This window comes from Streptomyces justiciae (assembly GCF_015163075.1).
GTDB lineage: Bacteria > Actinomycetota > Actinomycetes > Streptomycetales > Streptomycetaceae > Streptomyces > Streptomyces justiciae.
The window spans coordinates 510,649-568,319 of sequence record NZ_JADDXU010000001.1; the positions used below are offsets into that span (position 1 = coordinate 510,649).

General features: G+C 69.8%; 49 protein-coding genes, 2 tRNA genes and 2 pseudogenes (2 of these 53 only partly in view). 33 read left to right on the forward strand and 20 right to left on the reverse strand.

Translation table 11 applies throughout. From position 1 onward, the window contains the following. The 4 genes in view from IQ210_RS02275 to IQ210_RS02290 are tightly spaced (at most 6 nt apart) and all read right to left on the reverse strand, a layout consistent with a single transcriptional unit that may run on beyond the window. On the reverse strand, nucleotides 1-9 hold the start of the coding sequence (locus IQ210_RS02275) for an ABC transporter ATP-binding protein (protein WP_194076305.1). It extends 1,125 nt beyond the left edge of the window; the window shows 9 of its 1,134 coding nt (coding positions 1-9); its start codon is at nucleotides 7-9; the stop codon falls past the left edge of the window. Beyond that, on the reverse strand, nucleotides 9-839 hold the full coding sequence (locus tag IQ210_RS02280; protein WP_194076307.1) for a carbohydrate ABC transporter permease: 831 nt from the start codon (nucleotides 837-839) through the stop codon (nucleotides 9-11). Before IQ210_RS02280 ends, IQ210_RS02275 begins: the two co-directional genes overlap by 1 nt. Next, nucleotides 836-1,711 (reverse strand): carbohydrate ABC transporter permease, encoded by an 876-nt coding sequence (locus tag IQ210_RS02285; RefSeq protein ID WP_194076309.1) that lies wholly within the window; start codon nucleotides 1,709-1,711, stop codon nucleotides 836-838. The genes IQ210_RS02280 and IQ210_RS02285 overlap by 4 nt, the downstream gene beginning before the upstream one ends. A gap of 6 nt (nucleotides 1,712-1,717) precedes the next feature. Then, nucleotides 1,718-3,139 (reverse strand): ABC transporter substrate-binding protein, encoded by a 1,422-nt coding sequence (locus IQ210_RS02290; protein ID WP_194076311.1) that lies wholly within the window; start codon nucleotides 3,137-3,139, stop codon nucleotides 1,718-1,720. A gap of 161 nt (nucleotides 3,140-3,300) precedes the next feature. Here IQ210_RS02290 and IQ210_RS02295 point away from each other — a divergent pair, with 161 nt between their 5' ends. Genes IQ210_RS02295 through IQ210_RS02305 form a run of 3 tightly spaced genes read left to right on the forward strand, consistent with a single transcriptional unit; the run spans nucleotide 3,301 to nucleotide 6,146 of the window. Then, a complete protein-coding gene (locus IQ210_RS02295; protein ID WP_194076314.1) occupies nucleotides 3,301-4,734 on the forward strand; it encodes an FGGY-family carbohydrate kinase in 1,434 nt (477 codons plus the stop codon). Beyond that, nucleotides 4,731-5,357, forward strand: coding sequence for a histidine phosphatase family protein (locus IQ210_RS02300; RefSeq protein WP_194076317.1), 627 nt, complete (start codon nucleotides 4,731-4,733; stop codon nucleotides 5,355-5,357). The genes IQ210_RS02295 and IQ210_RS02300 overlap by 4 nt, the downstream gene beginning before the upstream one ends. Before the next feature lie 12 nt (nucleotides 5,358-5,369). Next, a complete protein-coding gene (locus tag IQ210_RS02305; RefSeq protein WP_194076319.1) occupies nucleotides 5,370-6,146 on the forward strand; it encodes an SAM-dependent methyltransferase in 777 nt (258 codons plus the stop codon). A gap of 117 nt (nucleotides 6,147-6,263) precedes the next feature. Here the strand turns inward: IQ210_RS02305 and IQ210_RS02310 are convergent, their stop codons facing one another. From IQ210_RS02310 to IQ210_RS48420, 9 genes are all read right to left on the reverse strand, one after another. Beyond that, on the reverse strand, nucleotides 6,264-6,911 hold the full coding sequence (locus IQ210_RS02310) for a superoxide dismutase (RefSeq protein WP_194076321.1): 648 nt from the start codon (nucleotides 6,909-6,911) through the stop codon (nucleotides 6,264-6,266). Nucleotides 6,912-7,015: 104 nt separating this feature from the next. Further along, nucleotides 7,016-8,395, reverse strand: a complete 1,380-nt coding sequence (locus IQ210_RS02315) for an amino acid permease (protein ID WP_194076324.1) — start codon at nucleotides 8,393-8,395, stop codon at nucleotides 7,016-7,018. A gap of 123 nt (nucleotides 8,396-8,518) precedes the next feature. Next, nucleotides 8,519-9,409, reverse strand: a complete 891-nt coding sequence (locus IQ210_RS02320) for a TauD/TfdA dioxygenase family protein (RefSeq protein WP_194076334.1) — start codon at nucleotides 9,407-9,409, stop codon at nucleotides 8,519-8,521. Nucleotides 9,410-9,421: 12 nt separating this feature from the next. Next, nucleotides 9,422-10,753, reverse strand: coding sequence for an LLM class flavin-dependent oxidoreductase (locus tag IQ210_RS02325; protein ID WP_194076336.1), 1,332 nt, complete (start codon nucleotides 10,751-10,753; stop codon nucleotides 9,422-9,424). Nucleotides 10,754-10,973: 220 nt separating this feature from the next. Next, entirely contained in the window at nucleotides 10,974-11,687 is a 714-nt protein-coding gene (locus IQ210_RS02330; protein ID WP_194076338.1) for an ABC transporter ATP-binding protein, read from the reverse strand. Continuing rightward, nucleotides 11,663-12,502 (reverse strand): ABC transporter permease, encoded by an 840-nt coding sequence (locus tag IQ210_RS02335; protein ID WP_194076340.1) that lies wholly within the window; start codon nucleotides 12,500-12,502, stop codon nucleotides 11,663-11,665. The genes IQ210_RS02330 and IQ210_RS02335 overlap by 25 nt, the downstream gene beginning before the upstream one ends. Beyond that, nucleotides 12,499-13,566: an ABC transporter substrate-binding protein gene (locus IQ210_RS02340; RefSeq protein ID WP_194076342.1), complete on the reverse strand. Its 1,068-nt coding sequence runs from the start codon at nucleotides 13,564-13,566 to the stop codon at nucleotides 12,499-12,501. Before IQ210_RS02340 ends, IQ210_RS02335 begins: the two co-directional genes overlap by 4 nt. Before the next feature lie 178 nt (nucleotides 13,567-13,744). Next, entirely contained in the window at nucleotides 13,745-14,932 is a 1,188-nt protein-coding gene (locus IQ210_RS02345) for an ROK family protein (RefSeq protein WP_194076345.1), read from the reverse strand. 66 nt (nucleotides 14,933-14,998) lie between these two features. After that, on the reverse strand, nucleotides 14,999-15,085 hold the full coding sequence (locus IQ210_RS48420; protein WP_373559756.1) for a putative leader peptide: 87 nt from the start codon (nucleotides 15,083-15,085) through the stop codon (nucleotides 14,999-15,001). 271 nt (nucleotides 15,086-15,356) lie between these two features. Between IQ210_RS48420 and IQ210_RS02350 the strand changes: the two genes are divergently transcribed. After that, nucleotides 15,357-15,935, forward strand: a complete 579-nt coding sequence (locus tag IQ210_RS02350; RefSeq protein ID WP_194076347.1) for a biotin transporter BioY — start codon at nucleotides 15,357-15,359, stop codon at nucleotides 15,933-15,935. Here IQ210_RS02350 and IQ210_RS02355 read toward each other — a convergent pair. Beyond that, nucleotides 15,925-17,205 (reverse strand): FAD-binding oxidoreductase, encoded by a 1,281-nt coding sequence (locus IQ210_RS02355; RefSeq protein WP_194076350.1) that lies wholly within the window; start codon nucleotides 17,203-17,205, stop codon nucleotides 15,925-15,927. The genes IQ210_RS02350 and IQ210_RS02355 overlap by 11 nt on opposite strands. A 57-nt stretch (nucleotides 17,206-17,262) precedes the next feature. Beyond that, nucleotides 17,263-17,982: a hypothetical protein gene (locus IQ210_RS02360; RefSeq protein WP_194076352.1), complete on the reverse strand. Its 720-nt coding sequence runs from the start codon at nucleotides 17,980-17,982 to the stop codon at nucleotides 17,263-17,265. 276 nt (nucleotides 17,983-18,258) lie between these two features. Here IQ210_RS02360 and IQ210_RS02365 point away from each other — a divergent pair, with 276 nt between their 5' ends. Continuing rightward, a complete protein-coding gene (locus tag IQ210_RS02365; protein WP_194076354.1) occupies nucleotides 18,259-20,391 on the forward strand; it encodes a serine/threonine-protein kinase in 2,133 nt (710 codons plus the stop codon). A 49-nt stretch (nucleotides 20,392-20,440) separates the two neighbouring features. Here the strand turns inward: IQ210_RS02365 and IQ210_RS02370 are convergent, their stop codons facing one another. After that, on the reverse strand, nucleotides 20,441-21,859 hold the full coding sequence (locus IQ210_RS02370) for an amino acid permease (protein WP_194076356.1): 1,419 nt from the start codon (nucleotides 21,857-21,859) through the stop codon (nucleotides 20,441-20,443). Nucleotides 21,860-22,041: 182 nt separating this feature from the next. Between IQ210_RS02370 and IQ210_RS02375 the strand changes: the two genes are divergently transcribed. After that, entirely contained in the window at nucleotides 22,042-22,530 is a 489-nt protein-coding gene (locus tag IQ210_RS02375; protein WP_194076359.1) for a ribose-5-phosphate isomerase, read from the forward strand. Nucleotides 22,531-22,564: 34 nt separating this feature from the next. Next, entirely contained in the window at nucleotides 22,565-23,386 is an 822-nt protein-coding gene (locus tag IQ210_RS02380; protein WP_194076361.1) for an Fpg/Nei family DNA glycosylase, read from the forward strand. 3 nt (nucleotides 23,387-23,389) lie between these two features. Here the strand turns inward: IQ210_RS02380 and IQ210_RS02385 are convergent, their stop codons facing one another. Next, nucleotides 23,390-24,631: a GNAT family N-acetyltransferase gene (locus IQ210_RS02385; RefSeq protein WP_194076364.1), complete on the reverse strand. Its 1,242-nt coding sequence runs from the start codon at nucleotides 24,629-24,631 to the stop codon at nucleotides 23,390-23,392. 162 nt (nucleotides 24,632-24,793) lie between these two features. On the opposite strand from IQ210_RS02385, the gene IQ210_RS02390 reads away from it, so the two are divergent. From IQ210_RS02390 to IQ210_RS02405, 4 genes are all read left to right on the forward strand, one after another. Next, nucleotides 24,794-25,978, forward strand: a complete 1,185-nt coding sequence (locus tag IQ210_RS02390) for a PP2C family protein-serine/threonine phosphatase (protein WP_194076366.1) — start codon at nucleotides 24,794-24,796, stop codon at nucleotides 25,976-25,978. A 644-nt stretch (nucleotides 25,979-26,622) separates the two neighbouring features. Further along, nucleotides 26,623-27,414: an ABC transporter ATP-binding protein gene (locus IQ210_RS02395; RefSeq protein ID WP_194076376.1), complete on the forward strand. Its 792-nt coding sequence runs from the start codon at nucleotides 26,623-26,625 to the stop codon at nucleotides 27,412-27,414. Next, complete coding sequence (locus IQ210_RS02400) at nucleotides 27,414-29,843, forward strand: FtsX-like permease family protein (protein ID WP_194076379.1); 2,430 nt, start codon at nucleotides 27,414-27,416, stop codon at nucleotides 29,841-29,843. The genes IQ210_RS02395 and IQ210_RS02400 overlap by 1 nt, the downstream gene beginning before the upstream one ends. Further along, entirely contained in the window at nucleotides 29,840-30,304 is a 465-nt protein-coding gene (locus tag IQ210_RS02405; RefSeq protein WP_194076382.1) for an HD domain-containing protein, read from the forward strand. The genes IQ210_RS02400 and IQ210_RS02405 overlap by 4 nt, the downstream gene beginning before the upstream one ends. Nucleotides 30,305-30,363: 59 nt before the next feature. Here the strand turns inward: IQ210_RS02405 and IQ210_RS02410 are convergent, their stop codons facing one another. Continuing rightward, nucleotides 30,364-31,524 (reverse strand): acyltransferase family protein, encoded by a 1,161-nt coding sequence (locus IQ210_RS02410; protein WP_194076384.1) that lies wholly within the window; start codon nucleotides 31,522-31,524, stop codon nucleotides 30,364-30,366. Nucleotides 31,525-32,058: 534 nt separating this feature from the next. On the opposite strand from IQ210_RS02410, the gene IQ210_RS02415 reads away from it, so the two are divergent. The 4 genes and pseudogenes from IQ210_RS02415 (at nucleotide 32,059) to IQ210_RS47055 (ending at nucleotide 34,436) form a co-directional block, all read left to right on the forward strand. After that, a complete protein-coding gene (locus tag IQ210_RS02415) occupies nucleotides 32,059-32,253 on the forward strand; it encodes a hypothetical protein (RefSeq protein ID WP_059191782.1) in 195 nt (64 codons plus the stop codon). Nucleotides 32,254-32,490: 237 nt separating this feature from the next. Then, nucleotides 32,491-32,787, forward strand: a pseudogene (locus tag IQ210_RS47835) (protein kinase domain-containing protein); the annotation flags it as partial. Between the two features lie 118 nt (nucleotides 32,788-32,905). Further along, nucleotides 32,906-33,094: pseudogene (locus tag IQ210_RS47840) on the forward strand (hypothetical protein); the annotation flags it as partial. A 70-nt stretch (nucleotides 33,095-33,164) separates the two neighbouring features. Then, a complete protein-coding gene (locus IQ210_RS47055; protein WP_322656300.1) occupies nucleotides 33,165-34,436 on the forward strand; it encodes an outer membrane protein assembly factor BamB family protein in 1,272 nt (423 codons plus the stop codon). Here the strand turns inward: IQ210_RS47055 and IQ210_RS02425 are convergent. Beyond that, nucleotides 34,404-34,474: transfer RNA gene (locus IQ210_RS02425), tRNA-Gly, on the reverse strand. The two genes, IQ210_RS47055 and IQ210_RS02425, sit on opposite strands and share 33 nt — an antisense overlap. Nucleotides 34,475-34,626: 152 nt before the next feature. Here IQ210_RS02425 and IQ210_RS02430 point away from each other — a divergent pair. The 5 genes from IQ210_RS02430 (at nucleotide 34,627) to clpX (ending at nucleotide 39,460) form a co-directional block, all read left to right on the forward strand. Continuing rightward, a tRNA-Pro gene (locus IQ210_RS02430) sits at nucleotides 34,627-34,703 on the forward strand. Between the two features lie 166 nt (nucleotides 34,704-34,869). After that, complete coding sequence (tig, locus tag IQ210_RS02435; protein WP_194076386.1) at nucleotides 34,870-36,267, forward strand: trigger factor; 1,398 nt, start codon at nucleotides 34,870-34,872, stop codon at nucleotides 36,265-36,267. Between the two features lie 357 nt (nucleotides 36,268-36,624). Further along, nucleotides 36,625-37,230 (forward strand): ATP-dependent Clp protease proteolytic subunit, encoded by a 606-nt coding sequence (locus IQ210_RS02440; RefSeq protein WP_079311141.1) that lies wholly within the window; start codon nucleotides 36,625-36,627, stop codon nucleotides 37,228-37,230. A 70-nt stretch (nucleotides 37,231-37,300) separates the two neighbouring features. Then, the gene (locus IQ210_RS02445; RefSeq protein WP_314201779.1) at nucleotides 37,301-37,981 is read left to right on the forward strand and encodes an ATP-dependent Clp protease proteolytic subunit; all 681 of its coding nucleotides are present in this window, start codon (nucleotides 37,301-37,303) and stop codon (nucleotides 37,979-37,981) included. Nucleotides 37,982-38,170: 189 nt separating this feature from the next. After that, on the forward strand, nucleotides 38,171-39,460 hold the full coding sequence (gene clpX, locus IQ210_RS02450) for an ATP-dependent Clp protease ATP-binding subunit ClpX (protein WP_194076389.1): 1,290 nt from the start codon (nucleotides 38,171-38,173) through the stop codon (nucleotides 39,458-39,460). A 71-nt stretch (nucleotides 39,461-39,531) separates the two neighbouring features. On the opposite strand, the gene IQ210_RS02455 is transcribed toward clpX, so the two are convergent. After that, a complete protein-coding gene (locus IQ210_RS02455) occupies nucleotides 39,532-40,452 on the reverse strand; it encodes a hypothetical protein (RefSeq protein ID WP_194076391.1) in 921 nt (306 codons plus the stop codon). A gap of 136 nt (nucleotides 40,453-40,588) precedes the next feature. Here IQ210_RS02455 and IQ210_RS02460 point away from each other — a divergent pair, with 136 nt between their 5' ends. The 13 genes from IQ210_RS02460 to IQ210_RS02520 all read left to right on the forward strand — a co-directional run. Further along, nucleotides 40,589-43,213, forward strand: coding sequence for a valine--tRNA ligase (locus IQ210_RS02460; protein ID WP_194076402.1), 2,625 nt, complete (start codon nucleotides 40,589-40,591; stop codon nucleotides 43,211-43,213). A gap of 172 nt (nucleotides 43,214-43,385) precedes the next feature. Continuing rightward, nucleotides 43,386-44,873 carry a bifunctional tetrahydrofolate synthase/dihydrofolate synthase gene (folC, locus tag IQ210_RS02465; RefSeq protein ID WP_194076412.1) on the forward strand — a complete coding sequence of 496 codons (1,488 nt, stop codon included), beginning with the start codon at nucleotides 43,386-43,388 and terminating at the stop codon, nucleotides 44,871-44,873. 6 nt (nucleotides 44,874-44,879) lie between these two features. Then, nucleotides 44,880-45,242, forward strand: a complete 363-nt coding sequence (locus tag IQ210_RS02470) for a DUF4233 domain-containing protein (protein WP_194076414.1) — start codon at nucleotides 44,880-44,882, stop codon at nucleotides 45,240-45,242. A 74-nt stretch (nucleotides 45,243-45,316) separates the two neighbouring features. Then, entirely contained in the window at nucleotides 45,317-45,730 is a 414-nt protein-coding gene (ndk, locus tag IQ210_RS02475; protein WP_079311146.1) for a nucleoside-diphosphate kinase, read from the forward strand. Nucleotides 45,731-45,994: 264 nt separating this feature from the next. Beyond that, the gene (locus tag IQ210_RS02480) at nucleotides 45,995-47,014 is read left to right on the forward strand and encodes a rod shape-determining protein (protein ID WP_004931372.1); all 1,020 of its coding nucleotides are present in this window, start codon (nucleotides 45,995-45,997) and stop codon (nucleotides 47,012-47,014) included. A 154-nt stretch (nucleotides 47,015-47,168) separates the two neighbouring features. Beyond that, complete coding sequence (gene mreC / locus IQ210_RS02485) at nucleotides 47,169-48,116, forward strand: rod shape-determining protein MreC (RefSeq protein WP_194076416.1); 948 nt, start codon at nucleotides 47,169-47,171, stop codon at nucleotides 48,114-48,116. 13 nt (nucleotides 48,117-48,129) lie between these two features. Continuing rightward, a complete protein-coding gene (gene mreD / locus IQ210_RS02490) occupies nucleotides 48,130-48,810 on the forward strand; it encodes a rod shape-determining protein MreD (protein WP_194076418.1) in 681 nt (226 codons plus the stop codon). A 155-nt stretch (nucleotides 48,811-48,965) separates the two neighbouring features. Continuing rightward, entirely contained in the window at nucleotides 48,966-51,221 is a 2,256-nt protein-coding gene (mrdA, locus tag IQ210_RS02495) for a penicillin-binding protein 2 (protein WP_194076420.1), read from the forward strand. Next, nucleotides 51,218-52,414 (forward strand): rod shape-determining protein RodA, encoded by a 1,197-nt coding sequence (gene rodA / locus IQ210_RS02500; RefSeq protein ID WP_194076423.1) that lies wholly within the window; start codon nucleotides 51,218-51,220, stop codon nucleotides 52,412-52,414. Before mrdA ends, rodA begins: the two co-directional genes overlap by 4 nt. A 21-nt stretch (nucleotides 52,415-52,435) precedes the next feature. Next, nucleotides 52,436-53,044, forward strand: coding sequence for a hypothetical protein (locus tag IQ210_RS02505; RefSeq protein ID WP_194076425.1), 609 nt, complete (start codon nucleotides 52,436-52,438; stop codon nucleotides 53,042-53,044). A gap of 74 nt (nucleotides 53,045-53,118) precedes the next feature. Then, on the forward strand, nucleotides 53,119-54,627 hold the full coding sequence (locus tag IQ210_RS02510) for a CYTH and CHAD domain-containing protein (RefSeq protein WP_194076427.1): 1,509 nt from the start codon (nucleotides 53,119-53,121) through the stop codon (nucleotides 54,625-54,627). A gap of 72 nt (nucleotides 54,628-54,699) precedes the next feature. Further along, the gene (locus IQ210_RS02515; protein ID WP_194076429.1) at nucleotides 54,700-56,670 is read left to right on the forward strand and encodes a TIGR03960 family B12-binding radical SAM protein; all 1,971 of its coding nucleotides are present in this window, start codon (nucleotides 54,700-54,702) and stop codon (nucleotides 56,668-56,670) included. A gap of 168 nt (nucleotides 56,671-56,838) precedes the next feature. After that, nucleotides 56,839-57,671: the start of a SpoIIE family protein phosphatase gene (locus IQ210_RS02520; RefSeq protein ID WP_228046923.1), read on the forward strand. It continues 859 nt past the right edge of the window; only the first 833 of its 1,692 coding nucleotides appear in the window; its start codon is at nucleotides 56,839-56,841; the stop codon falls past the right edge of the window.

Below are 57,671 nucleotides of genomic sequence, written 5' to 3' on the forward strand. Positions count from 1 at the left end.
CCCGATCATCAGGACTTCACCGCCCCGAAGGACAGACCCCGCACCAGATACCGCTGGATCAGCAGCGCGAGCAGCAGCGGCGGTACGACCGAGACCAGGGCCGCGGCCGCCGTGAGGTTGTACTTGGGCCGGTCGCCGCCCAGGAAGGACAGGGCGCCCACGGTCACCGTCTGGGCCTCGTTGGAGGTCAGGATGAGCGGGAAGACGAAGTTGTTCCAGGCGAAGATGAAGGCCAGCAGCGACACCGCCGCGATCCCCGGCTTCACCAGCGGCAGCGCCACCTTGAAGAACGCCTGCTTGCGCGAGTAGCCGTCCAGCAGGGCCGCCTGCTCCAACTCCGGTGTCAGATCGGCGAAGTACGACCTCATGATCCACACGATGAGGGGCAGGGTGACCAGTTGCAGAACCCAGATCATGCCGACGTACGTGTCGAAGAGGCCGAGCTTCTCGTAGAGGACGAACAGCGGGATGATCACCGTCAGTTCGGGGGCGAAGCGGAAGGAGAGGAGGGTGAACATCAGGTTCTCGGAGCCCTTGAAGCGCCAGCGCGCCGAGGCGTAGGCGGCCGGCAGTCCGACCACCAGCGACAGCAGCACCGCCCCCAGCGACACCACCAGGCTGTTGACGAAGAACCGCACGAACGGGATGCCCTCACTGTCGCCGAGGACCGTGCGGTAGCCGTCGAGGGTGGGGGAGAAGGAGAAGTAGGTGCTGAAGAGCTGGTTCGCGGGCTTCAGGGAGAGGATCAGCATCCAGGCGATCGGGAAGAGCGCGAAGACGAAGTAGAGGATGAGGGCGGCATCGGCGAGCCACCCCAACAGGCGTTTCCGCAGCGTCATTTGGCCTCCGCCGCCTTCCGCTGGATCTTCCCGAGGTGGCGTACGAGGATCATGGCGGCCAGATACACCACGGCCCACAGCACGATCGTGTAGCTGATCCCGAAGCTGTACCGCTGAAAGCGGATCGCCTCCAGGTACGCCCGGATCTGGAGGACGACGGTCGAGTCACCCGGGCCGCCCTCGGTCAGGGCGTAGATGATGTCGAAGACCTTCAGCGAGTCCATGAACCGGAAGATCACCGCGACCAGGACGTACGGCCACAGCATCGGCAGGGTCAGCCGCCGGAACGTGTACCACCACCGGGCGCCGTCCACGGCCGCCGCCTCGAAGGGCGAGGTGGGCAGCGACCGCAGCCCGGCCAGCGCCAGGATCGCCACGAACGGCGTGTAGACCCACACGTCCACGGCGATCGACGACAGCAGCGCACCGGTCGGGGTGTCCGTCCACTGCACACCGCCCAACCCGAAGGGTTTCAGCAGGTGGTTGACGACTCCTACGGACGGCTGGAGCATCAGCTTCCAGATGATCGCCGCGATGACCGGGGCGATCATCAGGGGTAGGATGAGGATCTTCTCCAGCACCCGGCCGACGAGCGAGGAGCGGTGCAGCAGCAGGGCGACCGCGACCCCCAGCATCGTCTCGACCGCCGCCGCCCCCACCGCGTACAACACCGTCACCCACGCCGAGTTCCAGAACGCGTCCTGCGTGAAGACGGTCTCGTAGTTCTCGAACCGCACCATGTCCGGCTGGGGTTTGCTCGCCGAGAAGTCGAAGAGCGTGTAGTACAGGCCGAGTCCGAACGGATAGAGGATTCCGCAGGTCAGCAGCAGCGCGGGCACGATCAGGAGGTACGGGCGCAGGGCGAGCCGCATGGCCGCTCAGCCCACCTTGTCGGCGAGGTCGCCCGCCAGCCCGTTGAGCACCGACTTCGCGCTTTTCCCGCCGTAGATCTCCTGGAGGGCGGCGGCCCAGCTGGTCGTGGCGTCGAAGAACTGGGCCTGCGGGGTGAACTGGATCTTCGTCTGGTCGACGACGGTCTCGAAGGTCTCGATGAAGCCGGGCAGGTGCCGCATCTTGTCCTTGTAGGCCGCGTCGTCGGCGACCGACTTCCGCACCGGGTCGATGTGGTTGTGCGTGATCGCGCTCTTGCGCAGATGCTCCTTGCCGGTGGCCCACTGGAGGAACAGCCAACTGGCGCTCTTCTTCTTGCTCTTGGCGTTCATGCCGAGCGACCAGATCCACATGTTGGTGGCGAGCGACCCGCCCGGCCCCTTCGGCCCCGGATGGAAGGCGATCTTCCCGGAGGCGGGGCTGGCCCCCTCGACGGCCTGGAAGTAGGCGGCCGTGTCGGCGTCGAACAGCATCCCGGCCTTCTTCGCGCCGAGGTCGCTGGAGCACTGGTACCAGGTGTACGACGTCCAGGACGGCGGCCCGCCCTGCTTGACCATGCCCGCCCAGTCCTCCGTGAACGCGATCGCCTCCGGGGTGTTCATGGCGGGCGTGAGCTTCTCACCGGAGACCGTGAAGTCGTGCAGGCCGTTACGGGCGTACATGGTCATGAAGCCGGGGTGGATGGTCGCCCAACTCCGCGACCCGCGCACGGCGATGCCGTACATGCCGTCGAACCCGGCACCGGGCGCCTTGTCCTTGATGACCCCGGCGATCTCCCGCAACTCGTCGAAGGTCTTGGCGGGTTGGAGGCCGAGCTTCTTGAACACCTCGGTGTTGTAGGCGACGACGTTCGTCTCCCACCCCCACGGCAGTGCGTACTGCCCGCCCTGTCCGAGCGGCGCGCCCGCCTTCAGGGACCACTGGTCGGCCTGGAGGAGGTTGGGGAAGAAGTCGGCCTGGTCCCATTCGGCGCCGGTGGCGGCCGAGTTGCGCATCCAGGGGCCGAGGTCCTCCAGCCAGCCCGGCGGCCCGTACTGCCACACCATGTACGCGCCGAGCATGAAGACGTCGTACGAGGCGCGTCCGCTGGACAGGTCCACGGTGAGCTTGTCGAAGTAGTTGTCCTCGGGGAAGACGTCGTACTCGACCTTGATGCCGGTCTTCTCGGTGAACGCCTTCAGGTCGGCGATCAGGGCGTCCGTGTACGGGTGCTTGTTGAGCAGCGCCTTGACGGTGGTGTCCTTCTCGCGTTTCCAGTCGAAGGAGCCGGTGACGTCGTCCGCGGCCGAGCCGTCGCTCTTGTCGTCGTCCCCGCCGAACCCGGCACCGCAGGCGGACAGGACGGGGGCCGCGGCCAGGGCGGCGCCGAGCGCGAGGAAACGTCGTCGGTCGTGCGCGTGCGTGTCCATCCGTGACCTCCAGGTGGGGCTGGGCCAGGTGCGGGGTAACACGTCGAGTCGACTCGATAACAGAGGGTGTAACGGCGGAAGATGGCCGTCAATCCCTCGCGCACGCCGAAATCCCAGGGCAGAGTGAGAAGTTCACGGTTCTGGATGTGCGGGAGGCCGGGATGGAGCAGGAGACGTGGCTCGGGATCGACCTCGGGACGCAGAGCGTCCGCGCCCTGCTCGTCACGGCCGACGGCACGGTCCTCGGCAGCGGCTCGGCCCCGCTCCGGGCGAGACGTGACGGCATACGGCACGAACAGGACCCGGGGGAGTGGTGGACGGCGGTGTGCACGGCGTCCCGGGCGGCCCTGCGCGAGCGCCCCGCCCGGGTGGGTGGGCTCGCGGTGTGCGGGACGTCCGGGACCGTGCTGCTCACGGACGGCGCCGCGCGGCCGGTCGGCCCGGCGCTGATGTACGACGACGGGCGGGCATGGGCGGAGGGGGAGCGGCTGCGCGGGGCGGGCCTCGCGGTGCAGAACACCTGGGGCCTGCCGAAGGCGCTGTGGCTGCGCCGCGTCCACGGCCCGGGCCGGATCACCCACCAGCCCGACGTGATCACCGCCCGCCTCACGGGCGGCCCCGTCCCCACCGACTCCAGTCACGCCCTGAAGACGGGGTACGACGTGGCGGGCGACACCTGGCCGGACCTTCCGGGTGCGCCGGAGCTGCCCGACGTCGTACACCCCGGCACCCGGCTGGGTGAGGTCTGCGTGAGTGCCGCCGAGGACACCGGCATCCCCGCCGGCACTCCGGTCGTCGCCGGCATGACGGACGGCTGCGCCGCCCAGATCGCCTCCGGTGCCCTGCGCGAGGGCTCCTGGAACTCGGTGCTCGGCACCACCCTGGTCCTCAAGGGCGCCTCCCCGACGCCGGTCCACGATCCGACCGGCGTGGTCTACAACCACCGTGCGCCCGACGGGAGTTGGCTGCCCGGCGGCGCCTCCAGCGTGGGCGCGGGCGTGCTGACGGCGGCGTTCGCGGGGGCGGACCCGGCGGCGATGGACGCACAGGCGGCGCGCCACGAACCGGCCGGGGCGATCGCCTACCCCCTGGTCTCCCCGGGCGAACGCTTCCCCTTCCTGGCCCCCGGCGCGACCGCCCTGCTCCTCGGCGAACCCGCGGGCGAGGCCGACCTGTGGGCCGCGCTCCTCCAAGGCGTCGCCTTCACCGAACGCCTCTGCCTCGACTACCTCCACCACCTCGGCGCCCCCCTCGACGGCCCCCTCACCTTCACCGGCGGCGCGGCCCGCAGCCCGTACTGGAACCAGCTCCGCGCCGATGTCCTCGGCCGCGAGGCACGCGTACCGGAACAGACCGAACCGGCCCTGGGAATGGCCGCGTTGGCGGCCCACGGAGTCACCGGCGAGACACTCCCCGACATCGCCGACCGCATGGTCCGCGTCCGTACGGTCGTCACACCCCGCCCGGACCGCACGACCCGCTTCACCGAGCCGTACGCCCGCCTGGTCGACGAACTCACGGCCCGGGGCTGGCTGCCGCCCCCGGTCGCGGCGCATGCGCACGCCCGGCTCGGCCTGGATACTGCGGACTCATGAGCAGTACGACCCTCCTCCTCGCCCGCCACGGCCAGACCGTGTGGCACGCCGAGAACCGCTACGCCGGCGTCAGCGACATCGCCCTCACCGACGAGGGCCGCGCTCAGGCCGAGGCGCTCGGACGCTGGGCCGCTGCCCACCCCGTGGACGCGATCTGGACGTCCACGGTGTCCCGGGCCATCGCCACCGCCGCCCCCGCCTGCCGCGCCCTCGGCCTGACCTCCCACCCCGAACCCGGCCTGCGGGAATGCGACTTCGGGGTGGTGGAGGGCCGTACGCTCGCCGAGTTCGCGACGGAGAACCCGACCGCGGCGGAGGCGTTCCGCACCGACCCCGTGGCGCACCCGTTCCCCGGCGCCGAGGACCCGAAGGAGGCGGCGGACCGCGGCACCGAGGCTCTCCGCCGCATTGCGCGGGCACACATCGGCGAGCGCGTCCTCGTCGTCGCCCACAACACCCTGCTGCGGCTGGTCCTGTGCGAGCTGCTGTCCATCCCGCTCGCCGAGTACCGGCGGGTCCTGCCGCGGTTGCGGAACGCGGCGATCACCGAACTCCGCGTGACCGCCGCGGGATCCGCCGCACTTCTCTCCCTCAATGTGCCGTGCGACCTGCACCTTCCGTAGCACCATGGGCACATGACGGAGATCGACACCTCGGTACCCCATTCGGCCCGCATCTGGAACTACTGGCTCGGCGGCAAGGACAACTACCCGGTGGACGAGGCGGCGGGCGACGCCTACACCGCCGTCTTCCCCGGCATCGTCACCATCGCCCGCAGCAGTCGCGCCTTTCTCGGCCGCAGCATCCGGTACCTGGTGCAGGAGGCGGGCGTACGCCAGTTCCTGGACGTCGGCACCGGCCTGCCGACCGTCGACAACACCCATGAGGTTGCCCAGCGGATCGCCCCCGAGGCGAGGATCGTCTACGTCGACAACGACCCGCTCGTCCTGACCCACGCCCGCGCCCTGCTCACCTCCACCCCGGAGGGCGTGACGGCGTACGAGGACCTGAGCCTGTACGAGCCCGAGCGCATCCTGGAGCAGGCGGGCAAGACTCTCGACCTCTCCCGCCCCACCGCCCTGATCCTCAGCGGCATCCTCGGCCATGTCACCGACTACGACCTCGCCCGGGACCTCGTCGCCCGCCTCCTTGCGGGCCTGCCCTCCGGCAGCTACCTGTGCGTCAACGACGGCTCGCGCGGCACCGACCCGGACTACGAGCAGGCCCAGGACGCCTACAACGAGACCGGCGCCGTCCCGTACTTCCTGCGCCCGGTCGAGCAGATCACCGCGTTCTTCGACGGCCTGGAACTGGTCGAGCCGGGCATCGTCTCGGTCCCCCTGTGGCGCCCGGACGCCGGCACCACGCCGGAGCCGATCGGCCAGCACGGCGGCGTGGGCCGCAAGCCGTAGGCGCCGACGCGCGGCAGGAGGCCCCCGCGAGTCACGTCCTCGCGGGGGCCTCCGTCATTCCGCCTGCCACGTGAAGGGTGAGAAGACGATCACGAGCAGGACGTATTCATACACCCGTCAGGGCGCGAGCAGCAGCACATCCGCACGGGACTTGGCCGCCTCGTAACGCCGGGCCACGTCCTGCCAGTTGACGACGGCCCACATGGCGTCGATGAAGTCGACCTTCTGGTTCCGGTACTGGAGGTAGAAGGCGTGCTCCCAGGCGTCGAACACGAGGATCGGCACCGCGCCCTGCCCGACGTTGCCCTGGTGGTCGTAGACCTGCTCGACGACCAGCCGCCCGCTCACTGGCTCGTACGCCAGCACACCCCAGCCCGAGCCCTGCGTGGTCGCCGCGGCCTTGGTGAGCTGCGCCCTGAACCCGGCGTACGACCCGAAGGACTCGGTGATCGCGTCGGCGAGCTCCCCGACCCCGTCGGCCGCGAGCGGCTCGCCGCCGCCGTCCTTCGGGCCGGTCATGTTCTGCCAGTAGATCGAGTGCAGGATGTGCCCGGACAGATGGAAGGCCAGGTTCTTCTCCAGCCCGTTCAGCGCCGCCCACTGCTCCTTGTCCCGTGCCTCCGCGAGCTGCTCCAGCGTGTCGTTGGCGCCCTTCACGTACGCCGCGTGGTGCTTGTCGTGGTGCAGCTCGATGATCTCGGGGCTGATCACGGGGGCGAGCGCGGAGTAGTCGTACGGCAGTTCAGGCAGCGTGTAGACGGGCATGACGGGTCCCCTCAAGAGCTTGTTGCAAGTAGCTTGCAATAACAAGCTAACAGCAAAAAGCCCCCGTGTGATCGGCACGGGGGCTTTCGGGTGGTCGCTTCAGGTCAGCGCGCGGCCCGCCTGCGCTGCCACGCGTAGCCCACGGCCGCCAGCACCAGCGTCATGACGCCCGTCGAGTACAGCTGCACCCGGGTGTCCGCCTCCCGCGCCATCAGCACGAAGATCCCGGCCATCCCGGCCAGCGCCACCCACGTCAGCACCGGGAACGCCCACATGCGCACGGTCAGCTTCTCCGGCGCCTCCCGCTCCAGCTGCCGGCGCAGTCGCAGCTGCGAGACGGCGATGAAGATCCAGACGACGAGGATGACCGCGCCGATCATGTTGAGCAGCCAGGAGAAGACGTCGTTCGGGCGCCAGTAGCTCAGCACCACGCACACGAACCCGAACACCGAGGAGGCGAGGACGGCGACCCGCGGCACCCCGCCGGAGACCCGGCCCAGCGCCTTGGGCCCCTGCCCCCGCTGCACCAGCGAGTAGGCGATGCGCGAGGAGCCGTAGATGTTGGCGTTCATCGCGGACAGCAGGGCGACCAGGACGACCACGTTCATGAGCTGGCCGGCGCCCGGGATGCCGAGGGAGTCGAGGGCGGCGACGTACGGGCCCTTTTTCGTCACTGCTTCGGAGTCCCACGGGACCAGCGTCACGATGACCGCCATCGAGCCGATGTAGAACAGCGCGATGCGCCACATGGCCGTGCGGACCGCGCTCGCCACGCCCTTGACCGGGTTCTCCGACTCCGCCGCCGCGATGGTGACCGTCTCCAGGCCGCCGTACGCGAAGACGGAGGCGAGGATGCCGATGACCAGGCCCTCGCTGCCGTTCGGGAGGAGGTCGGTGAGATGCGAGGCGCCCGGCGAGTCCGTGCCCGGGAGCACGCCCGCGATCGCCAGCACCCCCAGCACCAGGAACAGGCTGATCGCCCCGACCTTCAGCGCCGCGAACCAGAACTCGAACTCGCCGAAGTTCTTCACGGCGGCGAGGTTCGTGGCGCAGAACACCAGCATGAACAGCGCCACCCACGCCCACTCCGGCGTCCCCGGCAGCCAGCCGGTCACGATCTTCGCCGCGCCGATGCCCTCCAGGCCCACAGCCGTGCAGAGCAGCACCCAGAACGACCAGCCCGCCGTGAAGCCCGCCCACGGGCCGATCGCGCGCTCGGCGTGCGCGGAGAAGGACCCCGACGACGGATACGCGGCCGACATCTCGCCCAGCATCCGCATCACCAGCATCACGAGGAGCCCGGAGAGCGTGTAGGCGAGGACGATCGACGGACCGGCGGCGGCGATGCCCGCGCCGGAGCCCACGAACAGACCGGCGCCGATGACCCCGCCGAGGGCGATCATCGACAGGTGGCGCTGCTTGAGGCCATGGGAGAGGGAGGCGCCGGGCTCGAGTGGGGCCTCGACGGGGGTGGTGCTGGGCATGAGCGCGATGGGTCCAGTACGTGAGACGGCGTGCAGGGGGCAAAAACGCCCACAGTCTGGGCGGCCTCTCCGCTCAGAAGGAGAGGCCGCCCACTATGCGGACACCGTCCGTACAGGCCGTGACTAGGCCGCCACGCTCGTGTAGTGCGAGGCGTCGCCCTCCACCGAGTAGCTCTCCTTGCCCTCGATGCCGACGGGGATGTCACCGGCGACGGTCACCCGGTGCAGCCGGCGGGCCTGGCGGTCGTAGTTGTCGACGGCGTAGTGCTGGGTGATGCGGTTGTCGAACAGGACGAGCTGGTTCGGCGACCAGCGGTGGCGCAGGATGTGCTCCGGCTTCACCACGTACGACTGGAGCAGGTCCAGCAGCGTGCGCGACTCCGTCACCGACAGGCCCACGATCCGCTGCGCGAACCCGCCGATGAACAGGCCGCGTTCACCGGTGAGCGGGTGGACGCGGACCACCGGGTGGGCGGTGCGGTACTTGATCGACGTGAACTGGGCGCGCTGGGCGGCCTTCTTCTCGTCGATGTCCTCCGCCGGTACGGCGTAGTCGTAGTCGTTGGTGTGCTCGGCCCACAGCGTGTCCGCCAGGTGGCGCAGCGGGTCGGGCAGACTCCGGTACGCCGCCGCGGAGTTGGTGATCAGGGTCTCGCCGCCGTACGGCGGGAGCGTGATGCTGCGCAGGGTGCTGGCCTGCGGCGGGTTGAGGACGAAGGTGACGTCCGTGTGCCAGTGGCTGGCGCTGCCCTGCTCGCTGTCGACGGGCAGCACGTTCGCCGCGCCCTCGACGGCGGGGACCGTCGGGTGGGCGGTGGTGAGGTCGCCGAAGTGGCGGGCGAAGGCCTGCTGGCCCGCGTCGTCCAGGTTGACGTCGTCGAAGACCAGCGCCTTGTGGATGTTGAGGGCCTCACGGAGGGCGGCGACGGTCTCGCCGTCCAGGGGCTCGGAGATGTCCACCCCGGAGACCTGCGCGCCGATGTGGGCGGTGACCTTGCGGATGTCGAGCGTCATGATCGGGTCCTCTCAGACGAGCGTGGCGGTGTACTGGTTGGCGGGGCGGGGGAGGCCGTAGCGCTCCCGCAGGGTGCGGCGCGGGCCGTACTCCTCGCGGAGCAGGCCGCGGGCGCGCAGGATCGGGACGACGTGGTCGACGAAGAGGTCGAGGCCGGACGGCAGCACGGCCGGCATGATGTTGAAGCCGTCGGCGGCGCCGAGCGTGAACCACCGCTCGATCGCGTCGGCGACCTGCTCGGGCGTCCCCGCGAAGGTGAGATGCCCGCGCCCGCCGCCGAGCCGCCCGATCAGCTGCCGTACGGTGAGCCGCTCACGCCGGGCGAGCTCGACGACCAGCGTGTACCGGCTCTTGGCGCCCTCGATGGCGTCCTCGGAGGGCAGGTCGGCGGGGAGTTCGGAGTCCAACTTCAGGGTCCCGGCGGGGAGTTGGAAGAGGCGTTCGAGGTTGGACACCCCGTGCTCGTGCACGATGTGGTCCTCCAGCTCCTGCTCCGCCGCCCGCGCCTCGGCCTCCGTCGAGCCGATCACCGGGACGATGCCGGGCAGCACCTTGAGGTGCTCGGGGTCCCGACCCGCCTGTACGACACGGGACTTGAGGTCGGCGTAGAAGTCCTGCGCGTCCTTCAGGGTCTGCTGGGCGGTGAACACCGCCTCCGCGTACCGGGCCGCGAACGCCTTGCCGTCCTCGCTCGACCCCGCCTGCACCAGCAGCGGGTAACCCTGCGGCGAGCGCGGCACGTTGAGGGCGCCCTCGACACTGAAGTACGTGCCCTGGTGCCGGGGCGGGTGGATCTTCGTGTCGTCGCCCCAGACGCCGGACGCCTTGTCGGCGACGATCGCGTCGTCCTCCCAGCTGTCCCAGAGCTTCAGCGCCACGTCCAGGAACTCGGCGGCGCGGGCGTACCGCTCGGCGTGCGCCGGTTCCGCGGCGAGGCCGAAGTTGCGGGCCGCCTCCGCGCCGGCGGTCGTGACGATGTTCCAGCCCGCCCGGCCGCCGCTGATGATGTCCAGCGAGGCGAACTTGCGGGCCAGGTTGTAGGGCGAGTTGTAGGACGTGGACGCGGTGGCGATCAGGCCGATGTGCTCGGTGGCCGTGGCCAGCGCGGTGAGCAGCGTCAGCGGCTCCAGGGCCCCGGCGGGCCGCTGCGAGACCGTGCCCCACAGCTGCGGGCCGTCGGCGAGGAAGAGCGAGTCGAAGGTGCCGCGCTCGGCGATCCGGGCCAGGTGGACGTAGTGGGCCAGGTCCACGTGCGCGAACGGATCGCTCTCGGCGAGCCGCCAGGAGGCTTCGTGGTGGCCGGTGTTCATGAGGAAGGCGTTGAGGTGGAGTTGCCGGGGCATGGGTGTCCCTTGCTCTGGGCGGGTCGGGGGCTTTCGAGCGCCGGTCACGGCACATCAGCCCGTCCGGCGTTTGAGGACGAGGCCCGTTCAGGGCCGAAGCGGGGGTCTGGGGGCGCAGCCCCCGGGGACGATGGGGGTCCCCCCGCTCGAGCGAAGCCGAGAGTGGGGGAGGGTAGGGGCGGCGGGGGCGAAAATCGCCCGGCCTCACGACAGCCGGCGGTCACCGAAGGTCCTCCGTCACACCCAGCGCCGCAAGCAGCCGCAACCGGTACTCGCCGCGCGCATCCGCACCCGCATCACGGTCGATGGCCAGATCGAGCCCGATCCGCCCCTCCTCCAGCACCAGCACCCGGTCGGCCAGCACGATCGCCTCGTCCACGTCGTGCGTGACCAGCAGCACCGACGGCCGGTGCCGCTCCCACAGCTCCCGCAGCAGGGCGTGCATCTTGATCCGGGTCAGCGCGTCCAGCGCCCCGAACGGCTCGTCGGCGAGCAGCAGTTCGGGCTCCCGGACCAGCGACCGGGCCAGCGCCGCCCGCTGCGCCTCCCCGCCCGACAGCTCGCTCGGCCAGGCCTGCTCCCGCCCCCCGAGCCCCACCTCTTCGAGCGCGGCGCGTCCCTTGTCCTCGCCGTCCGTGCCCAGCAGTACGTTGTCCAGGACCCGGCGCCAGGGCAGCAGCCGCGAGTCCTGGAACACCACGGATATCCGCTCGGGGGCGGTGAGTTGGCCACTCCCGGTCACCTGGTGGTCGAGGCCCGCTATCGCCCGCAGCAGCGTGCTCTTGCCGGAGCCGCTGTGCCCGAGGAGAGCCACGAACTGTCCGGCCGGGATGTCCAGGTCGATGCCGTCGAGGACCGTACGACGGTCGAACGAGCGGGTGAGGCCGCGGAGTCGGACGGCGGGCCGGGTCAGCTGCTCAGTGTGCGTCGCCACGACAGCACCCTCCTTTCGATCAGACGGACCGCGCTGTCGGAGACGAGGCCGAAGACGCCGTAGACGACCAGGCCGACGAGGATGACGTCCGACTGGCCGTAGTTCTGGGCCTGGAACATCAGATAGCCGAGTCCGCTGGTGGCGTTGATCTGTTCCAGGACGACCAGGCCGAGCCAGGAGCCGGTGACGCCGAGCCGGAGTCCCACGAAGAATCCGGGCAGCGCACCGGGGATGACGATCTGCCGGATGAACTGGAACCGGTTCAGCCCCTGCACCTCGGCGAGTTCGACGAACCGGCTGTCGATACCGGCCAGCGCGGCATGGGTGTTGAGGTAGATCGGGATGTAGACGACGATCGCGATGATGGCGATCTTGAAGGTCTCGCCGATGCCCAGCCACAGGATGAACAGCGGGATCAGACCGAGGGTGGGGATCGCCCGGTTGAGGTTCACCGTCCCGTCGATCAGCGCCTCCCCGACCCGGCTCAGCCCGGCCGCGAGAGCGAGCGCGACCCCGGCGACCAGCCCGATCGCGAAGCCGGAGGCGGCCCGCTGGAGCGAGGTCAGGATGTCGTCCGGCAGAGTGCCCTCGGTCCACAGCCGGGCGCCCGTCTCCAGCACGGTCCAGGGCGCCGGGACCGCCCCCGGGTCCAGCCGGCCGGCGGCGGACGCGGCGGCCCACAGGGCGAGCAGCAGCACCGGGCCGATGAGCCGGGTGGCGGGCAGCCGGCGGCCGGGGGAGAGGCTGCGGCGCTTCCGCCGCACTGCCGGCGGGGCCTCGGTGACGGCGGGGGCCGTCGTCGTCACGGCACTCATTTCTGATACTCCTCGGACACGGACTTCGCGGCGATGCCCTCGAAGCGGTGGTCGAAGAGCGAGGCCACGTCGAACTTCTTCACGAAGCCGCCCTCCGCCAGCAGATCGGCGGTCTCCTGCTCCCACCGGATCGCCTCGTCCCAACTCGGCGGGAACAGCGGCTTGTTGGCGAGGTCCGAGATCGACTTCGCCTGGGCGGCGGTCAGGTTCTGCGTCTTGACGTAGAACTCCTCGTTCCAGACGTCCGGGTTCTCGTACGCCCACACGGTGCCCTTCGTCCAGTACGGGATGTACGCGGCGACCGCGGCGGCCTTCGCCTCGTCGTTCAGCACCGAGATCGGCGCCCACAGCAGGTTGAGCAGGTCGACGACGTCGGTGGTGATGACCCGGGCGCCCTTCGCCTCGTACTGCGCGAGGTAGGCGGGGGACTGGGTGTTGCCGAGCGGGGCGATGTCCACCTGGCCGGACTGGAGGGCGGTGAGGAACTGGTTGCTGGTCAGCGGGACCAGGTCCACCTCGTCGTACTTCAGGCCCGCCTTCTTCAACGCCCGCAGCAGCACGACCCCTTGGGCCTGCCCCTGCGAGAACGCGAGCTTCTTCCCCTTGAAGTCCTCGACCGAGCGGATGTCGCTGCCGGGCTTGGTGGCGAAGACGTAGTTGGGCTTGCGGGTGATGTTGATCGCGACGATCTTCGCGTCGAAGCCCTGGTAATGCGCCTGGATCGGCGGAATCCCCGCGTTGTTGGCGAGGTCCAGGGACTTGGCGCGGAAGGCGTTGATGACATCGGGACCGGCGGCGACATTCACCCAGCTGGAGACCTTGAACGGGAGTTCCCCCAACTCGGCGAGCTTGAACTGGAGTTGCTGGGTGCCTTGATACGAGGAGATCTTCAGGGCGGTGCCTGGTGGGACCTTGTCGGCGAGCGGCGCGGTCGAGGCGCCCTCGTCGCTCGTGGCGGCACTGGACTCGGCACAGCCGCTCAGCCCCGCGACGCCGGCCGCGGCGCCCACGAGCGAGGTGAGGAACAGTCGTCGGTCCATTCCGGACGTACGGGAAATGGGCATGGGAGGACTCCCTGAATTGGTGCACAGAAAAGCGCGGGAAGGAATTTCACGCGGCAGAAACGAGCGCGTCACACGGGGCAGCGTGTCAGCAACAGAAGGCGCGACAGTGCAGGTGAGGGCTCATGAACACGATGCTCGCGGCCCTGCGGAACCCCTGTCAACATTCGGAGTTTCTGAATTAAATAGCCTCAGGTGACACGGTCAGAGGGTCCCGGTAGAGCACGTCCAACGCCACCGCTCCACCCGCCACCGCGAGCACCGAATCCGGGAAACTCGTCGGAATCACCGACCCCGACCGCCCGGACCCGACCTCCTCCCGCAGCGCCGCGAGGCAGTCCTCCCGATGGATCGCGCCGACCTCGGTGACGACGACCACCTCCGGATTGAGGACGTCGAGCAGCAGCCCCGCCGCCCGCCCCGTCATCCGCGACCGCTCCACCAACAGCCGTACGGCCACCGGATCGCCGTCCGCCGCCGCCCGCACGAGATGCATCGGGTTCACCCCCGCGATCACCCCGGCGGCCCGCGCCTTACGGCACAACGTCCGCTCGCTCAGCTCCACTTGGAGGCAGCCGGTCCGCCCGCAGTCGCACGACTCCACCCCGCCCGGCACCGGCAGATGGGCGATGGCGCCCGCCTGCGAGCGCGGCCCGTGATGCACCTCGTCATGAGTGGCGAACGCCGCGTCGACCACGTTGCCGACGAAGAGGTGCAGCACACTCCGGCTGCCCCGCGCCCGCCCGAAGAGGCGCTCCGCGTTCACCAACGCCCGCGCGTGCCCGTCCACATGGACCGGCAGCCCGGTGTGCGCACCGAGCAGCTCCCGCACCGGCACCTCACGCCAGCCGAGCAGCGGGTGCTCGACGACCGTCCCGGTCTCCCGGTCCACCCAGCCCCCGGCCGCGAAGCCCACGCCGAGCGGCCGGCACCCGGGGTGCGCCGCCAGCAGCGCGCCCAGCCCCTCGGCGGCCCGCGCCAGCACCGGGCCCGGGTCGGTACCGTCCGCGTGCTTGAGCTCCCGCGAGGCCACCACCCGCCCCCGCAGATCCAGCAGCGCGACCGTCGTATGGGGCACCGCCACATGGACTCCGCCCACGACGAAACGCGAGGAGTCCAGGTCGACCGGCACATGGGGCCGCCCCACACCGCTCGTCCGTCGCGGTGCGGCGGCCTCCTGGATCAGCCCGAGACGGGTGAACCGGGCACAGTAGTCCGTCACGGACGCCGGGGACAGTCCGGTCAGCCGGGCGATGGTGGAGCGCGCGACCGGCCCGTGCTCCAGCACGGACCGCAGGACGACACTCGCGCTGGTCCGCCGCCGGTCACGGTCGGCGGCGCGGGCCAGGGGAGACGTAAGGGTGGGCATGGTGATCACCTCGGGGGGCCGGTCCGACTCTGCGCCGTACGCGAAGGGCGAGACCGGAACAGGGCCTCACCCGGGACGGCGACAGGCGGCCGCGCCCACGCGTCGCAGGTCGACATGGCGACGCGACGTGAGGAAGAGGGCCTGGGCAACCATGGTTCGAAGGGTAGGCGGCACCGACCGGATCCGGCCAGAGCGCCCCCGCCCCTTTGGTGGGACCCTACAGACGCCGTTCACACTCGACACGTGAGTGAAACGTCCCGGCCTCAGTGACCGGCATCACGCCGTACCAGGTGTAACCCACACCCTTTGTATGGAGACCACCAACCCCCGACTCCAGCCTTTGTCGAGCGCTGACGGTGATCGACGCGAGGGGGCCGGGATAGCGTCGCGATGTCCTGTCCCTGCCCTACCCAGCGGAGTCCCCATGAGCACCGCCGTCGCCCCCGTACGCCCCGGCCAGGTCCTCGCCGACCTGCTCCCGGCCTCCCGAGTTCGCGACCTCGCGCTCGTCGTCGGCGGCGCCGCGCTCACCGGTCTCGCCGCCCAGATCTCCGTGCCCGTGCCCGGCTCCCCGGTGCCGGTGACCGGCCAGACCTTCGCTGCCCTCCTCGTCGGCACCACGCTCGGCGCCGGGCGCGGCTTCCTCTCCCTCGCGCTGTACGCGATCGCGGGCGTCGCGGGCATGCCGTGGTTCGCGGACGCCGGCTCCGGCTCCGCCGCCCCGTCCTTCGGCTACATCCTCGGCATGATCCTCGCCTCCACCGTCGTCGGTGCCCTGGCCCGCCGCGGCGCCGACCGCTCCGTGCTGCGCACGGCCGGCGCGATCCTGCTCGGCGAGGCGATCATCTACGCCATCGGCGTCCCGTACCTCGCCGTCGCCAGGGACATGTCCGCCTCCGCCGCCATCGCGGCCGGCCTCACCCCGTTCCTGATCGGCGACGCCCTCAAGGCGGCCCTGGCGATGGGCCTGCTGCCGACCGCGTGGAAGCTCATCAAGCGCTGACACCGTAGCCGTCACCGAAGAGGTTCGCCGGGTCGTACGTCGACTTCACCCCGGCGAGCCTCTTCCGCGTCTCCGGGTCGTACAGCCCCTCGCCCCGATCCCCGGCCCCGAACGCGAAGTTGACGGCCCGCCCCACGGTGCGCGGCGCGAGCACCTCGAACGCCGGATCGAGCAGGGCCCGCGCCTTCTCCCGTTCCCCCATGGTCAACAGCCGCACCAGGAACCGCCCGTCCCGCCACGGCACCGAGTTCCCGGCGGGCCGCGCGAGCGCCCCACCCAGATGATTGACCTGTACGACGACCATGGCGCCGGTGTCGGGCCCGGTGAGCCGCAGGAGCTCCCCGCCCGCGTCCGCCGCGTCCAGCTCACTCAGCACGGCACTGTCCCCGTAATAGGCGTGCGGGAAGTCCGGGTCACTGTGGATGGTGTGGCTCTCGGCGTACGGCATCTCCCGCAGCGAGTCGGCGAGCACCGGCCCGATCTCCCGGAGCGGGGCGACGAGTTGATCGCCGTCGTCGCCCGTGTACGCGACGCGCACGGAGACGACGTACCGCCCGCGCAGGTGCGGCGGCAGCGCCGGCAGGTCCGGGTACGGTACGGCGGCGAAGGACGAGGTCAGCCCGTCCGGCACGGTCCGCGTCCAGGCCTCGTACGCCCGCAGCACGGCCGCCGGTTCGACCTCCCGCCCGTCGAACGCGAGCGAACCGCCGTACAGCGTCCGCACCGGGACGAGCCCGATCTCCAACTCGGTGACCACGCCCAGGCGGTGACCGCCGCCGAGGAGCGCCCAGTACAACTCGGAGCCGGGGACGGCATGGTGCAGGTGTCCGTCAGCGGTCACCACGTCCAGCCACCGCACATGATCGGCGGCGTACCCGAACTCCCGTGCCAGGATGCCGAGTCCACCGCCCAGGGTGTAGGAGACGGCGCCGACGCTCGGCGCGGACCCGTTGAGCGGCGCCAGCCCGTACGGCGCGGCGGCCGCGACCACCTGCCCCCAGCGGACGCCCGCCTGGACGCGGACGGTACGGGCGTCGGGGTCGACGGTGACGCGGTCCATGCCCTTCGTCGAGACGAGCACACCGCCCGTGACCGGTCCCGGCCGTCCGTGTCCGGTCGCCTCGACGGCGACGGACAGCTTCCGGTCGGCCGCGTGGCGGACGGCGGCGATGACGTCGTCGCTGCCGGAAGGGCGGAACACGGCATCGGGCTGCAGGTCGAACGAGGTCTGGAACCCGATGAGTTCACTGTGGTCGGTCTGGTGAGTCATGGACCACACGATGGAGGCATAACCTGACAACGGCCGTCAGGTTATGCCTCCGTCTGTTCAGATTTCCTGCCGCGGCCGCCGCGTCGACCACCACAGCCCGGCCGCACCGGCCGCCATCAGAGCCGCGCCCGCCGTCCCCGCCGGGAGCAGATCACGCGCGACACCGGTCTTCGGCAGCTGGCCGCCGCCGGGACCGACCGGTTTGTTGTCCGTACCGAGGAGCAGCGGGGTGGCCGGGGCGTTCGGCGACGGGTTCGTCGTACCGAACGGAACCGGGCCCTGCTGCCAGTACGTCTTCTTCCCGTCGCCGGTCTGCACCGGCAGACAGATCTTTCCGGTCTTGTCGAGATCGAACGACGCGTCGACGGCGTACGACTTCGACTTACCGGCCGCGAGATTGTCGATCGGGCAGGCGAAACCGCTGTTCGAGCCCTCCGGCAGATCGCTTTCGGCAATCGAGGAGCAGCCTTGAACGCTATTGACCGTGAGGCCGTCGAAACCGACGACCAAAAGCTGGATCTTTCCGCTGTCCTTGGTCCCTTCGTTCTTCACCGTGGCGGTGATGTCGGTCTTCTCGGACTTGTTGTCGACCGAGATCTGTTCGGGCAGCAGCGTGGTCAGCTTCACGCCGTCCGGCGCCTCGTCGACAACCTTTCCCCCCTTGCTGCTTCCGGGCCCCTGGTCATCCGCACTGGCGGTGGCGGAAAGGATCAGCACGGCCGAGAAAGATGCCGTGACCAGCGATCCCGCGATGGTCGTCATACGACGAGAACTCATGTTCGTCCCCCTTGCCTGCGCCTGAATTCGCAGTACTTGAAGAGCTACCACAAGATTTCTCCGCACTATGCTGGTACGGCGCGAAGTGTGACCATTGTGTTGAAGTAGGGCTTGACCGGTGCACGGTGGAGGGGGTGCGACGGATTGCCGGGGAATATGGGAAACGCGGGAAACACGGGAAGCGCGGGGAACACGGGAAACACCCGGAGCGGCGGGGCGCCGGGGACCCTCGTGGCGAGTCGATATCGCCTGGTCGAGAGTATTGGCCAGGGGGGAATGGGGCGGGTGTGGCGGGCCGCCGACGAAATGCTCGACCGGCAGGTCGCGGTCAAGGAAATGCGGATCGACGGCCTCGACGCGGAGGACGCCCGCACCCGCCGTGAACGCACCCTGCGCGAGGCCCGCGCGACGGCACGCATCGACCACCCCAACGTCGTACGGATCTACGACGTCGTGGACGAGGGCGAACGCCTGTGGATCGTCATGGAGTTGGTGGCGGGCCGCTCCCTGGAACGGATGACGGCGGAGGACGGCCCGCTGGGCCCCCGGGAGGCGGCCAGGATCGGCATAGGCCTGGTGACGGCACTACGACAGGTGCACGCACGCGGCGTCCTGCACAGGGACATCAAACCGGGCAACGTGCTGGTGGAGGGGAACGGCCACCGCGTGGTCCTCACAGACTTCGGCATCGCGGCCATCCAGGACGCCAAGGCGCTCACCATGGTCGGCATGCTGGTCGGTTCCCCCGACTACATGGCCCCCGAACGCATCGCGGGCCGCCCACAGGGCCCGCCGTCCGACATCTGGTCACTGGGCGCGACACTCTGTGCGGCCTTGGGGGGCCACTCCCCGTTCTCCCGGGACACAACGCTGGCCACCCTCCACGCGGTCCTGTACGAGGAGCCCGAACTCCCAGCGGAGGCAGGCCCGTTGCGCGAGGTCCTGGCAGCACTCCTGGACAAGGACCCGGCCCTACGCCCAGGCCTGGACGAGTTGGAACAGGCACTCACCCCAACGGCGGTCCCACCACCAACCCCCACGGTGCAGATAGGAGGAGAGAACACGACCTCGGAGCCCCCCGAGACCCCCAAGGCGCCCAAGGACGAGCAACCCTCACCCCCCCTCCCGGACAAACCAACCCCGATCTTCCCCTGGCCAAGCCCAGAACCCCCCACACCCCCTCTCCTAAACGCCTCCCAACTCCCAGCCCACCAACAGGCGTGGGACCAACCACCCCCTGGCGCCACCCAGCCCCCACAGCCCCCCACCCACGAACAAGCAGACACCAACGCCACCCAACCCCCACAGGCGGCACCCGCGCCCGCCGACGCCGCTCAACCGCCAGAGGGCCCACCCATCCCCACCCACGAACCGGCAGACGCCAACGCCGCCCAACCCTCACAGGGTTCACCCGCACACGCCCACGGCACTCCACCCCCACAGGGCCGACCCGCACCCGCCGACGGCGGGCAACCGCGACACGGTCTCTCCGCTCCCACCCACGAACCCGCATACGCCGACGGCGCTCAACCACCCCACGGCCCACCCGCACCCGTCGACGGCCCTCAACCGCGAAGCGGCCTCTCCACCCCCACCCGCGAACCCGCACCCGCCAACGGCGTCCCCGCCCCACAAGGGCCACCCGCACCCGACCACGAAAGTGGCGCGGGTGGTGCGGGTGGGAACTCGATCCGGGCCGAAGGCCCGGCACCCACCCACAACGCCTCCTCAGAGGCCCACGGCGGCATCTCCCTCATCCGCTCAGAGGCCGTCACCGAACAACGCCCCCTCCCTCCACCCCAACACCGCCCCCGCACCCGCCTCCTCACCATCGCGGCCCTCACCACAGCCGCCGCAGTGATCACGACCTTCATCCTGCTGAACACCAACTCACCCGGCGCCAAGAGCGAGGCACAAGCCACCCCCACCCCCACCGCCTCGACCTCCCCGTCCCCCACAGTCGAAGGCACCTCACGCCCCCAGTCCCTCCCACCCGGCGCCCACCGAGAAGCCGGCGGCTTCGCCTGGGCAACCCCCAAGGACTGGCGCAGAGATGTGAAGACCGGCGCGGAGGTGCACTACACCTCCCCCGACGGCACCCAGGAACTCGCCGCGAAGTCCTCCCTCGCCCGAGGCGACTTGATGGACACCTGGAAGACCTCGGAGGAGAACGCCCGCCAGGGCCAGGACTACCGGAAGATCCGCTTGGAGGACACGGAGTTCCAGGGCCACCCGGCGGTGGTCTGGGAGTACACCTTCACGCTCAAGGGCGTCCCCTGGCACGCCCGCCTGCTCGGCTTCAACGCGGACGGCAAGTCGTACCAGGTGAACACGTGGTACCAGCCGCAGACGGAGACGCAGGCACTCAAGACGTACGAGAAGGTCAAAAACAGCTTCACGGTGCTGTAGCAGCCACAGAAGCCACAGCACCGTGAAACGAGCAGCACCCCGAGGTGCCTCAACCCACCTTGATCCTGTCCTGCACGTCAGCTCCACCGACGACGTCCGAACGCCGCCCCCGCACCCGCTCCTTGAGCACGGCGATCCCCAGCACGAACGCGGCGACGAGCAACGACAGCAGCACGGTCGTACGCCCGCTGCTCGCCCCCTCCGTGTCGGTCAGCATGTAACCGAGCACGAAGACGATCAGCCCGGCCGTCGCCCAGGTCAGATACGGGTACAGCCACATCTTCACGACCAGCTTCTCCGGCGCCTCGGCCTGGATGATCTTCCGCATCCGCAGCTGCGAGAAGCAGATGACCAGCCACACGAACAGCGCGACCGCACCGGAGGAGTTGACGAGGAAGAGGAAGATCGTGTCCGGCGAGAGGTAGTTGAAGAACACGGCCACGAAGCCGAAGATCACGGACGCGAGGATGGCCGTCATCGGCACGCCCCGCCCGGTCGTCCGGGCGAACGCCTTCGGCGCGTCCCCACGCTCACCGAGCGAGAAGGCCATGCGCGAGGCTGTGTAGAGCCCGGAGTTGAGACAGGACAGCACCGAGGTCAGCACGATGAAGTTCATGATCTGACCGGCGTGCGCGATCCCGAGGGAGTCGAGGGCGGCGACGTAGGAGCCCTTCGACGCGATGGACGGGTCGTCCCAGGGGAGCAGCGTGACGACGACGAAGATCGAGCCGAGGTAGAAGACGCCGATCCGCCAGATGATGCTGTTGGTCGACTTGGTGACGGCCCGCTGCGGGTCCTCGGACTCGCCGGCGGCCAGGGTGGCGATCTCGCTGCCCATGAAGGAGAAGACGACGAGCAGGACGCCGGTGAGGATGGCGCCGGGCCCGTTGGGCAGGAAACCGCCGTGGTCGGTGAGGTTGGACAGGCCCGCCTTGTCGGCGTCGACCCCCGGCAGCACACCGAAGACCGCGAGTCCGCCGACGACGATGAACGCGCCGATGGCGACGACCTTGATCCCCGCGAACCAGAACTCGAACTCGCCGTAGGAGCCCACGGAGATCAGGTTGGTGGCGGTCAGCACCACCATCACGATGAGCGCCCACCCCCACTGCGGGACGGCGGGGATCCAGCCTTCGAGGATCTCGGCCCCGGCGGTCGCCTCGACGGCGAGCACCACGACCCAGAAGAACCAGTACAGCCAGCCGATGGAGAACCCGGCCCAGCGTCCGAGCGCCCGGTCGGCGTGAGCGGAGAACGAGCCGGTGGTGGGGTTGGCGACGGACATCTCGCCGAGCATCCGCATCACCAGCACCACGAGCGTGCCGACGAGTGCGTACGACAGGAGGATGCCGGGTCCTGCGGTGGCGATGCCCGCCTTGGAGCCGACGAACAGACCCGCCCCGATGACGCCACCGATGGCGATCATCGAGAGATGCCGGTTCTTGAGTCCGGCCTGGAGACCAGTCATTCGGGGAGTTCCTTCGTGCCGGGTGTGGGGATCGACTCAATGAATCAGAGGCAAATAAATAAATGAACCTTCGAATCCAGATTGTTACTTGAGGTTTTCTTGAGCTTCTGTGGCTGAGGTCACTGTTTTCCTGGCCGACACCCGAGGCTGCTGCCCCGAAACAGCCATGTCACACTCGTCCCATGCGCGTGTATCTCGGCTCCGACCATGCGGGCTTCGAACTCAAGAACCACCTCGTCGAGTGGCTCAAGGCCGCCGGCCACGAGGCCGTCGACTGCGGCCCCCACATCTACGACGCCCAGGACGACTACCCGCCGTTCTGCCTCCGCGCCGCGGAGCGCACGGCGGCGGACCCCGACGCCCTCGGCATCGTGATCGGCGGCTCGGGCAACGGCGAGCAGATCGCCGCGAACAAGGTCAAGGGCGTACGCGCGGCTCTCGCCTGGAGCGAGGAGACGGCGTCGCTGGGCCGCCAGCACAACAACGCCAACGTCGTCGCGGTGGGCGCCCGGATGCACACCCAGGACGAGGCCACGAAGTTCGTCGAGACGTTCCTCGCCACCCCGTTCTCCGGTGACGAGCGCCACATCCGCCGTATCGACATGCTGGCCGACTACGAGACGACCGGCGACCTCCCGCCGATCCCGGCGCACCACCCGCAGCAGGGCTGACCGCCCCGGTCCGGGGCTGGAAGGAACAGGCACCGTGCCAGAGGGGCACACGATCCACCGGTTGGCGGCCGACTACGCCGACCGCTTCTCCGGCACGGCGCCCCGAGTCACCAGCCCCCAGGGCAAGTTCTCCGACGCCGCCGCCCTCCTGGACGGCGCCGGACTCACCCGTACCGAGGCCCACGGCAAGCATCTCTTCCTGGGCTTCCGCGGCACCGGCCGGGACACCGACTGGGTCCACATCCACCTCGGCCTGTTCGGCAAGGTGAACTTCGGTGACGCCCCCGCGCCGCCGCCCACGGACACCGTCCGTCTCAGGCTCGCGAACACCACGTCGTACGTCGACCTGCGCGGCCCGACGACCTGCGCCCTCATCACGGACGCCGAGAAGAACGCGATACACGACCGCCTCGGCCCCGACCCGCTCCGCGAGGACGCCGACCCGCAGACGGCGTACCGGCGCATCTCCCGCAGCCGTACGACGATCGCCGCGCTCCTGATGGACCAGAAGGTCATCGCCGGCGTCGGCAACGTCTACCGCGCCGAGGTCCTCTTCCGGCACGGCATCGACCCGTACCGGGCGGGGAAGGATGTCACCGCGCGGGAGTGGGGCGCGATCTGGCGGGATCTCGTCGACCTCATGCGCGAGGGCGTGCGCCACAACCGCATCGACACCGTCCGCCCCGAGCACACCCCGGAGGCGATGGGCCGCCCGCCCCGCGTCGACGACCACGGCGGCGAGGTGTACGTCTACCGCCGGGCGACCCAGCCCTGCCACATCTGTGGCGGCGAGATCCGCACCGCCGACCTCGCCGCCCGCAACCTCTTCTGGTGCCCCGGCTGTCAGAAGCGCTAGCCGCTAGAAGCCGTGCGGCAGCCAGGGTGCGACAGCCGACCCGAACCCGACCGCCGCCTCCGTCAGCGCCCCCTGCCGCAGCTCGCGCACCCGCCCCGCGGCGCCCAGTGCGGCCAGGCTCACGCCGCCTAGGTACGCCGCCCCCAACTCCCGTACGGACAGCGCCAGATCGGCCGGGTCCTCGGTCCGTTCGCAGGACGCGCCCTTCGTGTCCCCGCTGAGCCGCCAACGCCCCGTGTTCCAGGGGCAGAAGTCGTCCTCGACGTCGAACACCACGTCCACCGGCGCCTGATAGGTCCGCGCCTCCAGCGCGGCCCCGACATCCACCAGCCGTACGTGCAGCGAGTCCCGCACCCGCAGTTCGCACCGCCGGATGTCGGAGACCAGCTGCTGCCAGACCTCGTCGACCGGCCGCCCCCGCGTATGCACCTTCGACGTCAGGTCGATCCCGAACAGGAACCGCCACAGCGCCGCATGCGCGGCCGGATCAAGCGCCTGTACGTCCCGCAGCACCACGGTCCCCTTGGGCCCGGCGGCCTCCCACTCGGGCTTCACATGGAAGCGCGCGTACCCGACGACCTCGCCGTCCCGCTCCGCGACCACGCACTGAAGTGGTGACGCCCCCTCCCGCTCGCCCTGCGGATCGAGCAGCCCGAGCCGCTCCCACCCGGGAAGCCGCGCCACCATGCCGGGCCGCTGCGGCACCAGCCGCGCGTACACCGCCTCGCAGGCGTCGAGCACGTCGGCCGGCTTCGCGTACCGCACGCGTACGTCATCGGTACCGGGCGGCACGGACAGCCGTACCCGTGTGGTGTCGATCTCGGCGTTGACATGGAACGTCGCCGGCGCGTACCCGAACCGCCCGTAGATCGCCGGTTCGCTCGCGGTCAGGACGGCCAGCGGCCAGCCCCATTCCCGTACGTCGTCCAGCTGGCGCCGCATCATCGACCGCAGCACCCCACGCCGACGATGGGTCGCGGCCACACTGACCATGGTCACGCCCGCGGCCGGCACCGCGGCGCCGCCCGGCACGGTCAGCCGGAAGCTGAACGCCCCCGCCGTGCCCACGCACTCGTCCCCGTCCCAGGCGCCGATGGAACGGTCGAGTTCGGTCAGCGAGTTCCACAGCTCCCGTTCCTCGGCCGCCTCCGCGACCCCGCCGAACGCCCGGATCAGGTTGTCGTACCACTCGTCCCACTCGTCCTGCCGCAGCACCCGCAGGTCGGTCGCCCACTCAGAAGCCATGGACCATGCCTACCAGGGCATTGCGGGACGAGCCAGGGAATTTCTCCTTGGTGGCCGCAGGGTGGCTTTCCGTGAAGTTCACTGTGAAGTTGAACCTCGGACGGGGGACAAGTGGGACCTCCCGTGCCAAGCAGCTGGTCCGATGGATAGGGTCCCGAACTAATGGCAGCAGGACGAGAGCGGCGCGCGGAAGCCGAGACGTTCACGGCCCGGTTGAAGATGCAGTGGCACCGGGCCCGCGTCGGCCTGCGCAGAAGCGCCGTGGACTACTTCCGCGGGGACGGCTCGGACTGGGTCGCACTGGCCGGTCTGCTCCTCACGATCCCGCTGATCGCGGCCACCACACTCATGAACTCGGTGTGGTGTTCACCGGCCGCGCTGGTCCTCCCGATCGTCGCGGGCGGACTGCTGCTGCGCCCGGCGAGCCTGCTGGGCCTGTACGCGGCGGCGGCGACGGCACTGATCGTGGAGTCGGTGCAGCTGGGCCCGTACACGGAGGGCCCCAGCCGAGTCACCCCCGGCATCGTCCTCGTCGTGGCGGCCTGCGGCTTCTTCGGCCTCCTCATCGCCCAGTTCCGCAGCCGGGTCGGCGTGCCCTGGCGGCGCGGCGGCACCATGCTCTTCGACCTGCGCGAACGCATCCGCGTCCAGAGCAAGCTCCCGAAGCTCCCGCCCGGCTGGCACCGCGAGATGGCCCTGCGCCCGGCGGGCGGGCAGTCCTTCTCCGGCGACTTCGTGGTCGCGGCCCGCACCAACGGCGGCCGCACGATGGAGGTCGTCCTGACGGACGTCTCCGGCAAGGGCATGGACGCGGGCAGCCGAGCCCTGCTCCTCTCAGGCGCCTTCGGCGGCCTCCTGGGCAGCCTGCCCCCGCACGCCTTCCTGCCCGCAGCCAACGGCTACCTCCTCCGCCAGGACTGGGACGAGGGCTTCGCCACCTCCATCCACCTGGTCCTCGACCTGGACTCCGGCGACTACGAGCTCTACTCCGCGGGCCACCCGCCGGGCCTCCAACTGAGCGCGGGCAGCGGCCGCTGGGAGGAGAAGGCAGCGGAAGGCCCCCTCCTCGGCGTCTACGACGGCGCCCAGTTCGACCCCGTGAAGGGCTCCCTGCGCCCCGGCGACGTCCTGATGCTCTTCACGGACGGCCTCGTGGAAACCTCGGACCGGGACATCGTGGAGGGCATAGACCGCCTGACCGGCGAAGCCGACCGCTACGTGGCCGGCGGCTTCCACGGCGCGGCTTGGCACCTGATCGAGGCAGTGGCCAAGGACGTCAACGACGACAGAGCACTCCTGCTGATCTGCCGGGAAGGCCCAACAGCCCAGGCAGCCACCTCCGCTTAGCCGCGGACGCTCGTGCGGCAGGGGTACCGGAAACCTGCGCAGCCGCGGGCGTTCGTGCGGCAGCGGTGCCGGAATCCCTGGGTAACTGCGTGCGGTCGTGCCGCTGGCGCTGCGCCCACCCGTGCCGCGGCAGGTGTCCATCCGCGTTAGCTGCGGGCGTTCGTGCCGCTGGCGCGGCGCCCACCCCAGCAGCCTCCGCCGTTCATCTGCCGCCGCTGTGGGCAGTCGTGCCGCTGGGGCGGCGCTCACCCGTGCCGCGGCAGGTTTCCATCTGCGTTAGCTGCGGGCGTTCGTGCCGCTGGCGCGGCGCCCATCCATGCAGCGTCCGCCGTTCATCTGCCGCCGCCGCGGGCGTTCGTGCTGCTGGCGCGGCGCCCGCCCGTGCAGCGTCCGCCGTTCATCTGCCGCCGCTGCGGGCAGTCGTGCCGCTGGGGCGGCACGGGTGGGCGTAGCGGCACCCCGCCAGCGCGGGCAAGCGAAAACCCCCCGACCCTAGCCCCCACCCAGCCGCACCCGACCACCCTCCCCAGCCCCAGCCCACACCCCACCCAACCCAACCCCCGCCAAGGTGGGGTTTTCCCCAGCCCAGATTCGCCAGCGCTCCTCATCGCCCCGCCCACCCTCCCCTCCGTAGCGTCAAATACATGACCTCGGACCGGAAGAAATCCCCCATGCCCACCCCAGGCGAATGGGCCGTCGAACTCCACGGAGTGCAGCGGCGCTACGGCCGCGGCCGCACCGCCGTCCACGCCCTCCGCGGCATCGACCTCACCCTCCCCCCGGGCACCTTCACCGCGGTCATGGGCCCCTCCGGCTCCGGCAAGTCCACGTTCCTCCAGTGCGCGGCCGGCCTCGACCGCCCCACCGCCGGCACGGTCCGCCTCGGCGGCACGGAGATCACCGGCATGAAGGAGAACAAGCTCACCGCCCTCCGCCGCACCCGCCTCGGCTTCGTCTTCCAGGCCTTCAACCTGCTCCCGTCCCTCACGGTCGAGCAGAACGTCGCCCTCCCGACGCGCCTCGCGGGCCGCCGCCCCGACCGCCGCCGCACCGCCGAGGTCCTCGCCCAGGTCGGCCTCGCCGACAAGGCCCGCCGTCGCCCCGGCCAGCTCTCCGGCGGCCAGCAGCAGCGCGTCGCCATCGCCCGCGCCCTCGTCACCCGCCCCGACGTGGTCTTCGCCGACGAACCGACCGGCGCCCTGGACACCACCACCGCGGCCGAGATCCTCACCCTCCTCCGCCGGGCCGTCGACACCGAGCGCGCCACGGTCGTCATGGTCACCCACGACCCCACGGCGGCGTCCTGGGCCGACCGCGTCCTGTTCCTGGCGGACGGCGAACTCACCACCCACCTGGACCGCCCGACCCCCGACCAGATCGCCACCCGCATGAAGACCCTCACGGCCCGCCGGGACGACGTGAAGGCAGCCGCCTGATGCGTCCCAACGGCCTGGCCCGCGCAGCCCTCCGCTTCCGCCCCTCCGCGTTCGTCGGCACCTTCGTGGCCCTCGTCATGGCCGCCGCGATCGTGTCGGCCTGCGGCATCCTCCTGGAGACCGGCGTCCGCGCCGAGGTCCCGCCCGGCCGCTACGCGGGCGCCCCCGTCGTGGCCGCCGCCGACCAGCAGGCCCACTACGGCAAGGGCGACAGCGCCGACAGCGAACCGGTCCCCGACCGCGCCCGCCTCGACGCCACCCTGGTAGCCAAGGCGGCCAGCGCCCCCGGCGCCCGCACCGCCGTACCCGACGTCACCTTCCCGGTCACCGGCCCGCACGGCCCCCTCACCGCCCACAACTGGTCCGCCACCGCCTTCACCGGCGAACACCTCACCGCGGGCCACGCCCCCAACCCCGGCGAAGTGGTCCTGGGCAACGCAGAGATCGGCGACCGCGTCACCCTCACCACCCCCGACGGCACCCACACCTACCGCGTCTCCGGCACGACCACCGCACCCGGCGTCTGGCTGGCCGACACGGAAGCCGTACGAGTCTCAGGGCACCCGGGCCGCATCGACGCCATCGCCGTACTCCCGAAGCCCGACGTCGCCACCGGCACCCTGGCGGCCCAGGTCGCCCACGCCCTGGACGGCCAGGCCAAGATCCACACCGGGGACGGCCGCGGCACCGTCGCGGACCCCACCCTCGACGAGGCCAAAGAGGTCCTCATCGGCATCGGCGGCTCCTTCGGCGGCGTCGCCACGGTCGTCGCCATGTTCACCGCGGCCGGCACCATCGCCCTGGCCGTCGGCCAACGCGCCCGCGAGTTCGCCCTGCTGCGCGCCATCGGCACCACCCCGCGCCAGATCCGCCGCACCATCGCCACCGAGACCCTCCTCGCCGCCCCGCTCGCGGCCGCCCTCGGCTGTCTGCCGGGCACGGCCCTCGCGGCCTGGTGGCTGGACCAACTCCGCGACCGGGGCGCGGTCCCGGAACAGGTCGACCTGGCCGTCTCCTGGATCCCCCTCGTCTCCGCGACCGGCGCCGTACTCCTCACCGCCCTCCTCTCCGGCTACATCGCCGCCCACCGCAGCTCCCGCATCAAGCCGGGCCAGGCGCTGAGCGAGGCGAGCGTGGAGCGGCTGCGCGTCGGCTGGATCCGCACCCCGCTCGGCCTCGCCGCGGTCGCGGGCGGGATCGTCTGCGCCGCCCTGTCCGCCTCCCTGACGGGCGAGGACGCGGCCAACGCGGCCCTCGGGATCGTCGTGCTCTTCATGCTCGCCGTGGGCCTGCTCGGCCCGCTGGTCGCCCGTGCCTGCGCGGCCCTGTTCGGCCTGCCGCTGCGCGGCGGAAGCGCCTCCGCGGCCCTGGCCGCCGCCAACTCCCGTACCAACGCCCGCCGTCTGGCCTCCGCGATCACCCCGATCGTGCTCGCGATGGCGTTCTCCTCGGTGCTGGTCTTCCTGCACACCAGTGAGGACCACGTCACCGCCCAGCAGCAGCGCGACGGCATCACCGCCGACCACATCGTCACCGCCCCGGACGGCGCCCCCGGCCTAGCCCCCGACGCCGTACGACGGGCCGAGGGCACCCCTGAAGTCCGGGCCGCCATCGGCCTGTTGAAGACCTCCGTGCTCGTCCCCGGTTCGGGCGGCGCCCTGGAGGCGGCCACCGCACAGGGCGTCACCGGCTCCGCCCGCGACCTGGCCGCCGTACAGGACCTGGACGTCAAGGCGGGCCAACTGGCCGTGAAGCGAGGCGAGATCGCGATCGACGCGTCCCTCGCCGACAACGCGGACGTCCGGGTCGGCGACCGCCTCCACCTCCGCCTGCCCGACGGCACGAAGGCGTCGCCGCGGGTCGTGGCGACGTACGGCCGCGGCCTGGGCCTCGCCCAAGTCACCCTGAGCCGAACCGACTTGAAAGGCCACGTCACCTCGGCCTACGACACGGAACTGTGGACCAAGGGCGGCACGACAGCCGGTCTCAAGGCGCTCGGCACCGTTCGGGACCGCGACGGCTACACCACCGCCCAGTCCGTGGACCGCGAGCTCAACGCCTGGGCGAACAACCTCATGGCGGCCGTCCTCGGCGGCTTCGCGGCCGTCGCCGCCGTCAACACCCTGGTGATGACCGTCCTCGACCGCCGCCGCGAACTCGGCACGCTCCGCCTCATCGGCTCCACCCGCCGCCAGGTGCTGCGGATGATCCGCTGGGAGGCCCTGCTGGTCGCCCTCGCCGGCATCGCCCTCGGCACCGCGATCGCCCTCGCCACACTCGTGCCGATGATGAACGGGCTGACGGGACAGGGCCCTTACATCCCACCGCTGATGTACGGAGCCTTCGCGGGAACCATCGTCGCGCTCGGCCTGACCGCGGTCACCCTCCCCGCCAAGGCGGCGCTCCGCAGGGAGACACTGGACGAGTGACCGAACCACTGACATTGGCCGAGATCGAGTCCCTCGCCCGCACCGCCCACGAGGGCCAGACCGACAAGGCCGGACGCCCCTACGCCGAACACCTCCAGGCCGTCGCGGAAGGCGTCCGAGCAAGGGGCGGCGACCCCGACCAGATAGCGGCGGCCTGGCTCCACGACGCCGTCGAGGACGCCGCCCTCTCCGAACAGTGGCTGGCAGAGGCCGCACTGAGCCCCCGTACGAAGGACATCGTGCGAGCGGTCACCAAGCGACCGGGGGAGCCCCCCGAGACGTACGCGACCCGCATCCTCGCCACCCCGGGCGCCCTGCTGGTGAAGGAGGCGGACCTGTCCCACAACGCAGACCCGGCCCGCCTAGAAGTCCTGGACCCCCCGACCCGCGACCGCCTGACCGAGAAGTACGCGAACATGCGCAACCATCTAGGTCTCAACTCCAGTCCGACAACGCCCTAAAGGGGCGCGGGGAACTGCGCGACCAGCCACAGCGGAGCCGCGGCCGAACGACGAAGCAACTACGCCGGCACCTTCTCGCGAACCTGCCGCTCCCGCGCCATCTCCGTCGCATCCCTCCTGAACGCCCACGCCATCTTCGGCTCCATGGCGAACCGGAACACCCGCTGCACAGGCTTGGTGCACAGCGCGGTGACGACGGCAGCGGCAACCAGACTCACGAAGATCTCGCCGAGAGGCCGATGCAGCCAGGCATGGTCGAACCAGCCCTGATAGTCCCCGGCCTTCACCAGGAACCCGTGCAGCAGATAGCCGTAGAGCGTGCCCGCACCCAGCGCCGTGAACCACATCTTCCGCCGCGGCACCCAGGCGAAGAAGCAGGCGGTCAGCAGCAGCGAGCAGCCGAACATCGCGAGCACCATCACCGGACCGACCCACCACGGGGCGCCCAGGTCCTGGGCGGCGTCCCGGTGGTAGAACCACGCGGTGTTCATGCGCGGCACCGCCCACCAGCCGACGGCCAGCGCGGCGGCGAACACCGGCACGGCCAGGATCCGCATCCGCCAGGTCCGCACCATGTGGAAGTGCTCGGCCTTCATGCACAGCCCGAGGACAAAGTACGGAAGGAACTGCAACACCCGCTGGAGGTCCAGGTCGTTGCCGATGGACGGCGCCACGGACGCCAGCATGGCGACGCCGAGGGCGAAGGGGAGCGGCCAGCGGATCAGCTTCAGGACCGGGGTGCACAGCCGCCAGACGAACAACGCGCACAGGAACCAGGTCAGATACCAGGGGTCGAGCAGGCTGATGTCCTTGCCGGAGTCGCCGCCGACCGTGCGGTCGAAGAGGACGTACGCCGTCTCGAAGAGGACGTACGGCACCGCCACGCCCGTGATCAGCCGCTTGAGCCGGTCGGGACGCATGTCGAAACTGCGGGAGAAGAAGCCGGAGATGATGATGAACGCCGGCATGTGGAAGGAGTACACGACCGTGTACACGCCCTCCAGGATGCGACTGTCGCCCTTGAGAGGCTCCCAGGCGTGACCGACCGCGACGAGCACGATCGCCAGGTACTTGGCGTTGTCGAAGAACGCGTCACGCTGCTTGCCCTGTGGCTTGTGCCGAGGCTGCGCTTGAGCGAGCGGTGAGCGGGGGCTCGGCACTCCGGGTGCCGACGACTGTGCCGACGGGAGCGGCACTCGGGGCGAGGCGGCGTGGAACATCTGAGGCACCCTAGCGTTGTCTGTCCGATTTCGTAAAACCGGCCACGTCATTCCTGGTTATCGGCTTCGGGTACCCGATATTTCGGCAGGCCGACGCCATTTTCCACGTGACGGTGAACACAGCGAATGGATAGGCCCAGTCGTCACCGCAAGGGTCGTATTGGTGTGATTCATCCCGACTAAATAGGGCATATGACCAGCAGGCGACTCCGGTGGAATGTCCGCTTCCTGTGGGCCCGTTGTGGCCGCCGCTCATTTTCGAATTACCTGCGAACGGGATGTGTGGAGACCGAAACGATCCGGTCGAATTCCCTGTGCGATCCCCGTGTGAGTGCGCGCTCGAATTGCTGTACGGAACTAGGGGTGTTGGTCACGGACCCGGACGGCGCCGCACAGTTCGGGCACAGGTGTGGTCAACGATGTCTCACCTGCCGCATACAGCGGCTTGGTTGGTGGCACGATGGTTCTGGCGGGGGTGCGCGGGGCTGGCACCCCCGGGCCGGGAGAGCGGACCGACCTAGGGTGTGATCAGTTGTGGCCATTTCGCTGTCAGTGGTGCTGCTGTTGGCGATCATCATGGTGGTGTTGATCCGTGGCGGGTCCCTCAAGGCCGGACCCGCGGTCGTGGCCGTGCTGTTCGGCTTCTTCCTCGCCTCGACAGGCATGGCCGACGACATCCAGCGCTTCCTCAACTCGATAGCGGAGACCATCAACTCGATCCAGTTCTGACCCCGTTGAGCCGCCGGGCTAGGCTGACCAGCCCGGTCACGGGGGCCGGTGACGGACGGGGGAACGTACGGGGATGGCGCTGCGCGACTCGGACCCGGCGGAAGTGGGCGGTTACCGCATCGAGGACCGGCTGGGCAGCGGTGATGGGGGTCCCCCCGCTCGAGCGAAGTCGAGAGTGGGGGAGGGTGTGGTCATCTCGCCCGCTCCGCCTCCGGCCGCCGCCTCGCGGTCAAGGTCGTGCACGGCCAGTACGCGGACGACGACGAGTTCCGCGCCCGGTTCCGCCGCGAGGTGGACGCCGCCCGCCAGGTCAGCGGCGCCTTCACCGCACCCGTCGTGGACGCGGACGCCGACGCGCCGCGCCCCTGGATGGCCATGCTCTCCATACCGGGCGCCGACCTCGGCACCCACATACGCGTCCACGGCCCTCTGCCGCCGTCCCGCGCCCGGGAGTTGGCCGCCGGCCTTGCCGAGGCCCTGCGCGACATCCACCGCGCCGGCGTCGTCCACCAGGACCTCAAACCCGCCAATGTGATGCTCGCCGACGACGGCCCCCGCGTCATCGACTTCGGCATCTCCCGCGCCACCGAGCTCGCCGCCTCCGACGCTCTCACCCAGACCGGCCGCGATGGGGGAGGGCACCCCGCCCTTCATGTCCCCGGAACAGTTCTCCGCCCCGCACGAGGTGGGCCCCGCGGCGGACATCTTCTCCCTCGGCGCGGTGGTCGCCTTCGCCGCCTCCGGCAAGGGCCCGTTCGACAGCCCGAGCCCCTACGAGACGGCGATCCGCGTGGCCGAGGGCACCCCGGAACTCACCGACGTCCACCCGGAGTTGTTCCCCTTCATTCGTCTCTGCCTGGAGAAGGAGCCCAAGTCCCGCCCCACGGCCGACGAGTTGCTCCGCCTGCTGCGTGACGGCACCCTGCCCACCACCGGCCCCCCGACCCTCGTCGACCCCGCGCCCCCGCCGACGCCGCGGCCGCCTCTGGCTCGCCGCGACGGCGGGCGCCGCCGTCCTCGCGGCCATCGTCGGCACCACCCTCGCCCTCACCGACGACGAGGCCACCGACCCGGGAAACCTCCCCACCGGCTGGGAGGCCTGGCACCGGCAGGCGAAGGACCCCAGCGTCGACAAGGACCCGATGGGCCCCACCGCCCTCTTCAACCACTGCGTCGCCTCCGGCACCTCCCTGGTCTGCGCGGGCGACGAGATCATGGCCACCCGCTTCGCCCTGGCCGACGGCGCCAACACCTGGGGCCGGCCCATCGACCCCGACCGCCGAGGACACCGACTTCGGCAGCAGCAGCTCCGGCGCGGCACGATCATCGGCGCCCGCGACGGCCGCGTGTACGTCTACGGCGCCGACGACCGGCCCACCGGCGGCCAGACGTCGTACCCGACCCGCTACACGATCCAGGCCCTGGACGCCGAGACCGGGAAGCCGGCCTGGAAGACGGTCACCGCCGACAGCGCGGACGGCACCGAGCCGAGCAGCGACCAGGGCGCCTCCGCCGCCGTCCCCGCGGGCGTCGTCACCGTCTACGGCAGGACGGGCAACCAGTACGCCCTCCTCGACGCCGAGATCGGCAGGATCCGCTGGAAGCGCCCCTTGCCGAACCCGAACCAGTACATGAGCCTCCTCCGCAGTGCCGGCGGACAGGCGTACTTGCTCACCGCGAAGTACACGACCGACGACATCGAGAACACGAACGTCAGCCAGCTCGACCCGGCCACCGGAAAGCCCCGCTGGACGGTCAAGCTCAAGGGCGACATCGACATCGTCGGCCGGCGCGACGGCCGCCTGCTGCTGCTCAACACCACCGGCCCTCGCCGCACCCTGACCCTGATCAAGACGTCCACGCACATCGTCACCACGGTGAAGCTCGCCAAGCCCCAGCCGGAGGCCGCGACCCCGACCCTCGCCAGCTGTGGGAGGGCAACTCCGGCGTGGAACTCGCGGGCCCGCCCACCGCCTCCCGCACCCACCTCTACCTGGCGTCCCCCTCACCCTGGTCGGCGACGCCCTCTACGTCCCGTACGGCCTGCGCTCGGTCTGCACGGTCGACGTACGAACGCTCTGACCTGGGACGACGGCCTGGTACGACGAGAGGGCCCGGTTCCTCAGGAACCGGGCCCTCTGCCGTGTCAGAGCGGGCGACGGGAATCGAACCCGCGTAGCTAGTTTGGAAGACTAGGGCTCTACCATTGAGCTACGCCCGCACAGGACGCGCCGCAGGTCGGAGGACCGCGGCACAGAAGGCATCGTAGCGGGTCGGCCCCCTTCGCCGCACACCCCGGCCAACCTTGCGGCGCAGCCCGTAAATGCGGCGATCCCATGGCCTGCGGGCATGTACCCTACGTGTCGCACCAGACGGGGTGTGGCGCAGCTTGGTAGCGCGTCCGCTTTGGGAGCGGAAGGCCGTGGGTTCAAATCCCGCCACCCCGACCATCTTGCTTGATCGCCTTTTGGGGCGTGTCGTGGCTGCGGTTACTATGCAAGCTGCATGCCCGTGTGTCTCTCGTCCGACCCCGACGACATCCTCCGGGCGGCGAATCCGCCGGAGCCGTTCTGGCCCCGGCAGAATCCAAGAAGTCAGCCACAAGGAGACCGAACCGTGAAGAGCGCCGTTGAGAACCTGAACCCGACGCGGGTTCGGCTCACTGTCGAGGTGCCCTTCGAGGAGCTCAAGGACAGCCTCGACGCGGCGTACAAGAAGATCAACCAGCAGGTCACGGTGAAGGGCTTCCGCAAGGGCAAGATCCCGGCCCGCGTCATCGACCAGCGGTTCGGCCGCGGTGCGGTCCTGGAGGAGGCGGTCAACGACGCGCTTCCGAAGTTCTACACCGAGGCGGTCAACGAGGCCGACCTGGACGTCCTCGGCCAGCCCGAGGTGGACATCACGGAGCTGAAGGACGGCGACACGCTGAACTTCACCGCCGAGGTCGACATCCGCCCCGCCCTCGAGATCCCGGACTTCTCCGGCATCGAGGTCGAGGTCGACGCCGTCGAGGTCACCGACGAGGACGTCGACAAGTCCGTCGAGCAGCTCCGTGAGCGCTTCGCCTCCACCTCCCCGGTCGAGCGCGCCGCCGAGGACGGCGACGTCGTCACGATCGACCTGGAGGCCAAGGTCGACGGAGAGGTCCTCGAGGACGGCATCGCCAGCGGTGTCTCCTACACCATCGGCTCCGGCGAGCTCCTCGACGGCATCGACGACGCCGTGAAGGGCCTGGAGGCCGGTGGCGAAGCCACCTTCACCTCCGAGCTCAAGGGCGGCTCCGCCGCCGGCAAGGAGGCCGAGGTCACCGTCAAGGTCACCCAGGTCGCCGCCCGCGAACTGCCCGAGCTGGACGACGAGTTCGCGCAGCTCGCCTCCGAGTTCGACACCCTCGACGAGCTGAAGGCCGACAGCCGCAAGCGCCTCGAGAACATGAAGCAGTACGACCAGGCCACCCAGGCCCAGGAGCGCGTCCTGGAGAAGCTCCTGGAGCTCGTCGAGGTGCCCGTCCCCGAGAAGCTGCTCGAGGACGAGATCAACACCCGCAAGCACAACCTGGAGCACCACCAGCTCGGCCAGATGGGCCTCGACCTCGAGAAGTACCTCGAGATCCAGGGCAAGACGGCCGAGGAGTTCGACACCGAGACCAAGGACGCCGCGGTCAAGGGCATCAAGACCCAGTTCGTCCTGGACGCCCTGGTCAAGCGCGAGAAGCTGAACGTGAACCAGGAGGAGCTCACCGAGCACCTCATGCGCCGCGCCGCCTCCTCCGGCATGTCCCCCGACCAGTTCGCCCAGGCGGTCGTCGAGGGCGGCCAGGTTCCGCTCCTCGTCGGCGAGGTCGCCCGCGGCAAGGCCCTGGCCGTCGTGGTCGAGGCCGCCACGGTGAAGGACACCAACGGCGAGGTCATCGACCTCGACGACGAGGACGAGGTCGAGGAGGCCGCCGAGGTCGCCGCCGAGGCCACCGAGGCGGACGCCACCGAGGCCGCCACCGAGAAGACCGAGGGCTGAGCCCACGGCACCTTGTACGTCGTAGGAAGGGCCCTCGGGGACATGATCCCGAGGGCCCTTCCGGCTTGGGGCGCGGAGGTGCAGGCAGGGGCGCGGGGAACTGCGCGACAAGCCACGACGAACCCGCAGCCTGCCACGCACCGCGACGACCACGGCGGGTGGCGACCAAACACCCTCCGCATGCTCTACGCCCCCGGCGAACACCCCCTACTCCGGGATTCCCCAGGGGGACCAGCGCGTTAGGGTCCATGAGTATGGGGCCCCCAGTCGGCCGAACCGCCGGAGGCCCCCGCAGGGAACACGTGAAGACGGCCCGGCGCCGTCGTAAGACGAGCAGGTGGATACGTGACGAATCTGATGCCCTCCGCCGCCGGCGAGCCTTCCATCGGTGGTGGCCTCGGCGACCAGGTCTACAACCGGCTGCTCAACGAGCGGATCATCTTCCTCGGCCAGCCGGTCGACGACGACATCGCGAACAAGATCACCGCACAGCTGCTGCTCCTTGCCGCGGACCCGGACAAGGACATCTACCTCTACATCAACAGCCCGGGCGGTTCGATCACGGCCGGCATGGCGATCTACGACACCATGCAGTACATCAAGAACGACGTGGTGACGATCGCCATGGGCCTCGCCGCCTCCATGGGCCAGTTCCTGCTCAGCGCGGGCACCCCCGGCAAGCGCTTCGCGCTGCCGAACGCCGAGATCCTGATCCACCAGCCGTCCGCCGGCCTCGCCGGCTCGGCCTCGGACATCAAGATCCACGCCGAGCGGCTGCTGCACACCAAGAAGCGCATGGCCGAGCTCACCTCGCAGCACACCGGCCAGTCGTTCGAGCAGATCACCCGCGACTCCGACCGCGACCGCTGGTTCGACGCGGAGGAGGCCAAGGAGTACGGCCTCATCGACGAGGTCATCACCACGGCCGCCAACATGCCGGGCGGCGGCGGCACCGGGGCCTGAGCCCCACCGCAGGGCCCGCAACGGCCCGCAGAGCCCCCAGCCGACCGCCTCAGCTCCTAGGAGACAGACAGTGAACGACTTCCCCGGCAGCGGCCTGTACGACCGCACGCGCGCCGAGTACACGGGCCCCTCGGCGGAGTCCCGGTACGTCATCCCGCGCTTCGTCGAGCGCACCTCGCAGGGCATTCGTGAGTACGACCCGTACGCGAAGCTCTTCGAGGAGCGCGTGATCTTCCTCGGCGTCCAGATCGACGACGCCTCCGCCAACGACGTCATGGCGCAGCTGCTGTGCCTGGAGTCGATGGACCCCGACCGGGACATCTCGGTCTACATCAACAGCCCCGGTGGCTCCTTCACCGCGCTGACGGCGATCTACGACACGATGCAGTTCGTGAAGCCGGACATCCAGACGGTCTGCATGGGCCAGGCGGCCTCCGCCGCCGCCGTCCTGCTGGCCGCCGGTACGCCGGGCAAGCGCATGGCGCTCCCGAACGCCCGCGTGCTGATCCACCAGCCGTACAGCGAGACCGGCCGCGGTCAGGTCTCCGACCTGGAGATCGCCGCCAACGAGATCCTGCGGATGCGCTCGCAGCTGGAGGAGATGCTGGCCAAGCACTCCACCACGCCGATCGAGAAGATCCGCGAGGACATCGAGCGCGACAAGATCCTCACGGCCGAGGAGGCGCTCTCGTACGGCCTGATCGACCAGATCATCTCCACCCGGAAGATGAACAACGCCGCAGTCCGCTGACGCGGCTGCTGTATCGTCTGCCGCCCCTTGGCATGGTTCGTGTGCTTTGACACGCTGCACGTCAAAGTGAACCCGGCCAAGGGGGGCCCGAACGGGGGGCCAGGCAAGGTACCGTCGGATTAAGGCAGCACCAGGAGCCGCTGGATACGAAAGCGTCCAGTCGTCTCCCAGGCGAAGGGGAAGCACACCGTGGCACGCATCGGTGACGGCGGCGATCTGCTCAAGTGCTCGTTCTGCGGCAAGAGCCAGAAGCAGGTCAAGAAGCTCATCGCAGGGCCCGGTGTCTACATCTGCGACGAGTGCATCGATCTCTGCAACGAGATCATCGAGGAAGAACTCGCGGAGACGAGCGAGGTGCGCTGGGAGGAACTCCCCAAGCCCCGCGAGATCTACGAGTTCCTCGAGGGCTACGTGGTCGGCCAGGAAGCAGCCAAGAAGGCGCTCTCGGTCGCGGTCTACAACCACTACAAGCGCGTCCAGGCCGGCGAGAACGGCGGCGCCAACGGCCGTGACGACGCGATCGAGTTGGCGAAGTCCAACATCCTGCTGCTGGGCCCCACGGGCTCGGGCAAGACGCTGTTGGCGCAGACCCTGGCCCGCATGCTGAACGTCCCGTTCGCGATCGCGGACGCCACCGCGCTCACGGAGGCGGGTTACGTCGGCGAAGACGTCGAGAACATCCTGCTCAAGCTCATCCAGGCGGCGGACTACGACGTCAAGAAGGCCGAGACCGGGATCATCTACATCGATGAGATCGACAAGGTCGCGAGGAAGAGTGAAAACCCCTCCATCACACGCGACGTGAGCGGCGAGGGCGTGCAACAGGCCCTGCTCAAGATCCTCGAAGGCACCACGGCGTCGGTCCCGCCCCAGGGCGGCCGCAAGCACCCGCACCAGGAGTTCATCCAGATCGACACGACGAACGTCCTGTTCATCGTGGGCGGTGCCTTCGCGGGCCTGGAGAAGATCATCGAGTCGCGGGCGGGGGCCAAGGGCATCGGCTTCGGCGCGACGATCCGCTCGAAGCGCGAGCTGGAGGCCAAGGACCAGTTCGAGGACGTCATGCCGGAGGACCTGGTGAAGTTCGGGATGATCCCGGAGTTCATCGGCCGCCTCCCGGTCATCACGTCGGTCCACAACCTGGACCGCGAGGCCCTGCTCCAGATCCTGGTCGAGCCTCGCAACGCCCTGGTGAAGCAGTACCAGCGCCTCTTCGAACTCGACGGCGTGGAACTGGACTTCGAGCGCGAGGCCCTGGAAGCCATCGCCGACCAGGCCATCCTCCGCCAGACCGGCGCCCGAGGCCTCCGCGCCATCATGGAGGAAGTCCTCCAGGGCGTGATGTACGAAATCCCGTCCCGCAAGGACGTGGCCAGGGTCGTCATCACAGCAGACGTGGTCCACTCCAACGTCAACCCGACCCTGATCCCACGCGACGCGCGGGGCGGACGGGGCTCGGGGGAGCAGAAGACGGCGTAGCGGCCGCGGACAGACACACGAACGAAGGGGCCCCGGTCAACCGACCGGGGCCCCTTCGCAGTTGACGAACGTCAGGCCTTCACGCGCACGTCCGTGCGGAGCTTGGCGGTCAGCTCTGCCGCCTCCGCCATCGTCTTGCTCTTGCCCGCGATCATCTCGGCCACGTCGTACGAGATCACGTAGGCAACCGTGCTGTGGTCACCCCAGACGCAGAACGGCATCTTCACGGTCATGCCGGATTCGGTGGACTGGATCTCCTGGCACTTCATGACGCCGTTCTCGAAACCGGCGGGCTTCTGCTCGGTGGGGGAGCCCACGAGCTTCTGACCGGAGTCCGAGTCCTTCTCGGACTCCTTCTTCATGTTGGCGAACATCGCGTCGACGACCTTCTCGGGATCTTCGATGGAGCCGTACACGCCCGCGAACATCAGCTGCTTAGGTGCGGTCTCCGACCCGGCGGAGTAGTCCGCGCTGACGTCCTTGGCGTTCTTGACGCCCCACGACTCGGCGTCCTTGACGTCGCTCTCGGTGAGCCCGTCGGCCTCGGTGCCGTCGCCCTTCTTGTACTCGTTGTCGATGACCGTCGCCGGCGCCGTCAGCTTGTACGTGCCGTCGTCCGCGATGTCCGACCCGCCGTCACTGCCGCCCTTGAGCAGCAGCGTCGCCCCCACCGCGATCGCGGCCACGACCGCCACCGCGCCGATGATGATGCCCAGCTTCTTCTTGCCGCCGCCCGGAGCCGGGGGCTGGGGGACTCCGTACGGGGCCTGGCCGTAGGGCTGCTGGCCGTACGGCGGCTGGCCCTGCGGCGGGACGCCCTGCGGGGGCTGCTGCGGGTAGCCGTAGCCCGGCTGGGGTGCGGTCGGCTGCTGAGGGTAGCCATAGCCGGGCTGGGGGGCCTGCGGCGGCTGCTGGCCGTAGGGGCCCGGCTGGCCGTACGGACCGGGCTGCTGGGGCTGCCCGCCGTACGGGCCCGGCTGGTTGTAGCTCATTACTGGGTTCCCCTCCAGATACTTATGTGTTCCAGACATCCTGGCGCAGGCCCGGCGCGCGCAACGCATCGGGGGGCGCACCGTTACAGAACAAACGCGTTTCGGGACACGCCCGGGACACCCCTAAACTGACCCCGTGACCGAGAACGCTCAGCAGCAGCCACCAGCGCCCGACACCGAACTGCCGACCCAGTACGCGCCGGCCGAGGTAGAGGGAGCGCTGTACGAGCGCTGGGTGGACAAGGGTTACTTCGCCGCCGACGCGAAGAGCGACAAGCCGCCCTACACCATCGTCATCCCGCCGCCGAACGTCACCGGTTCGCTCCACCTGGGCCACGCCTTCCAGCACACGCTCATGGACGCCCTCACCCGCCGTAAGCGCATGCAGGGCTTCGAGGCGCTGTGGCTGCCCGGCATGGACCACGCCGGCATCGCCACCCAGAACAAGGTCGAGCAGCAGCTCGCCGAGGAGGGCAAGTCCCGCCACGACCTGGGCCGCGAGGAGTTCGTCGAGCGCGTCTGGCAGTGGAAGGAGGAGTACGGCGGCAAGATCCTCGGCCAGATGCGGCGCCTCGGCGACGGCGTCGACTGGGACCGTGAGCGCTTCACCATGGACGAGGGCCTGTCCAAGGCCGTCCTCACCATCTTCAAGAAGCTCTACGACGACGAGCTGATCTACCGCGCCGAGCGCATCATCAACTGGTGTCCGCGCTGTCTGACGGCCATTTCGGACATCGAGGTGGAGTACCAGGAGGACGACGGCGAGCTCGTCTCCATCAAGTACGGGGAGGGCGACGAGACCCTCGTCGTCGCCACCACGCGCGCGGAGACCATGCTCGGTGACACAGCCGTCGCCGTTCACCCCGACGACGAGCGGTACCAGCACCTCATCGGCAAGCGGATCAAGCTCCCGCTCACCGACCGCTCCATCCCCGTCGTCGCCGACACCCACGTCGACCCCGAGTTCGGCACGGGTGCCGTCAAGGTCACCCCGGCCCACGACCCCAACGACTTCGCGATCGGCCAGCGCCACGGCCTGGAGTCGATCACGGTCATGGACGAGCGTGCCGTCATCACCGCCCACGGCCCCTTCCAGGGCCTCGACCGCTTCGAGGCGCGCTCCGCCATCGTCGCGGCGCTGCGCTCGCAGGGGCGGATCGTCGCCGAGAAGCGGCCGTACGTCCACTCCGTCGGCCACTGCTCGCGCTGCAAGACCACCATCGAGCCGCGCCTGTCCATGCAGTGGTGGGTCAAGGTCGGCCCGCTGGCGAAGGCCGCCGGCGACGCGGTCCGCGGCGGCCGCGTCAAGATCCACCCCGAGGACATGTCGAAGCGGTACTTCGACTGGGTCGACAACATGCACGACTGGTGCATCTCGCGGCAGTTGTGGTGGGGACACCGGATTCCGGTCTGGTACGGCCCCGACGGCGAGGTCGTCTGCGTCGGTCCCGACGAGGAGCCGCCCACCGGTGAGGGCTGGCGTCAGGACACCGACGTCCTCGACACCTGGTTCTCCTCCGGCCTGTGGCCGTTCTCCACGCTCGGCTGGCCCGAACAGACCGAGGACCTGCGGAAGTTCTACCCGACCGACGTCCTGCTCACCGGCCACGACATCATCTTCTTCTGGGTCGCCCGGATGATGATGTTCGGCCTGTACGCCATGGACGGCGAGGTCCCCTTCAAGACCATCGCGCTGACCGGGCTCGTCCGCGACGAGCGCGGCAAGAAGATGTCGAAGTCCTTCGGCAACGTCGTCGACCCGCTGGACTGGATGGACAAGTACGGCTCCGACGCCGTCCGCTTCACCCTGGCCCGCGGCGCCAACCCCGGCACCGACGTCCCGATCGGCGAGGACTGGGTCCAGGCGTCCCGGAACTTCGCCAACAAGATCTGGAACGCCACGCGCTTCGCGCTGATGAACGGCGCGACGATCGAGGGCCCGCTGCCCGAGCCGTCGCAGATGTCGGCGACCGACCGCTGGATCCTCTCCCGTCTCAACAAGACGGTCGCCCAAGTCGACGCGTACTACGAGGACTTCCAGTTCGCGAAGCTCTCCGACGCCCTCTTCCACTTCGCATGGGACGAGGTCTTCGACTGGTACGTAGAGCTGTCCAAGACGACGTTCCAGGCGGGCGGCGAGAGCGCCAAGGTCTCCCAGCGCGTCCTCGGCGAGGTCCTCGACATCACGCTGAAGCTGCTGCACCCGATCGTCCCGTTCGTCACCGACACCCTCTGGACCACCCTCACGGGCGGCGAGTCGGTCGTCATCGCGGACTGGCCGAAGGACAGCGGCTTCCGGGACGCGGCCGCCGAGCGCGAGATCGAGTCCCTCCAGTCCGTCATCACCGAGGTCCGTCGCTTCCGCGCCGACCAGGGCCTCCAGCCCGGCCAGCGCGTGCCCGCACGGCTGACGTTGGACGGCACTGCCCTGGCCCCGCACGAGGCGGCCATCCGCCAGCTCCTCCGCCTCCAGCCCGAGGGCGAGAGCTTCTCGGCGACGGCGACCCTCCCGGTCGCCGGGGCCACGGTCGCCCTCGACCTCTCCGGCACCATCGACGTCGCGGCGGAGCGCAAGCGCCTCGCCAAGGACCTCGCGGCGGCGGAGAAGGAGAAGGCCCAGGCAACGGCCAAGCTCGGCAACGAGGCGTTCCTGGCGAAGGCCCCGGACAACGTGGTGGACAAGATCCGAGGCCGCCTGGCAAAGGCGGACGAGGACATCGCCCGCATCCAGGCTCAGCTGGACAGGCTGCCGCCCGCGTAAGGGTCTGTACGACGCTGAAGGCTCCCGGAACTGCTCGGTTCCGGGAGCCTTTACGCACCCAAGGGGCGCGGGGAACTGCGCGACCGGCCACAACCAACCCGCACTCGCCGTACAAAGCCCAGCCACCCCACTCCATAGGCGCCCTGCCACTCCCCCTCCGTAGACTGACCCCGTGAGCGACACCGACGACCCCTTCGACGAGATCATCTCGGCAGAGACCGACCGCGACCCCGACCTCGCGGTCATCGAGGCCGGCAGCCGCACCCTGCGCACCCAAGGCACCCCGCCGGAGGCACAGGTACCGACCCGCCCCGAGGACCCCGAGCTCGACAAGGCCCTCAGGGACGTCGAGGCGGAGCTCGCCACCCGCTGGGGCGAGACCAAGCTGGAGCCCTCCGTCAGCCGCATCGCCGCGCTGATGGACGTCCTGGGCGAGCCGCAGCGGTCGTACCCCTCGATCCACATCACGGGGACGAACGGCAAGACCTCCACGGCCCGCATGATCGAGGCCCTGCTCGGCGCCTTCGAGCTGCGTACGGGGCGGTACACCAGCCCTCACGTGCAGTCCGTCACCGAGCGCATCAGCCTCGACGGGGCGCCGATCTCCGCCGAGCGGTTCATCGAGACGTACGAGGACATCAAGCCGTACATCGAGATGGTCGACTCCCAGCAGCAGTACCGGCTGTCCTTCTTCGAGGTGCTGACCGGCATGGCGTACGCCGCCTTCGCGGACGCGCCCGTGGACGTGGCCGTCGTCGAGGTCGGGATGGGCGGCACCTGGGACGCCACCAACGTCATCGACGGTGACGTCGCCGTCGTCACGCCCATCGATCTCGACCACACCGACCGGCTCGGCGAGACGCCCGGCGAGATCGCCACGGAGAAGGCCGGCATCGTCAAGCAGGACGCGACGGTCATCCTGGCCCAGCAGCCGGTCGACGCCGCTCAGGTGCTGCTCAAGAAGGCGGTCGAGGTCGACGCCACGGTCGCTCGGGAAGGGCTCGAGTTCGGGGTCGTCTCGCGGCAGGTCGCCGTCGGCGGCCAGCTGCTGACGCTGCGCGGGCTCGGCGGGGAGTACGAGGAGGTGTACCTCCCGCTGCACGGCGCCTACCAGGCGCACAACGCCGCCGTCGCGCTCGCCGCCGTAGAGGCGTTCTTCGGCGTCGGCTCGCAGCGGCCCGAGCCGCTCGACATCGACACCGTCCGCAAGGCCTTCGCGGCCGTGTCCTCGCCTGGCAGGCTGGAGGTCGTACGGCGGTCTCCCACCGTCGTCCTGGACGCCGCCCACAACCCGGCGGGCGCCCGCGCCACCGCCGAGGCGGTCGGCGAGGCCTTCGACTTCAGCCGGCTGATCGGCGTGGTCGGGGCGAGCGGCGACAAGAACGTACGAGGGCTGCTCGAGGCCTTCGAGCCGATCTTCGCGGAGGTCGTGATCACGCAGAACTCCAGCCACCGCGCCATGGACGCCGACGAGCTGGCCGCGATCGCCGTCGAGGTGTTCGGCGAGGAGCGCGTCCAGGTCGAGCCGCGGCTGCCCGACGCCCTGGAGGCCGCGATCACGCTGGCCGAGGAGGAGGGCGAGTTCGCGGGCGGCGGTGTGCTCGTCACCGGTTCTGTCATCACTGTCGGCGAGGCCCGACTGCTTCTGGGGAGGGGCTGACCACCCGTGCGTACGCTCTGTTCTTCGACCCTGATCGGCGAGTTCTTCGTCATCGGCTTCGCCGCCTTGGTCGCGATGAAGGACGACGACCTGTCCACGTCCACGGTGTGGACGGTCAGCGGCATCGCGATGTTCCTGTGTCTGGTGCTGTGCGGGGTGGTGACCCGGCCGGGCGGCATCGCGCTGGGCTGGGCGCTCCAGGTCGCGCTCATCGCCTCCGGGTTCGTCGTGCCGACGATGTTCTTCCTGGGCGCGGTCTTCGCCGCCCTGTGGTGGGCCTCGGTGCACTACGGCCGGAAGATCGACGAGGCGAAGGCCAGATTCGCGGCGATGGCGGAGGCGGAGACCCCCACACCTGACGCTGCGTGACAGACGGCCGGACACGCCCTGTAACCTCGGTCTTCCCGCACCACGCTTGACACGCTCGACAAAGGAGTCCCCTCGTGACGCAGCGCACCCTCGTCCTCCTCAAGCCCGACGCCGTCCGTCGTGGCCTGACCGGCGAGATCATCAGCCGTATCGAGCGCAAGGCCGGCTGGCAGATCACCGCGCTGGAGCTGCGCACCCTGGACCAGGAGACGCTGGAGCAGCACTACGGCGAGCACAAGGGCAAGCCCTTCTACGAGCCGCTGGTGGAGTTCATGGCCTCCGGCCCGGTCGTGGCGCTGATCGTCGAGGGTGAGCGGGTCATCGAGGGTGTGCGCGCGCTGGCCGGCCCGACCGACCCGATCGCCGCCGCGCCCGGTTCGATCCGCGGGGACTTCGGTGTGATCGTCCGCGAGAACCTCATCCACGCCTCCGACTCCGAGGAGTCCGCGGAGCGCGAGGTGAAGATCTTCTTCCCGGGTCGCGCCTGACGCGTGTGCCGTTGGTGAAAGTCCGGGGGGCCGCCTCCGGACTTTCTTGGCATATGCGTGGCGATCGAGGGAACGAGCACCCCCGAACGCCCCTCTCCAGGAGCGAACACCGTCGGCATCTGCTGACAATGGCGGAGACCCTTACGCAGTGTTCGTGCAGGCGCCACTACGATGGAGGCCTTCACGTCACAGCACCCACTTCGCCGACCTGAAAAGCCCTCAAAAGCTCCCAGGAAGGCCAGACGAATCCTGATGGGGAACTCAATGTCGTTCATCGGCCGTGACATGGCTGTCGACCTCGGGACCGCCAACACGCTGGTGTACGTCAGGGGTCGCGGGATCGTACTCAACGAGCCGTCCGTCGTCGCGATCAACACGAACACCGGTGGCATCCTGGCGGTCGGCGCCGAAGCGAAGAAGATGATCGGGCGCACGCCCGGCAACATCGTTGCCGTCCGTCCGCTGAAGGACGGCGTGATCGCCGACTTCGAGATCACCGAGCGGATGCTCCGCTACTTCATCCTGAAGATCCACAAGCGGCGGTATCTGGCTCGTCCGCGGGTCGTCGTCTGTGTGCCCTCGGGCATCACCGGCGTCGAGCGCCGTGCCGTCATCGAGGCGTCGTCCCAGGCCGGCGCCCGCCAGGTGCACATCATCGAGGAGCCCATGGCCGCGGCCATCGGCTCCGGCCTGCCGGTCCACGAGGCCACGGGCAACATGGTGGTCGACATCGGCGGCGGCACGACGGAGGTCGCGGTCATCTCGCTCGGCGGGATCGTCACCGCCCAGTCGATCCGCGTCGCGGGCGACGAACTGGACAACGCGATCATCCAGCACATCAAGAAGGAGTACTCCCTCCTCCTCGGTGAGCGGACGGCCGAGCAGATCAAGATCACGATCGGTTCGGCGTACGACCTCGACGCTGACGAGCACACCGAAATCCGCGGCCGGGACCTCGTCTCCGGGCTGCCCAAGACCGTCGTCATCTCGGCCGCCGAAGTCCGCAAGGCGATCGAGGAGCCCGTCAACGCGATCGTGGACGCGGTGAAGACGACCCTCGACAAGTGCCCGCCCGAGCTGTCCGGCGACATCATGGACCGCGGAATCGTTCTGACCGGCGGGGGCGCCCTGCTGCGCGGTCTCGACGAGCGGCTGCGCCGCGAGACCGGCATGCCGATCCACATCGCCGAGGACCCCCTCGACAGCGTGGCGCTCGGCTCCGGCAAGTGCGTGGAGGAGTTCGAGGCGCTCCAGCAGGTCCTGGACGCCCAGCCGCGCAGATGACGTAACTCTTCGATTCCGCCGTACGAGATGATCTCCTCTCGTACGGCGGATCGTTGATATAGAGGCATAAGCTCGCCTCTACACACCCGCACATACACAGACGCACATTCCTGAACACTGCACATTCCTATTGAGGAAGGCACGGCCGCCGCACGTGAGGGACACACGAGAGAGCCGGCTGCTCCTGGTGCTGCTGATCGCCATCGCGTTCGCACTGATCACGGTGGACATCCGCGGCGGGGAGGACTCACCGGTCGACGGTGCCCGCCAGGCCGCGGCCACGGTCTTCGGCCCGATCGAGGACGGCGTCTCCGCCGCGGTGAACCCGGTCGGCAACGCGATCTCCTCGATCCGCGACTCCGGTGAGCGCCACGACCGGCTCGCCGCCCTGGAGAAGGAGAACGCGGCCCTCAAGGCGAAGCTCGGCAGCGACGACCGCAACTCCAGCCGCCTCAAGCAGCTCACCAAGATGATGGGCGTCGCGGCCGAGGGCCAGTACGGCATCAAGGGTGCCGAGGTCATCGCCATAGGAGCGGCCCAGGGCTTCTCCTGGACCATCACCATCGACGTCGGCTCCAACGACGGCATCAAGCGCGACATGACCGTCCTCAACGGCGACGGGCTGGTGGGCCGCGTGACGACGGTCGGCCCGAACACCGCCACCGTGCTCCTCGCCAACGACCCCGACTTCACCGTCGGCACCCGCATGGAGGCCGGCGACGAGCTCGGCTTCGCCTCCGGGCAGGGCGACCGCCCGCTGCGCGTCGAACTCCTCAACGGCAAGGCCGAGGTGAAGAAGGGCGACCGCCTCGTCACCTTCGGCTCGCAGGCCGACAAGCCCTTCGTGCCCGGCGTCCCGGTCGGTGTCGTCTCCCGTGTCGACCCCTCCGGCGGCGGCCTGACCCGCACGCTCTACGTGACGCCGTACGTCAGCTTCACCAAGCTCGACGTCGTCGGTGTCGTCGTCGAGGCCCCGAAGAAGGACCCGCGGGACACGGTGCTGCCGAAGAAGCCGAAGCCGACCCCCACCCCGACCGTCACCGTCACGGTCACCCCCTCGGCGAACGCCAATGCCGACGGCCAGTTCGAGCAAGAGCAGTAGGAGCTGATTCCCCTTGCGTGTCAACCGGATCCTGCTCTCCACCTCCCTCGTCGTCGTCGCCCTGGTCCTGCAGGTCAGCGTCCTGTCCAGACTCCATCTCCCAGGCGCCGTCCCCGACATCCTGCTGTTGACCGTCCTGGGCCTCGCCATGGTCTACGGCCATGTCGGCGGCGCCCTCGTCGGGTTCGGCGCGGGACTCCTCGCCGACCTCGCGCCGCCCGCGGACCACGCCGCCGGGCGTTACGCGCTGGTGCTGTGCGTCATCGGCTACCTCGCGGGCCTCGCCAAGCCGGAGAACGGCCGTCTGAAGTCGGCCACAGGCCCGATGGTCGTCGTGGTCGTCGCCGCCCTCGGCACGACCTTGCTGTACGCCGGTGTCGGCGCCCTCGTCGGCGACACCGCCGCCCGTCATGTCGGCCTCGGCAGCCTGCTGTTCACGGCCGCGCTGTACGACCTGCTGCTCGCGCCGTTCGTCGTCCCCGGCATCATGGCGCTCGCCCGCCGCGCCGAGAACGACCCGCTCGCGGAGACCAACTCCTCCGCGAAGAAGGCCACGGACATCTCGTCCGGGTGGCTCTCCTCCGGTACGGGGTTGAAGATCGGCGGCCAGCGGGGCGGGCTCGGCTCGCTGAAGACCAAGGCGCGGACGCGAACCGCGCGGGTCGGCCGTATCAAGGGGGTCAAGCGGCTGTGAGGGCGGGTGTGTTGAGGGCCGATCAGGTGTCTGTGGCCGCCTCGGGAAGGTTCACTCGAACGTGTTTGCCGGGGCGGAACGAGCGCTCACAGGTCGGCCGTTCATCATTCGTACGCGCACACAACCCGGCGCACTGAGAGGGGGCGGCAGCCGCAGTGACCAACATCCCCGAGACCGGTCGGACTCCACGGGTCCAGATCAGGCTCATCGTGATCCAGATCCTCGTCCTGTCCCTCCTCGGCACCCTCGGCGGGCGCCTGTGGTACCTCCAGATCCGCGAGGGCGACGAGTACGCGAAGGAGGCGTCCGGCAACCACGTCCAGCAGGTCGTCGAGCCCGCCGTCCGCGGCTCGATCCTGGACGCGCGCGGCGTGCCGATCGCGGACAACGAGACGCGGCTGGTGGTCTCCGCCTCCCGCACGGACCTGCTGAAGATGAAGGACGACGGCAAGGCGGTCCTCACCAAGCTGGCCAAGGTCCTCGGCATGAAGCCCGCGGAGGTCATGCAGAAGGTCCGCCTGTGCGACGCCGAGACCCCGCAGCCGTGTTGGAACGGCTCGCCGTACCAGCCGATCCCCATCACCGACGAGGCCACCGCCAAGCAGGCCCTGCAGATCCGCGAGCGCGCCGAGGACTTCCCCGGCATCACCGCCGAGCCCGAGGCCGTGCGCCGCTACCCGAGCCCCGGCAAGGCCAACACCGCCCAGGTCCTCGGCTATCTCTCCCCGGTCACCGACGAGGAGATCACCAAGGCCCAGGACACCGACTCGCCCTATCTGCGCTCCGACCAGGTCGGCCGCTCGGGTCTTGAGCGGGAGTACGACAAGGAACTGCGCGGCAAGGCCGGCGTCACCCGCTACGAGGTGGACAACCTCGGCCGCGTCATCGGCCAGGCCGAGGCCGACGAGGCCCAGCCCGGCGCCAACCTCGTCACCAGCATCGACTCCCGCGTCCAGCGCGTCGCGGAGTACGAGCTGAACGAGGCGATGAAGGAGGCCCGCAAGCAGTTCGACGACAACACCGGTGAGAACTACAAGGCGGACTCCGGTGCCGTCGTCGTCATGGAGGCCAAGACCGGCCGGATCGTCGCCATGGCCTCCAACCCGACCTACGACCCCAACGCCTGGGTCGGCGGCATCTCCGCCAAGGACTACAAGAAGCTGACGGGCAAGGACTCCAACTACCCGCTGCTCAACCGGGCCATCCAGGGCCAGTCGGCGCCCGGCTCCACCTTCAAGGTGATCTCCACGGCCGCCGCGGTCGAGGCGGGCTACGACTTCGACGGCCGTTACCCGTGCACGAGTTCGTACTCGGTCGGCGGCCAGGTCTTCAAGAACTTCGAGTCGGAGAACTTCGGCCCCATCAACCTCGGCCGCGCGCTGGAGGTGTCCTGCGACACCGTCTTCTACGGCCTTGCCCACAGGGAGTGGCAGCGGGACGGCGGCATCAACCCGAAGAAGGGCGAGCCGAAGGACTACTTCTTCAAGGCCGCCCACCAGTTCGGCCTCGGCAAGACCACCGGCATCGACCTGCCCAACGAGGTCACCGGCCGCGTCCCCGACCGCCAGTGGAAGCAGGCGTACTGGGAGGCCAACAAGGACGCCTGGTGCAAGACCGGCAAGAAGGACGGCACGTACGTCGAGAAGATCTCGTACGAGAACTGCCTCGAGGGCAACAAGATGCGTGCCGGTGACGAGATCAACTACTCCATCGGCCAGGGCGACACCATGGTCACCCCGATCCAGATGGCCACGATCTACGCGGCGATCTCCAACGGCGGCACCCTGTACGACCCGACGGTCGGCAAGGCCATCGTCAGCGCCGACGGCAAGAGCGTCGACGAGATCGCGCCCAAGTCCCACGGCAAGCTGCCGATAAGCAAGACCACGCTGGCCAAGATGGACGACGCCCTCGCGGGCGTGGCCACCCGCGGTACGGCCGCCTGGCGCTTCGCCCAGGTCGGCTGGCCGCAGGAGAAGATCCCGATGCACGCCAAGACGGGTACGGCCGAGGTCTACGGCAAGCAGACGACGTCCTGGTTCGCCACGTACACCAAGGACTACTCGATCGTGATGACGATCTCCCAGGGTGGTACGGGCTCCGGTGCCTCGGGCCCGGCGGTGCGCAACATCTACGACGCGCTGTACGGCGTCTCCGACGACGGCACCATCAACAAGAAGAACGCGCTGCTCCCCACCCCGCAGAAGAGCCTGCCGAAGGTCCGCACGGACGGCACCATCAAGTCGCCGAAGGTCGCCAAGGACCCGGCCAAGCAGCAGCGGGTGAGCCAGGAAGGCGCCCCCAAGCCGGAGGAGACCACGCTGGCGGCGACCGTCGAGCAGCCGACGAGCGGCAACCGCAACACCCGCAGGCGGCGGCGCCGCAGGGGAAGCCGGAGGATGTGCACATGACCGGCAACAGCTTCTCCGTCTCCGGGTACGGCCCCGAGCGTGCGGGCTGGACGCGGCTGTTCGCCCGCGACTCGCTGGCCCGCCGGCTGGACTGGCCGATACTGTTCGCGGCGCTCGCGCTGTCGGGCATCGGCTCGCTGCTGGTCTTCTCGGCGACCCGGAACCGCACCGAGATCAACCAGGGCGACCAGTACTACTTCCTGATCCGGCACATCATGAACACCGGCATCGGGTTCGCCCTGATGATCGGCACGGTGTGGCTCGGTCACCGGGCGCTGCGAACGGCGGTGCCGATCCTCTACGGCGCCTCGGTGTTCCTGATCCTCCTGGTGCTCACGCCGCTCGGCTCGACGGTCAACGGCGCCCACTCCTGGATCGTGCTCGGCGGCGGCTTCTCCCTCCAGCCCTCGGAGTTCGTGAAGATCACGATCATCCTGGGCATGGCGATGCTGCTGGCGGCGCGGGTCGACGCGGGCGACAAGCCCTACCCGGACCACCGGACCGTGCTCCAGGCGCTGGGCCTGGCCGCCGTGCCGATGCTGATCGTCATGCTGATGCCCGACCTCGGGTCGGTCATGGTCATGGTCATCATCGTGCTGGGCGTGCTGCTCGCCTCCGGCGCCTCCAACCGCTGGGTGTTCGGGCTCCTCGGCACCGGCGCGATCGGCGCGATCGCGGTCTGGCAGCTCGGCGTCCTGGACGACTACCAGATCGCCCGCTTCGCCGCCTTCGCCAACCCCAGCCTCGACCCGGCCGGTGTCGGCTACAACACCAACCAGGCGCGGATCGCGATCGGTTCGGGCGGTCTGACGGGCGCGGGCCTGTTCCACGGCTCGCAGACCACCGGCCAGTTCGTGCCCGAGCAGCAGACGGACTTCGTCTTCACGGTCGCGGGCGAGGAGCTGGGCTTCGTCGGCGCGGGCCTGATCATCATCCTGCTCGGTGTGGTGCTGTGGCGGGCCTGCCGGATCGCCCGGGAGACGACCGAGCTGTACGGCACGATCGTCGCGGCGGGGATCGTGGCCTGGTTCGCCTTCCAGTCCTTCGAGAACATCGGGATGACGCTGGGCATCATGCCGGTCACCGGTCTGCCGCTGCCGTTCGTGTCCTACGGCGGAACCTCGATGTTCGCGGTGTGGGTCGCGGTGGGGCTGTTGCAGTCGATCAAGGTGCAGCGGCCGATGTCGGCCTAGCAGTGTCGTGGGGGGAGCGGGGTGTCCGAGGAGTACGTGGCCGTGTGCCCGGTCGACGAGGAGCTGGTCGACCGGCTGCTGGCCCTGGCGGAGCTGGACCTGACCGACGGCGAGACCGTGGAGGCCCGGCTGCGTGAGGCCGGCTGGCCGGACTGGTCGAAGGCGGTGGGCGGGCCGGCGTACGAGGAGACGCCCGACGTCCCCGAGGCCACCCATGTCACCCCGCACGGCCACTTCGTCACCGCCGACGGCGACGGCACGCTCCACCTGCCCTTCGCCTACCTCTACACGGTCGACGGCGGCCTCCTCGACGAGGACATCTGGGCGACCGTCCCCGGCTGGACGAGCCAGGAGGGCGCCTGGCGCCCGGAGTTCGACGCGCACCACGCCACGGTCGTCCAGCGCTTCACCGACCGACTCGGCCTCCCGCACCACGACATACGCCAACCCAGATACAACACCCGCTACGTCAGCTGGCGTCTGGAGCACAACGTCGTGATCGTCGGACAGGGCCCGGAACCGATGTCGTACGACCAGTTCGAGGACGCGCACGTCCTCCTCCTGTCCCGTACGGCGAAGGACGCGCCGTTCCCGGACAGCGAGGCGATGCGGGCGCTGCTCACCTCCTGATGTCCCGGAGTTTCCCCGGGATTCAGCCTCGGTGCCCTCTGCCGTCCCGCCCCGACTCCGTCTAGATTCGGTTCATGGCGGACACAAAGCGCGAGATCGAGCGGAAGTACGAGTCCGACGACAGCGGACTGCCCGACCTCACCGGCGTCGCCGGGGTCGCGGCCGTCATCGACAAGGGTGTCGCGCACCTCGACGCCACCTACTACGACACCCGGGACGAACGCCTCGCCGCAGCCTCGATCACCCTGCGCCGCCGCGTCGGGGGCGCGGACGCCGGCTGGCACCTGAAGTTCCCGGTGGCGCCCGGGGTGCGGGACGAGATCCAGGCGCCCCTCTCCGACACCGTCCCCCGCGCCCTCGCCGGCCTGATCCGCTCCCGGGTCCGGGACGCCGAGCTGCTGCCCGTGGTCCGGTTGCTGTCCGAGCGGGACGTCCGTCATCTCGTCGACGCCGAGGGCGTACTCCTCGCCGAGGCCAGCGTGGACGGGGTACGCGCCGAGCGGCTCACCGAGGGCGGCGGCACCGTCCAGTGGACCGAGATCGAGATCGAGCTCGCCGACGACGGCGACCCCGTCTTCCTCGACAAGGTGGAGAAACGGCTGCGGAAGGCGGGCGTACGACCGTCGAAGTCGGCGTCGAAGCTGGCGCGGGCGCTGGCGGAGACGGGCGGGAAGAAGAAGCGGAAGAAGAAGGCCGTCGAGGCGGCCGACCCGGAGACCGCCGGGGACCATGTCCTCGCCTATCTGCGCGCCCAGCGGGACGCGATCGTCGAACTCGACCCCGCCGTGCGGCGGGACATGTACGACTCGGTGCACCGCATGCGGGTCGCCACCCGCCGGATGCGCAGCGCCTTCCGGTCGTACGGCAAGGTCCTGGACCGGGCCGTCACCGACCCGATCGGTGAGGAGCTGAAGTGGCTCGCCGGTGAGCTGGGCGTGGACCGCGACCAGGAGGTGCTGACGGAACGGCTGACCGCCCGCCTCGACGAGCTGCCGCGCACCCTGCTCGCGGGCCCGGTCCGCACGCGGCTGCGTACCTGGTCGCACGCCCGCAGCGGCGGATCGCGGCGTCGGCTGATCGCCGTACTGGACGGGAAGCGGTACCTGGAGCTGCTGGCCGCGCTGGACGCGCTGGTGGCGGAGCCGCCGGTGCTGAAGGCGGCCGGCGGGTCGCCGTCGAAGGTGCTCGCCAAGGCCGTACGGAAGGACTTCGGGAAGCTGACGGACCTGGTCGAGCAGGCGTTGGAGCTGCCGCCCGGTGCCGACCGGGACCTCGCGATCCACGAGGCGCGCAAGAAGTGCAAGCGCACGCGGTACTCGGCGGAGGCGGCGGCCAAGGCGCTCGGGGAGCCTGCCGTCGATCTCGTGCGGTCGATGAAGTCCTTGCAGGGGCTGCTCGGCGATCACCAGGACAGCGTGATGACCCGCCTGGCGCTGCGCGATCTCGCAGGTCAGGCGCATGCGGCGGGGGAGAGCACGTTCACGTACGGGGTGCTGTACGGGCACGAGGAGCGGCGGGCGGAGCTGGTCGAGCTGGATCTGCCCGTCACCTGGCCGACGATCAAGGGCGACCTGGCGGTCTGAACGGACGGACAGGGGAGGTCCGCGCTCGCGTTACGCTAGATGGTCACCCCTGTCAGTCCACGGAAGTGCGAGATGTCAGCCGAAACCGCCGAGTCGGTGTTCCCGCAGCTCGAAGCTCTGCTCCCGCATGTGCAGAAGCCGATCCAGTACGTCGGCGGCGAGCTCAACTCCACGGTCAAGCCCTGGGAGTCCAGTGACGTCCGCTGGGCGCTCATGTACCCGGACGCCTACGAGGTCGGGCTGCCCAACCAGGGCGTCATGATCCTCTACGAGGTGCTGAACGAACAGGAGGGCGTCCTCGCCGAGCGCACGTACAGCGTGTGGCCGGACCTGGAGGCGCTGATGCGGGAGCACGGCGTCCCGCAGTTCACGGTGGACAGCCACCGCCCGGTGAAGGCCTTCGACGTGTTCGGCCTGTCCTTCTCCACGGAGCTGGGCTACACGAACATGCTGACGGCGCTGGACCTGGCGGGCATCCCGCTGGAGTCCAAGGACCGTGGTCTGGACGACCCGATCGTGCTCGCCGGAGGCCACGCGGCCTTCAACCCGGAGCCGATCGCGGACTTCATCGACGCGGCGATCATCGGCGACGGCGAGCAGGCCGTCCTCGACATGACGCGGATCATCCGCGAGTGGAAGGCGGAGGGACAGCCGGGCGGCCGCGAGGAGGTCCTGTTCCGCCTGGCGAAGACGGGTTCCGTCTACATCCCGGCGTTCTACGACGTCGAGTACCTCCCGGACGGCCGTATCGCCCGCGTGGTCCCGAACAAGTCGGGCGTGCCGTGGCGCGTGTCGAAGCACACGGTCATGGACCTCGACGAGTGGCCCTACCCCAAGCAGCCCCTCGTCCCGCTCGCCGAGACGGTCCACGAGCGCATGTCGGTCGAGATCTTCCGCGGCTGCACCCGCGGCTGCCGCTTCTGCCAGGCGGGCATGATCACCCGCCCGGTGCGCGAGCGGTCGATCACGGGCATCGGCGAGATGGTCGAGAAGGGCCTGAAGGCGACGGGCTTCGAGGAGGTCGGCCTTCTCTCCCTGTCCTCGGCGGACCACTCGGAGATCGGCGACATCGCGAAGGGCCTGGCGGACCGGTACGAGGAGGACAAGATCGGTCTGTCCCTCCCCTCCACCCGCGTCGACGCCTTCAACGTCGACCTCGCGAACGAGCTCACACGCAACGGCCGCCGCTCGGGCCTGACCTTCGCCCCCGAGGGCGGCAGCGAGCGCATGCGCAAGGTCATCAACAAGATGGTGTCCGAGGAAGACCTCATCCGCACCGTCGCGACGGCCTACGGCAACGGCTGGCGCCAGGTGAAGCTGTACTTCATGTGCGGCCTGCCCACGGAGACCGACGAGGACGTCCTGCAGATCGCTGACATGGCGATGAACGTGATCGCCAAGGGCCGCGAGGTGTCCCGCTCCAACGACATCCGCTGCACGGTCTCGATCGGCGGGTTCGTCCCCAAGCCGCACACCCCGTTCCAGTGGGCCCCGCAGCTCTCGGCGGAGGAGACGGACGCCCGCCTGGAGAAGCTCCGCGACAAGATCCGCGGCGACAAGAAGTACGGCCGCTCGATCGGCTTCCGCTACCACGACGGCAAGCCCGGCATCGTCGAGGGCCTGCTGTCCCGCGGCGACCGCCGCATCGGCGCGGTCATCCGCGCGGTCTACGAGGACGGCGGCCGCTTCGACGGCTGGCGCGAGCACTTCTCCTACGACCGCTGGATGGCGTGCGCCGACAAGGCCCTCGCCCCCTTCGGCGTGGACGTCGACTGGTACACGACCCGCGAGCGCACCTACGAGGAGGTCCTGCCCTGGGACCACCTCGACTCCGGCCTCGACAAGGACTGGCTCTGGGAGGACTGGCAGGACGCCCTCGACGAGACAGAGGTCGACGACTGCCGCTGGACGCCCTGCTTCGACTGCGGCGTCTGCCCCCAGATGGACACCCACATCCAGATCGGCCCGACCGGCAAGAAGCTCCTGCCCCTGACGGTGAAGAACGCGACGCCGGCGCCTGCTGGGAGTGGGCACGCCCACTGACATGGGCGGCTGATTGCTCGGTGTGGCTGCAGGATCCTGTGAGCCCCCTTCCTGATCGGGAAGGGGGCTTTCAGGTGTGGCGGAGGGGGTGGCCTGCGGGTCATTCGTGGGCTCGCGGGTACTCGGGACTCATCGATGTCCGTGATTTCCCCGTGGTGGGAGGCGGCGATGAGGGGGCCGGATGGTGTGCAGGGAGACGTCGTCAGGGCTCTTGACGCTCTTGGGACGGGCGCCTACCTGGCGGACGCGCAGGGGCTGATCGTCGCCGTCAACGTGCGGGGCGAGCGGCTGCTGGCGCGGCCCGCCGCCGATCTGGTCGGGCAGGACGCCCATGATCTGCTGCACCGCACGAGCTGCGGGGAACCGATGCCGAGGGCCCAGTGCCGCATCCGGGACAGTGTCCTCGGCGGGGACACACAGCAGGGGGAGGACGAGTGGCTGGAGCGCGGCGACGGCACGCTGTTGCCGGTGAGATGGCTCGCCACTCCCTGTGACACGGACGACCGCTCGTCGACCACGCTCATCCTCTTCCACTCCGCCGGGCACCAGAAGCGACCCGTCCAGCGGTCACCGTCCGGCGGACGGCTCTCCGAACTGGAACGGCTGGCCCTGCTCGCCGAGACGACCACCCTGCTCACCTCGACCCTGGAGATCCACGAAGGCCTCCGCCACCTGATCACCCTGGTGGTGCCGCGCATCGCCGACTGGGCGGTCATCGACTTGATCGGTGAGCAGGGCGAAGTGTGGCGCTTCGCGGTCGCCCAGGCCGAGGGCGGCACCGTGGTCTTCCGGGAGGACCTCCAGGGGCCCATGCCACCGGTGCCGCAGGAGTCCCAGATGCCCCTGTCCCGCGCGCTGCGCGGCGTCGCGTCGGCTTTCGCCGGCCCCGAGACCTATCAGGGCCCGCCCGACTCCGGGATCGCCATGGAGCAGCGGCGCCTGTTCGAGGCGACCGGCATGCACTCGGCCGTCGTAGTGCCCCTGCGCACCCTGCACGACGT

Excerpts from the sequence above, each read along its gene's own strand:
- IQ210_RS02280 (WP_194076307.1), bottom strand. The coding sequence starts at position 839 with ATGACGCTGCGGAAACGCCTGTTGGGGTGGCTCGCCGATGCCGCCCTC.
- IQ210_RS02285 (WP_194076309.1), bottom strand. The coding sequence starts at position 1,711 with ATGCGGCTCGCCCTGCGCCCGTACCTCCTGATCGTGCCCGCGCTGCTG.
- IQ210_RS02290 (WP_194076311.1), bottom strand. The coding sequence starts at position 3,139 with ATGGACACGCACGCGCACGACCGACGACGTTTCCTCGCGCTCGGCGCC.
- IQ210_RS02295 (WP_194076314.1), top strand. The coding sequence starts at position 3,301 with ATGGAGCAGGAGACGTGGCTCGGGATCGACCTCGGGACGCAGAGCGTC.
- IQ210_RS02300 (WP_194076317.1), top strand. The coding sequence starts at position 4,731 with ATGAGCAGTACGACCCTCCTCCTCGCCCGCCACGGCCAGACCGTGTGG.
- IQ210_RS02305 (WP_194076319.1), top strand. The coding sequence starts at position 5,370 with ATGACGGAGATCGACACCTCGGTACCCCATTCGGCCCGCATCTGGAAC.
- IQ210_RS02310 (WP_194076321.1), bottom strand. The coding sequence starts at position 6,911 with ATGCCCGTCTACACGCTGCCTGAACTGCCGTACGACTACTCCGCGCTC.
- IQ210_RS02315 (WP_194076324.1), bottom strand. The coding sequence starts at position 8,395 with ATGCCCAGCACCACCCCCGTCGAGGCCCCACTCGAGCCCGGCGCCTCC.
- IQ210_RS02320 (WP_194076334.1), bottom strand. The coding sequence starts at position 9,409 with ATGACGCTCGACATCCGCAAGGTCACCGCCCACATCGGCGCGCAGGTC.
- IQ210_RS02325 (WP_194076336.1), bottom strand. The coding sequence starts at position 10,753 with ATGCCCCGGCAACTCCACCTCAACGCCTTCCTCATGAACACCGGCCAC.
- IQ210_RS02335 (WP_194076340.1), bottom strand. The coding sequence starts at position 12,502 with ATGAGTGCCGTGACGACGACGGCCCCCGCCGTCACCGAGGCCCCGCCG.
- IQ210_RS02340 (WP_194076342.1), bottom strand. The coding sequence starts at position 13,566 with ATGCCCATTTCCCGTACGTCCGGAATGGACCGACGACTGTTCCTCACC.
- IQ210_RS02345 (WP_194076345.1), bottom strand. The coding sequence starts at position 14,932 with ATGCCCACCCTTACGTCTCCCCTGGCCCGCGCCGCCGACCGTGACCGG.
- IQ210_RS48420 (WP_373559756.1), bottom strand. The coding sequence starts at position 15,085 with ATGGTTGCCCAGGCCCTCTTCCTCACGTCGCGTCGCCATGTCGACCTG.
- IQ210_RS02350 (WP_194076347.1), top strand. The coding sequence starts at position 15,357 with ATGAGCACCGCCGTCGCCCCCGTACGCCCCGGCCAGGTCCTCGCCGAC.
- IQ210_RS02355 (WP_194076350.1), bottom strand. The coding sequence starts at position 17,205 with ATGACTCACCAGACCGACCACAGTGAACTCATCGGGTTCCAGACCTCG.
- IQ210_RS02360 (WP_194076352.1), bottom strand. The coding sequence starts at position 17,982 with ATGAGTTCTCGTCGTATGACGACCATCGCGGGATCGCTGGTCACGGCA.
- IQ210_RS02365 (WP_194076354.1), top strand. The coding sequence starts at position 18,259 with ATGGGGCGGGTGTGGCGGGCCGCCGACGAAATGCTCGACCGGCAGGTC.
- IQ210_RS02370 (WP_194076356.1), bottom strand. The coding sequence starts at position 21,859 with ATGACTGGTCTCCAGGCCGGACTCAAGAACCGGCATCTCTCGATGATC.
- IQ210_RS02375 (WP_194076359.1), top strand. The coding sequence starts at position 22,042 with ATGCGCGTGTATCTCGGCTCCGACCATGCGGGCTTCGAACTCAAGAAC.
- IQ210_RS02385 (WP_194076364.1), bottom strand. The coding sequence starts at position 24,631 with ATGGCTTCTGAGTGGGCGACCGACCTGCGGGTGCTGCGGCAGGACGAG.
- IQ210_RS02390 (WP_194076366.1), top strand. The coding sequence starts at position 24,794 with ATGGCAGCAGGACGAGAGCGGCGCGCGGAAGCCGAGACGTTCACGGCC.
- IQ210_RS02395 (WP_194076376.1), top strand. The coding sequence starts at position 26,623 with ATGACCTCGGACCGGAAGAAATCCCCCATGCCCACCCCAGGCGAATGG.
- IQ210_RS02400 (WP_194076379.1), top strand. The coding sequence starts at position 27,414 with ATGCGTCCCAACGGCCTGGCCCGCGCAGCCCTCCGCTTCCGCCCCTCC.
- IQ210_RS02410 (WP_194076384.1), bottom strand. The coding sequence starts at position 31,524 with ATGTTCCACGCCGCCTCGCCCCGAGTGCCGCTCCCGTCGGCACAGTCG.
- IQ210_RS02440 (WP_079311141.1), top strand. The coding sequence starts at position 36,625 with ATGCCCTCCGCCGCCGGCGAGCCTTCCATCGGTGGTGGCCTCGGCGAC.
- IQ210_RS02455 (WP_194076391.1), bottom strand. The coding sequence starts at position 40,452 with ATGAGCTACAACCAGCCGGGCCCGTACGGCGGGCAGCCCCAGCAGCCC.
- IQ210_RS02480 (WP_004931372.1), top strand. The coding sequence starts at position 45,995 with ATGTCGTTCATCGGCCGTGACATGGCTGTCGACCTCGGGACCGCCAAC.
- rodA (WP_194076423.1), top strand. The coding sequence starts at position 51,218 with ATGACCGGCAACAGCTTCTCCGTCTCCGGGTACGGCCCCGAGCGTGCG.
- IQ210_RS02510 (WP_194076427.1), top strand. The coding sequence starts at position 53,119 with ATGGCGGACACAAAGCGCGAGATCGAGCGGAAGTACGAGTCCGACGAC.
- IQ210_RS02515 (WP_194076429.1), top strand. The coding sequence starts at position 54,700 with ATGTCAGCCGAAACCGCCGAGTCGGTGTTCCCGCAGCTCGAAGCTCTG.